A 57,671-nucleotide genomic window follows, 5' to 3' on the forward strand; every position below is an offset into this window, starting at 1 on the left:
GAGAAGTTCTTAAGCGGCATATCGACAAAGTTCTGCAGCTCAGCGAACTCAATAATGCCGTCAAAGTTGGCGTCGATGAACTCCTTGGTATAGCCGAGCAGGGCGCCGTTCAGATAGATGTTCTCGCGGGCGGTCAGCTCGGGGTCAAAGCCGGCACCAAGCTCAATCAGCGGCGCAATGTTACCGTGCACCTTAACGCTGCCCTCGCTAGGCTCAAGCACACCGGCGATAATCTTGAGCATCGTAGACTTACCGGAACCATTGGTGCCAACCAGACCCACGACCTCGCCACGATGAATATCAAACGAGATATGCTTGAGCGCCCTAAACTCCTCAAAGAACAACTCGTGCTTGGCAAGCTTGATGAAGTACTCCTTGAGGTTGGTCAGCGACTCGGACGCCATGTTAAAGATCATGGTGACGTCGTCGACCTCGACAGCCAGAGGCTGCTCGCTGTAATCAACAACAGATTCAGTCATCACAGCACTCCTTAGATGTAGAGGATGAACTTGCGCTCGGACTTATGGAACACGGTATAGCCAATAACAAGCGCAAGAACCGCCCAAGCAACGCACATACCAAACGTCATAAGCGAGGGCGTAGTCTGGAACAGGAAGATATCGCGCATAAACTGCAGGTAGTTATACATGGGGTTCGCATAGACCAGAATGCGCACGAGATGCGGCATTTGCGCAACGAAGTCGGTCGTCCAGAAAATAGGCGTAATGTAAGTCCACGCCGTAATGACGACGCTCCACAGATGCATGACATCGCGGAAGAAGACCGTGAGGGCGGAGAGCATCATGCCCAGGCCCATGCAGAAGCACATAAGCAGCAGTAGGCAGACCGGCAGCAGAATCAGGTGCCAAGAAGGCATAACGTGGAACCACAGCATAACGATGGCAACGGCGACCAGCGAGAAGGCAAAGTTAACCAGCGAGAAGAGCACCTTCTGTACTGGGAAGACCCAGCGGTGCACCTTAACCTTCTTGAGCAGCGGGGCAGCACCCACGATCGACGTCAGGGCCTGGTTCGTAGACTCGGACATGACGGCAAAGGTGACGTTACCCACGATCAAGTACAGCGGGTACATCTCGGGCGTAATTGAGCCATTGCGGCCCTGGGCGAAAATCGTCGAGAACACGATGGCCATGACGATCATCATCAGCAGCGGGTTGAGCACCGACCATGCGACGCCCAGAACGCTACGGCGATACTTGATCTTAAAATCCTTGGTAACCAGCTGACGAAGGATAAACGCGTCCTTCTCAAATTCGTTCTTAGCAAACGTCGCAGGCAGACTGCGAGTTTCTTGTTGCTTTGTCTGATCCGACACGGATGCAACTCCTTTACTCGTAATCGTTGACAAACGAACAGTATAGACCCGACGGCCCTGCAAACGATTCGCGCAACAAAACTGGAGAACTAACCCACATCTAAGGATGACAAGTCCAAACGGCTATACTTTCAAGGATTGAATGTGTAAGGAGCATTGAGTGAATTCTGAATCCATCGCCGTCATCATCCCCTGCTACAACGAAGCGCTCACAATCGGTAAGGTCGTCGACGACTTTCACCGCGAGCTTCCGCAGGCTACGGTCTATGTCTATGACAATAACTCGTCAGACGATACTTCACGCATCGCCACCGAACACGGAGCCACGGTGCGCTTTGAGCCCCGTCAGGGAAAGGGCAACGTGTGCCGCCAGATGTTTCGCGACATCGACGCCAATTGCTACCTGATGGTCGACGGAGACGACACCTACCCCGCCGAGGCGGCCAAAGCCCTCTGCGAGCCTATCCTCAACGGCACGGCCGATATGACCGTAGGCGACCGCCTTTCCAACGGCACCTATGCCGAGGAGAACAAGCGTGCCTTCCACGGCTTTGGCAACAATCTGGTCCGCGCCATGATCAAGTGGATCTATGGCTACAGCTTCGATGACGTCATGACCGGCTACCGTGCCATGAGCCGCCCGTTCGTTAAAACCTTCCCTGTGCTTTCCGAGGGCTTCCAGATCGAAACCGAGCTCTCGATCCACGCCGTCGACCACCGCTGGCGCATCAAAGATGTGCCCATCGAGTACCGCGACCGTCCGGAAGGTTCCGAGTCCAAGCTCAATACCGTGAGCGACGGCATTAAAGTCGTTGCGATGATCGGCACGCTGTTCAAGGACTACCGCCCGCTGAAGTTCTTCAGCCTCGTCGCGCTTCTGTTTGCGGTGACTGGTCTCGCCCTGGGCATGCCCATCGTTGTCGAGTATTTCCAGACCGGCCTCGTTCCGCGCTTCCCCACCGCCGTGCTCGCCGCCTCGTTTATGTTCCTGTGCGGCCTAAGCCTTGCGACCGGATTCATCCTCGATTCCGTGGCAAAGGTCGAAAAAAAGCAGTGGGAGGTAAACGTGTACAGCAAATACGCCTACGATGACCAGCCCGGCCGCCCTACTTCCAAGCCAAGCGAGAGGTAGATCTTCCGCAAAATACTATTGGCACCACTGCGCAGATAGCCACCAACAAGAAAAGCCGCCGTTAAAGAACGGCGGCTTTTACTCTCGAAAAGTTAATAGCGGCTAGAGCGTCTTGATGTACTCCCCCAGCTCTTCCTCCCAGTCGGGCATGTGGAAGCCGGCAGCCTCGAGCTTGGACAGGTCGAGCGCGGAGTGGACCGGGCGCGGGGCGACGGGGCCCTCGGCGCTCGCGTAGTAGTCGGCGGTCGATACCGGCACGACCCTGTCCCCGTTGCCGTTGGCGGCCTCGAAGACGGCGCGGGCGATGTCGGCCCAGCTCTTCACGGCGCCCGAGCCGGTGCAGTCGTAGGTGCCGTAGGGGGCGTGCGTCCCCAGCACGTGGAAGATGGCCCCGGCCATGTCGCGCGTGAAGGTCAGGCGGCCCAGCTGGTCGTCAACGACCGTGACCTGCGCGAGCCCGTCCTCGGGGTCGGCGACGCGGTCGGACAGGCCCTTCATGGTCTTCACGAAGTTGCGGCCCTCGCCGATGACCCAGCTGGAGCGCATGATGTAGTGGCGCGGGCACCCGGCCACGGCGATGTCGCCGGCGGCCTTGGTCTGGCCGTAGACGGACAGCGGGCTGAGGGGCTCGTCCTCGTCATGCACCTCGGCGGTGCCGTCGAAGACGTAGTCGGAGGAGACGTGCACGAGCGTGATGCCGTGCTCGGCGCAGGTGCGGGCGAGCAGCGCCGGCCCGGTCGCGTTGGCCTTCCAGGCGGTGGCGCGGCCCTCGGGGGTCTCCGCCCTGTCGACCGCCGTGTAGGCGCCGCAGTTGATCACGGTGCCGTAGAGCGACCAGTCGTACTGTGTGTAGGCGTCCGGGTCTGACATGTCGAAGGTGTCGATGTCGCAGAAGTCGAAGTCCTTGGCGACGCCGCGCTCCTCCGCCAGCCTGCGCACAGCATGGCCCAGCTGGCCGTTACAGCCGGTGACGAGCGTCCTCTTGGGCGCCATCGGGACGACGTCCTTGAGCATCGGGTGGTTCAGGTCCGCCTCGGATACAGTGGCCTCATCGAGCGGGATCGGCCACTCGATGGCGAGCTCGGGGTCGGCGAGGTTCACGAAGGTGTAGGTCTTCTTGAGCTCGAGGGACCAGTGGGCGTCCACCAGGTAGGTGTAGGCGGTGCCGTCCTCCAGGGCCTGGAAGGAGTTGCCCACGCCGCGTGGGACGTAGATGGCCCTGGACGGGTCGAGCGTGCAGGTGAACACCTTCCCGTAGGTGGCGCTACCCTCGCGCAGGTCCACCCATGCGCCGAAGACCGAGCCGCGGGCCACGGAGATGAACTTGTCCCAGGGCTCGGCGTGGATGCCGCGGGTGACGCCGCGGCTGTCGTTGTAGGAGATGTTGTTCTGGACGATCCGGAAGTCGGGGATGCCCAGGGCGCACATCTTGGCGCGCTGCCAGTTCTCCTTGAACCAGCCGCGCGAGTCGCCGTGGACGGCGAGGTCGACGACCTTGAGGCCCCCGATGCCGGTCTCGGCGACGGAGAGGTCCTTCTCGAATGCGATGTCTGCCATGTGGGAAAAGCTCCTATCGAAGAGGTTGTATAACCGGGGGCGCCCGCGCGGGGACGCAGGATCATCCCCATGCCCTGCGGCCCCGCGCGGGCGCCCCGCGGTGCGGTTCGCCGGGGTTCGGCCTACTGCCCCTGCGCGCGGTAGCGCGCCTCGGTGGCCTCCTTGGCCGGGCGCCACCAGGACTCGTTGGCGACGTACCAGTCGATGGTGGCCTTGAGCCCCTCGGCGAAGTCGGTGTGGGCCGGCCTCCAGCCCAGCTCGCGCTGCAGCTTGGTCGAGTCGATGGCGTAGCGGCGGTCGTGGCCGGGGCGGTCGGCGACCCAGTCGAAGTCCTCGGGGTCGCGGCCCATCGCCTCGAGGATCATGCGCAGCACGGTGATGTTGTTCTTCTCGCCGTCGGCGCCGATGAGGTAGGTCTCCCCCATGCGGCCCTTCGTGAGGATGTCCCAGACGGCCGAGGAGTGGTCCTCGGTGTGGATCCAGTCGCGGACGTTCTCGCCGCGGCCGTAGAGCTTGGGGCGCACGCCGTCGACGATGTTGGTGATCTGCCTGGGGATGAACTTCTCCACGTGCTGGTAGGGGCCGTAGTTGTTGGAGCAGTTGGAGATCGTGGTGCGCAGGCCGTAGGTGCGGGTCCATGCGCGGACCAGCATGTCAGAGGACGCCTTGGTGCTCGAGTACGGGCTGCTCGGGCGGTACGGCGTCTCCTCGGTGAACTTGGCCGGGTCGTCGAGCGCCAGGTCGCCGTAGACCTCGTCGGTGGAGACGTGGTGGTAGCGGACGCCGTGCTTGCGGACGGCCTCCAGCAGGCGGAAGGTGCCCTCGACGTTCGTGCGCAGGAAGGGCTCGGGGTCGGCTATGGAGTTGTCGTTGTGGGACTCCGCGGCGTAGTGCACGATGGCGTCGTGGCCCGGGACGATGCGGTCCAGGAGCTCCGCGTCGCAGATGTCGCCCACGACGAGCTCCACGCGGTCGGAGGGCAGGCCCGCGATGTTCTCGGGGTTGCCGGCGTAGGTCAGCTTGTCCAGGACGGTGACGTGCACCTCGGGGTGGTTGTTGACCACGTAGTGCACGAAGTTGCTGCCGATGAAGCCGCAGCCGCCAGTGACGATGATATTCTTGGGTTCGAAAATCTCAGACATGAAAATCCAATCTGAAGCATGTACAGCTTCTTTAGTATGCCGCAGGAAGTGACGCCGCGACGCTATTCAACAAAACTATCGGACATTTCGGCATGCGATAAGAGCCATAACCTTCGCAGAATTACCTCCTGTACAAAACGCCTCCGAAATGCAGTCTTTGTCGTAGTGAAAAACCGAATCCCCAGTTATTTCACGTAAGTACTTATAGAAGAAATCCTCCCAGCTTTTAAACTTCTCACTGTTTACAAAGGCTTCTGGGGTTTCCAAAACCGTCTTAACATCTAGCCCTGAAATTACGCCGGAGCTCAGTAGAAGCCACTCGAATGATTCGGGAAGACAAACCGTAACAGTATCGCGGTGAATGTCTTGCAGCTTAAGGACACGGTCCGCATAGCACCCAAATGCCGCCCCGTCCGCGACAACAAACACGCGATCGTCGAGATGCTGATCCAACCAGCCCAAAATCGCGCTGTTCGTCATGGCCGAAGTACAGGTAAGCTCACTGTCAGCAAAATGCCGTTTAAAGAACTGAAAACCAGACTTACTGTCCTCGCATAGAAGGATAGAAAAGTCCTGTTTTGGCGCCGACCGGGAAATAGCATAACGATGATTCCCGCGATCTTGATAAACAGGGACGAAAGAATGGTATTTTCCGCTCGTCTTAATCTTGTAAATCTCATCCACGCTATACGGAAGATTGGGGAAATCAGCCCTTGAGATCAGCACGAAATAATTCGAGGAATACAGCACATGATGGGCAAACTCATCAGAATGAATCTCTTTTAAGCCCTCATCGACAAATACAATCGAGTCATGAACGGACGAAAGCTGGTTTCGCCAATCATAATCGGTCAAGGCGACACAGGGACAATCGCATTGCAAGGAAACGCCCGACTGCTCGCCCGTTCGCATGTAGTCTGCGACCATGTCAAACAGCGTCGTCTTACCCGTGCCGCTATCGCCACGCACAATAGTGATGTTCCGCTTGATGGTAAATGTGTACTTGGTTCCCCTACGGCGGGAAATCTTAACAAGATGCGAACCGTTCATAAGCAGCACCTACAGATACGGAATCGACTCGTGAATCAATTCGGCCATGTTATGAACGATTCGGCCGCTGTTCACGACTTTGATTTTAAAATCCTCGCGGCCAAAGTCCATCACATGATAGAGATTCACAACGAGCTTGCGGTCTTTCGCCATGTCGAGAATCCACTTGGCACAGTTGTCACCACAGGTAGAAGCGTTAAAAATATGCTTACGATCAAATCTCATAAGCAGCAGCGTTTTCACGCCACCAGAAAGCTGGAGTGGGGAGATGGATCCAAGCACAGGGCTTTCGATGACGTTTTCGGAGACAACAACCGATCGATCGACATCTTTAATTATCGAGACTGCATAGAGATCCGTAATCCAAGAAGACCGGTAAGAGTTTTTGAAATATGTCGCTGTGTTGTAAATCGCTTCTGGCATATCGCCAAAGTAGACGCTTAACACATCCACTCCCAATCATATTGTCTTTATGGTCAACGTAATCATAACGAAAGGGGCCACCAGATAAACGGTGACCCCTGAAAGAAAACAAGCTTGCGCTAGTACTCGCGCGGGCTGTTGACGATCTCGCCGGCGGCGACCTTCTTCAGGTGCTGGCCGTAGACCGACTTGCCGTAGGCCTTGGCGGCCTCCTCCAGCTCGGCGGTCGTGATCCAGCCGTTCTCCCAGGCGATCTCCTCGGGGACCGAGACCGGCAGGTCCTGGGAGTGCTCCACGGCGCGGACGAACTCCGCGGCCTCGTGCAGGCTCTCCATGGTGCCGGTGTCCAGCCACGCGTAGCCGCGGCCCAGGGTCACCACGGACAGCGTCCCCTCCTCCAGGTACATCTGGTTAAGCGTGGTGATCTCCAGCTCGCCGCGGGCCGAGGGCCTCACCTCGTGCGCCTTGGCGGCCACGTCGCCCGGGTAGAAGTACAGGCCGGTTACGGCGTAGGAGCTCTTGGGGCACTCGGGCTTCTCCTCGATGGAGACGGCCCTCCCCTCGCCGTCGAACTCCACGACGCCGAAGCGCTCGGGGTCGTCCACGTGGTAGCCGAAGACCGTGGCGCGGCCCGACTCGGCGTTCTGGACGGCGCGCGTCAGGTGGCGGCTGAGCCCGTTGCCGTAGAAGATGTTGTCGCCGAGCACCAGCGCGCACGGCTCGCCGGCGATGAACCCCTCGCCGATGGTGAAGGCCTGCGCCAGGCCGTCGGGGCTCGGCTGCTCGGCGTAGGAGAGGTTCACGCCGTAGCGCGAGCCGTCCCCGAGCAGGCGCTCGAAGTTGGGGAGGTCGGTCGGCGTGGAGATGACCAGGATGTCCCGGATGCCCGCCAGCATGAGGGTGCTGAGCGGGTAGTAGATCATGGGCTTGTCGTAGACCGGCAGCAGCTGCTTGGAGGTCACGAGCGTGAGCGGGTACAGGCGCGTGCCGGACCCGCCGGCGAGGATGATGCCTTTCATAAAAATCCTCTCGATTGACAATCGTTGAGCAAAAGCCGCTGATTACAGATGCATAGTTAATTAAATTATACGCACCGGCAGCAACCTCCCCGTCTTCTTATTTAAATCGGACAGCAGAAACACGCAACTCTTTCTGCATTTCTAGCGAGGCAACAAATGAAAAAGTACAATGAGCAGTGTCCAACAAACGAAAGGCAAACAATGCGAGTCGAAACAACCGGAGTATGCAGAGGAAACTGGAAAATCTACCAGCAGCTTAAGATTGAAGGCATCCATAAAGGCTCCAGCGTAACAGCCCAGGCGGCTACAGACGATAACCGCCGCTCACCTTTATCCCTCCTAAAATTCCGGGACAATAGTTGTGACTCGAACTCATACGTCCTTGTAGTCCCCGATCCCGATGCTCGCACCATCAAAATTGAGTTTAGCGAAATCGGCCAAGACGGTCGCACCCTGAGCAGCGACTCCCTTTCGCTCAATTGCAAGAACATCAAATGGGAGTCGCGCCTTAACTACAAAATTAAACCTGACATGTGCAGCAAACTCCGAAACTACGATGACGTTTCAGAGTTTGACATGGCAACGATTGATTTCTGGCAGTGCATCGAAGATTCAAGCGACTATATTCTTAGGTGCACGGTGAGAACTCCTTATCGTAGCGACTCGCAAATCAAACTTCGTTGTTTCGATCGAACCCTTAATGAAGTTAATTTGAGCATCGTCAATTTCGGCTCGAATGTAACAAGCGTTGGATTTACGTCTGAGAAAAAGCAGCTTGAAACGCAGCTCTCAATTCGAATGCCAAAGGCGTTCGATCGTTACTACTTTATTATTGACGATCAAAATCACCCATCATTCAGTGCATTCGACTGCTTAACACCCGATAAGCTAGGCTTGCTTCTTGAGGAGACCAACTTTCTCTTTACCCATGCGCAGTTTGACCCTGAATACCCCGAATGGTTCACGGATCATAAGGCAACTATCGGCGCTCTGGAGAAGCAGAGAAAAATCGTCTTCAACAGCGCTCCGAAGTTCAGCATTATTGTCCCTCTATACAACACACCCATTTCGTTCTTTAACGATATGGCCGAATCCGTAAAAAACCAGTCTTATGCAAACTGGGAGCTCATCCTAGTTAATGCAAGTCCTGACAATCAGGAACTAAAGGCTCGCGTTGAGCAGGAGACGGCCCACGACAACAGAATTAAATCAATTAACCTTACCGAGAATAAGGGCATTTCCGAAAACACAAACGCCGGCGTTGCCATCGCTTCGGGTGATTTCGTTAGCTTCTTTGACCATGACGATATTCTTGAACCGGACTTGTTGTTCTCATATGCCGAGGCAATTGAAAACAATGATGACGTCGATCTTCTTTATTGTGATGAAGATAAACTCATGCCCGATGGAATGCTAGCGCAGCCGTTCTTTAAGCCGGATTTCAATATCGATCTGCTCAGAAACAATAACTATATCTGCCATATGCTTACCATCCGTAAGTCTCTGCTTGACACTCTAGAACCGAACACGAAAGAGTTCGATGGAGCACAGGATCATAATCTGACTCTCCACGCCGTGGAAAAGGCAAGGAAAGTTCATCATGTTGCAAAGGTTCTATATCACTGGCGCCTAAGCGAGACCTCCACCGCAGCAAATGCCGATAGCAAGCCGTATGCCACTATCGCAGGTATCAAAGCGGTCCAGAGTCATTTGGACAGGCTTGGGCTCAATGCGAAGGTCGAACAAGCGCGTCGTCCCTTTACATATAAAGTAACCTACGCTGTGCCAGATTCCCATCCACTCGTGTCAATTATCATTCCAACTAAAGACCACGCCAACATTCTGGACAACTGCATTAAGTCAATTGTTGAGAAATCAACGTACGACAATTTCGAGCTTGTCATAATCGAAAACAACAGCACAGAAAAGGAGACGTTCGATTATTACGATAAGTTGCAAGCAAAATATCCTGACATCGTTCGTCTTGTAACTTGGAAGCACGAATTCAATTTCTCCAAGCTCATGAACTTTGGCGTTGCTCACGCCAAGGGCGACTATCTCTTGCTGTTGAATAACGATACTGAGGTAATTACGCCCAATTGGATTGAGACTATGCTTGGCATCTGCGCACGTGAGGATGTTGGCGCAGTTGGTGCAAAACTCTACTATCCCGACAACACCATCCAGCACGCGGGCTTATGCGTCACTGGTGGCGTGGCAGGACATCTTTGCCAAAGCATGCCAAGGGATAACTGGGGCTACTTTGCACTCAACGATGCACAACAAGACTTCAGCGCCGTCACCGCAGCTTGCATAATGACCAAGCGTGATGAATATGAGAAAGTCGGAGGTTTCACGGAAGAGCTTCAAGTTGCATTTAATGACGTTGACTTTTGCTTAAAGCTACGCGAGATCAACGACCTAATTGTATACACACCCGAAGTCGAGCTCTATCACTACGAGTCGATTTCTAGAGGCGTTGAAAACAATACGGAGAAGCAGATTCGCTTCCACAAAGAGGTCGCGTACATGAATTATCGATGGGCTAAGTATTACGTCAAAGGCGATCCTTATATGAATCCAAACTTCACCGTCGGGGAACCCGCGAATCGTTATTATCATTTATAGATAATGAGTATTTACTCATTTGGGCGCTGTTGAATATCGCGAAACTGCGCCGTCGATATCGCGCTTGGGCACCGGGCCCGACATGGGCTCCGGTGCCGTTTTGCTACCTGCGGTCCGCCCCGCGGCACGGCCTCATGTTGGCCTCTCGCATGCCAACCCAGCGCTCGGTCAAAGTCTCTGCTTGGCTTGGAAAAGCATAGCTTTCGGGGACCCTGCGGCGTCCGAATCATCGCCTGCTATCTAAACTGTTAGATAGCAGAAAAAACCCGAGAGCATTACGCAAAGGCCTACACACAGGATGCAATACTAATAAAACGAATAAGATATAAACAATTCATCACGCACATGCCAAAAGAGACGACAGAAAGCGAAGATGAGTTGAATTTAAACAAGCGCGTTCTCGACCCAAACAACAAAGCTGGTAGAACAGGAAGAAAATATCGTCCTTGAACGCCCTGTATTACATTCTCGTAATTGAACGTCCAGCCCAACCACATAGATACAATGGAACCAAGGGCAGCCAAAGCAAAAGCGATAATAAACAGAATGGAACAAATGGGGCTGAGAAAAGAGGGCTCATCTTCGGAATCCAAACAACAAATAAACCCAAACAACAAATAAGGAATCATAAAAAAGGCTGGAAACTGCAAGTTTTTCTGGAGCCATCCAAGCGAATAACCTAAGGTGGATCCCCAATAGAAATCTCCTAGGGAATCTAATGTCCTAAAAAAGACCTCGAAGCTATTCTTTGGATGCATGATGATGTCACTGAGCGTATAAAACCGCCCGATCTCTTGGCCACGAGAGGCATCTGAAGACTGAGACACCAATGTACTCATTGATGCTATGCGCAGCACTAGAACGGAGGCTATAACAGCAAAGATCAGTATGCACTTACCGATACGTCCGACTTTCACATCTTGGAACTGCGAAAGGGGCACAAGCAAACCAAGTAATATCAACCCAGAATAAACAACCTTACACGGAGCCAAAAACGCCGAAATAATTAAATAAATGACGATTTCTTTACAACCTATTGATTTCTGCTCTCCAAAAAAACCGCGCATTAGACAAGCGAATACTAAAAGCGAGTACGCAATAATTCCTGAATCATAAGAGTATGAAGCAGCCAAGTGAAGCGTCATAGGCAGAAGCGAAACAAAAACAATAACCGATTTGCCCTTAGGTGCAATCCTGTATGCCTGGAACGCACAAAAGCAAAAAACCAGAGCCGAACCAATGCGCCCCATATAGAACACAGGATAGGCACCAAGTCCGAAAAACAGACCGATTTGCAGCCCAACGATAGATCCTATTTTCGCAGAAACGTTCTCACTACTGACGCTAAATGAGAACTCATTGAATGGAGTCCACTTCCCATTCTCAAACAGAGCATAATTCTGAATAATCGAATCAAATGAAGAGGAGTCAATGGCGTTACTCTGGCGACCCTTATAAAGGGAAAGATCGATATCCCGTACTAGAAAACCACCATCATTTGTCACATGCGCATTGAATGGAAGACTATCAACCATCCAATAAGTTGAAAAAAAATGATGGCCTTCATCCGGAACCGTAAACGGAGGAAAGATAAAGATAAAAATAATTAGAAATGCTATAAGCAGCGCCAAGAATACCCATTCACTTTTAAGACGATGGTACACCTTAGCATATGCAGCGCAAAGGCCAAGAATTAGAATCGACGAGATGGTAATTGTAAGCAGTACAAGTAATCTCGGATTATTTAGATACCAATAGACTGAATAGAATGCGAAAAAAACGGCAAACAAAACAAATAAAGGCTTACATCTTATGGAACTTGTCATAAAAATCCTTATAATCGAGAAACCAATAGAACGCAATTAAAAATACTGGTATCAGTATACTAGCAAGCACATTGGCATCCAAAAAGAATGGCGGAATTCAATCTCATGGATCGCGCCGAAAATGTTGGTGCAAGGGTGACCCCTTAGTGCCCGTTTAACGAAAAACGGCCTTCGTCCCGGAACCAGAAATCACCACAACAACAGGTTCCGGGAAAGGACGAAGATCGCTATGTAAATCTTGTCAGACCCGGCGCCGGACATACTCGCCATGCCCCGTTTCAGCGACGGCGCCATCGACATGCGGGAGCTGCTCCCCAAACTCGCCAAACAGGTCGTGAACGCCGCGATGGACGCCGAGGCCGACCAGCTGAGCGGTGGCGGGGCGAACAGCCGAAACGGCTACCGCGAGAGGTCGCTCGCACCTGCGCCGGCACGCTGACGCTGCGCATCCCGAAGCTCCGCTCCGGCAGCTTCTTCCCGGACGACGTGATCGAGCTCCACCGGCGCGTGGACCGCGCCCTCGTTGCCGCCGTCGCCGAGATGTACGCCACCGGCACGAGCACCCGCAAGGTGCAGAGGGTAGCCGAGAAGATAGGCGTCTCCAGGCTCTCGAAGGACCAGGTGAGCGCCATCGCCTCGAGCCTGGACCAGGCATCGAGGATCTGTACGGAAGGCCGCTCGAGGGCTCGCCAGTGCCCTACGTCTGGCTCGACGCGACCTACGTCAAGGAGCCCACTCTTCTTCGAGATTGTTTTCCGCAAGATAGCCAAAGCAATATCATTCCAAAGGCGTATTTAAAACCCAGCCCCACTGGGGCGTAGCGGTAGTGTGGTAGTAGTTCAGCCACCAGGTCAGTGATATCGTCCTAATAAATTTAACGGGTTAAAGGGCTAGCAAAAACCGATACATCATCTGCATTATGCATTACAAAATGATGTGTAACTACACACCACATCGAAATTAACCTAAATGGCTCGATAATGGAATTACGCTCTTTTGTAATGGAGTCCTCCGGCTGATTCTATTATCTGTTCTACATTATTAATACAAAACTATTCGACCACGACATAACAGCTGAAACAACATTGCAGCCGGAGCAGGGATATCGCCTCCATTGACAAGCAAATGGCAACCCGCGATGAGAATCATCGGATTTGGTACCGATCCAGACCTCAGCAAAGGGTATAAGCAACGTTTGTATAAGGCAGATTTCCACTTTCCTCAACTAGCAACATTGAAGAACTAAAAGTAAACTGAAGCAAATAATTGTATCAAGCTCAGTCATAATAATCCAACCGATTCTCAAGCTCTTTTTCGAGCAAGGCAATCCTTTGTGTAAGGCTTTTGATTGCCAAAACATGACGGCTCACCGCAACGCTAAGGGATAGAGAGATTGCAAGCAACAGCACAATTGCACCCAGGAAGAGGAAATTGGCCGGGTTAACAAACCCAATAGCCGTGGAGCAATAAAAAATAAGCTGAGGGAATAAATCACAAAGCAAGGCCGCCATGCACATTAAAATCCAAAGCAAAGAATACTTAAGAAGCATCTTTCCTTTGGATACGAGTCGAAGAACATAAACGAGGAACCCACCAAAAAAGATGGCTGCCCCAATCCTTAGAAAAAAATTCATTATTGGTCTCCCCTATGGATCCAACACACAAGGACAATAGCAAGCGTAACTTTAATCATGTAGTAGACGGAAGAGAGGACCCCAATGGATGAACGCCCGCCCTGGCGCTCATTCATCTTTACAGGTGCCTCCATAACGGGGAGACCAAGCTTCATAGCCAAAGCTATCGATTCCGGCTCCGGATAATCATCAGGATAGCTCTTGCAGAATAAGTCGATGGCGTCTTTATTGCAGGCTCTAAAGCCAGAAGTGGGATCGGTGACCGCCTTACCTGTAAGCAACTTAAGCAAAAAAGAGAGCCACCTGATTCCAACACGACGCATAAAGGTTGATTGGAAACCGTCGGTCTCGACCAAGAATCGAGAGCCTATCGCCAGACTCGCCCCACCCTCAATCAGCTTAACAAGCTCAGGTATATAAGAAGGATCATGTTGGCCATCGCCGTCAACCTGAATGTCAATATCATAGCCAAATCTCTGAGCATACTTATGCCCCGCCTGGACCGCCCCACCGATACCAAGGTTCTGTGGGAGATCCAATATGTTGACATCATGCTCTCGACAAAGCCTAAGTGTCCCATCCTGTGAGCCGTCGTTAATTACGACATAGTCATATCCAGCAGCCTTAATAGAAGCAACGGTATTGAGAATGCATTCCTGCTCGTTATAAGCGGGAATAATTACCAGAACACGCGGATATCCTTTTGAATCTTTTGTTAAAGCAAATGACAATCGAGTTTCATCCATTCCAAATAATAGTTGGCCCTTAGCGACGCTCGAAGAAAATGCGGCCCTTACAGTCCAACGCACTGTCTAGTAATGAATAAAGTTTACAGCATCCGGACTAACCATCGCGAAGTTACATCTCAAGCTTGGATATTTAGTTTGCACGGCTGGCATACAGCTGACGTTCACCTGGAGCCCCCATCTGCCATCGCGAGATACAAATCCGCTGCGGCTCTCGCCCAATTGCGCGGTGCATAAGACTTCGACGCCATTCTAATCGGACAAAACTGCTCCAACTATCCCCCCCATCCCAACGATAGCCTTAATCTTTGGCACTAGCTTAAAGAAACACGGTCTGGGTTGATACAGGCGAGGCCAACATGCAGCAGCGACGCGACGCCGGACGCTAGCAATAAATAGGCGCCGAGACCCATGTCGGCCCCAAAGCCAGGCGCAATAACAGCGGCGTGCTTCTTGATATTCAGCGGTGCTCAAGCGAGCAAATATTCATGAAATAGGAGGAATCGACAATACCAAAATCGGCACTTATATCCAACTTCACGCAAAAGCCGAACAAAAGCCCTTGATTATCAACTTCATCCGAACAAAAGCCAGCCAAGTATCACTTAGCAAATACAAAACGCCTTCTCGACATCCATAGCAGTGGCATCCCAGTTATATCGACTTTCAACAAGCGCCCTAGAGTTTCGAGACTGAAGAGAAAGCAGCTCTCGATCATCAAAAAGCCTGCATAATGCCGAAACCACCTCATCAGATGCCATGGACCGAATTATTGTGCCGTAGCTATCATCTAAGATAAGCTCGCGTGCCCCGCCCACATCTGTTACCACTGCAGGCGTTCCGCAGGCTGAAGCTTCAAGAAGTACCGTTGAAAAGCCTTCGGAACGAGTTGGAAGACAAAGCACATCTGCTTGCTGAAGTAAGGAAGAAATATCCTCTGTGTTACATCTCCCAAGCCAAAACAAGTTAGACGAACAGGCTTCCTTGACCTCATTAGCCAGCGGACCATCCCCTGCAAGAACAAAACAAATATCACGCTTGGTAATATCTTTTGTGCGAGCCGCCTCAATAATTGAATTAATTCCCTTTTCAGGAATAAGCCGCCCGACAAAAGCTACAACCAAAGATGACTGAGGGATACCTAATTCAGATCGGAAATCTCTCCCCGAAGAAATACTCCTATAGAATGAGGCATTGATTGAGTTTGAAATGACGCCCTTTGCAGTGATATTAAAGTGCTGAAGCCATTCAACACTTTTAGAAGAAATCCCATAGAAATCAGGGTCAAACGTCTTTACGCGATCCGTAATCCAATCCTCATATCGGCGCACAAAAAAATCAAGGAGTGGCTGATTGAAGGAAAGATACGCTGAGCCGTGGTCGAGAACGACAGCCTTAGCACTATGATCCGCAGCAAACCTCAGCCCTTCGAGCGAGAGAGGGAAAAGTCTCGTGTTTATCAGAACACCATTCCACTCATAATCATCAAGGGTTTGCAGGAGTCGGTAATAATCACTGGTTTTTTTGGGAAGAGGAAGTCTTCCATCAAGTAACGGAATGCAAGGAAGACGAATTACCTCCAGGCCGTTTTCGACTGAATGACCGACTCCCACGCGCATCGAATCATTAGTAACGATAACCACCCTATCGCCGCGTGCAGTCAAGGCATGAGCGAGACCATCGACAAAATTACCAATTCCACTAAGTTGCGGGTGATAATGGTGAGTGAAAATACAAATAGAGGAGCTCATCACATAACCTCATCTGATATAGATGTCATATCCTTAATTCTGTGCCGTCCAGACTTCCCCATCTCCAAAGTCGAGCAAGAGCGGAAGATGGGTATGTCGATTATCCGGTGACGGTATTTTTTTCCAATCGCCATACATCGTTGTAAGATATTTATCCGTCATACGAGGAACAGGGAATTCACTGCCTTCGAAAACCGCGCTGCTCAGAGGGAAAATCTCTGAAATAGGCACTGGCGCCATATTCGGCCAGCTTAACGTCAGACAGTAATCAGAGACCTCACCCGTATTTGAGTCGGCAATACAGGAATCGAACAAATCCTGGTAAGAGCATGCGCCTCGAGAAACCAGTTGTTCCACCACGTGCATAGCAGAACAACCAATTTGCTCGAGTTGACCAAGGAACCCTTTATGAGGGACAACAATGGAAGAAGAATGATATAAATAGGCTCTTTTCTGTGCAATTGATGCAGTTCGGACTTGCTTTGCACGAAGGCGTTTATCTGTATAGAGCTGGTCATATGGAAAGATGTCGACAAAAATGCCCATCGAACTGGAAGCCTCTCGAGCCTCTTGATTCTCGAAGCGAGTTCCATCGCGATACACCTTAGCAAACATCGCAGCATAGCCAGTAGTATTCCGCGATGTATGGAGCGAATATCCTTCCGGTAACCCACCCTCGGCTAAAGAGCAAAAGCGGTCATAATCTGAACGCATCATTCCGATATCTATATCATCATCCCAAGGGATAAACCCCCTATGACGCATTGCTCCTAAACATGTTCCACCGTCAAGCCACCACCTGATGCCGTGCTTAGAGCAGAATGCGGCGACAACCTGAAGGATATCCAATTCAGTGTTTTGAAGCTTTAATAGCGCGTGAGCTTTAGACATCATCGGCCTATCTCTTTTCCCCGAACCATTGTTGCGTCTGTTTCCCCAAAACAGAAGACTGATAAATAAGGCAAATGGCATTGGATATAAGCGCCGATACAGTAGGGCCATTTAAGCCAAACAGCATTTGCGCAGGAGCCATAACAGCGACAGCACTAATTAAGGACAGCATGCTGCCAACAAATACCCCTCGGTAATTATCAAGAGAAACCAACAAATCGTTGACAAACCAAGCGATGCCAGTCAAAAAGGCACAAGCCAACATAGGCTGAAGGAGATCGGTATGTTTAGCTATTCCAGCGCCATAAAACAGTGACAGCAATAATTTACCGAAAAAGAAAAGGGCAACTGAAGATATGACACCGACAAAAAAGATGCCAGCAAGTATTTTACCTATGAGCGAAAAAAAGGACTTTTCTCTAGAATGGTAACGCTCTACTAGATAACCTAATAAAGGATTATAAATATAGGTCGCACCCATTTGGATAATTGCCACAGGTGCAGCAACTGATGCATAAATACCCAGAGCAGAATCTCCGAATGAATAAGATAAATACTGCCTGGGAATATTCGGCGCCGCAGAAGCAGCAATGCCGCCCAGAACGATGGGCAAACAGCTACATAGGAAGGCTCTGACCTTCGCTCGGCTAATTCCAAGCTTGATTGCAGAAATCCGATTTGATCTTGGATAATCGTAAATAACTCCGATGCCTATTGTCACTACCGTCATAAGCAACAGTGCACCTTCGAGGCTATTAAAAAATCCAAAGACAAGAATGAATGAAAGGAGAGAGCCGATGCCCTGCATTATGAGGGATTTCCCAATATAGTCCATCCTATGACCAACCTGATCATTAGCATGCATGACATCAATGACTAAGCCAGCGGTTTTATAGAGAGCATACAGAAGAATAGCGGGCACCGTACCAATACGACACGTTGCAATGGAATAGACGGCTAACATTGCAAACGCTATAAAAGTAGTAAAGAAACGAAAAGTCAGGTATTCACCAGCAGAGTTTTTCCTTTCAACATCTGCAATTTGCACCGTGTACATCCTGTATTGGGCTAATTGAGAAAACATGTTGAAAATAGACATAGCCAGCGAATAAATGCCTGCAGCACTATATCCATCAGACAGCCGAACGACCAAAATGGTGATAAGCCACTGACAGCCTAAATTAGTCAACGAACCGACGGTATTCCAGAACATATTATGTTTAATCGAAAGAGTCTTCTCTGTGGCCTTCACAAATATAAGCGCCCTTCTAAACCTGTCGAAATGAGGATACGGAGCTATCTCGCAGCTTTAAGTTCTTTTAAAATCAAAATAAACAGCCAATTCGGCACAAGACGTATAATGATATCTGCTTTAGCGATAGACGGGCAAGCTCGTCGGTATTTAAGTAAACCAATTATGGAGCGCCGCTCCCTTGCTTCAGCGAACCCCAATATTTCCTTTAGATGCGGTGAATCGGGAAATCTATCGGCAAATCGCCTAGCAGTATCAACCCTGTTTTTAACTCTTGTCGAATACCAATCATCTTTTGAAGAAACACCTGCAAGGAATCCAGTTTCGTTACCACCATGTCGACGATACTTAACCAAAGGAGTCATAGTAAAGCTGCACTTCCCCAGTTCACTGCAACCCAATGTCAACCACAAGTCATGTGCAGTCGATTCCGGAAAGGGAATCATCGACTTCGCCGCACTCGCATCTAACATGAGAGCCATACCAATGCCGTAACATACGCTTGCGGCCTGTACAGTAATATCCTCTCCAGAGCACCAATTTACTTCCGGCGAATTAGGATGAGCTTTCCTATAACTCTTTACCAGAATATTTCCGTTTTCGTCAATTACCGATCTATCACAAACATCTAGAATTGAGCCTTCTTCTAGCATATGGTTGAGCGAAACTTCAACTCTATTAGGCTCCCAAATATCATCCTGATCGCAAAGTACTACGTAATCCCCTTCCGCCAAGGAGAGCAGCGCCTCGAACGATTTGACATAACCGAGATTATTATCACCGTGATAATACCGATAGGCGTTTTTCGTTATATGCGCTTGGATAAACCGCTCTAATGAATCCGATTCAGGGCAGTCATTTCTAACTAGAAGCGTAAGCGGAAACGTTTGTTTATCTATCGAATCAAGTTGTTCCGCGAAAAACTTAAGATCGGGTTTATAAGCTGAGAGAAGTACGCATACGCCAATATCATTTCCCATTTCTATTTCCAAAAATCCTCCCAAATTCATTGCTAAAGATTATCAAAGCACCCTCAGTTAAAAGAAACTCTTTTAAAAATAGAGTATTTATCCCTGTCTCTTAAAACGAGTGCCTAATATCAATAAGTAACAACCTTTGTTCCATAAGGAATGTTATCGTAAATCCATTTTGCATTCTGAATCTCAAGGCGTACGCATCCAGCAGAGGATGAAACGCCCATCGTGGGATCCATCACGCGGTTGCTGTTGACGTAGTAGGGTGAGGAATGGAATAAGTAATCACCATAGAACTGCGTGTAGTAATAGCAAGTATATCCATGCCCAAAGGAATATCCCTTTCCGTAGACTTGATACTCCCCTATCACCGTAGGTGTGCTAGCTTTTCCCGTCGAACATACATATCGACGGTTTAAGGACCAGTTATTCCAAGATCCAGTGTAAATACTCGTAATGCAACGCGACGTATCGACAAGTATCAGCCAATTTGTATTGCTTGAATAACTTTGAGCTTTAGCATCCATATAGTCTGACACCCACGCGCCGTTTGCCATAAAGTAATTCCAGGACCCGTCCACAACGCGCCAGCCAGTAGCCATAGCGCCGCTAGCGTCAAGCCAATACCAGGTGCCGCCCAGATTGAGCCATCCCGTCTGCATGAAACCAGACGAATTCAGGTAATACCAAGATCCGTTAACGGCAACCCAACCGGTTTTCATAGCATAAGTGGACGGATCTAAATAGAACCAGGAGCCATCCTTGTACAGCCAGCCAGATCGTGCATAGCCAGCGGTCTCATCAAAAAAGTACCATTTTCCGTTAACGTTCTTCCATCCAGCGCAGGGGGAGCCATCGGTTGGATCAGCATAGAACTTACAGCCTCCAAGCATCACAAACCCGTGAGCTTCGACCAATTCGCCATCGCCGTTTGATGTAAACAGTTTTCCATTACGCAATGCTCCACACAATGAGCAATCAGAACCAGCAAAAGCCTTAGATGGCTCATCCTGAACCGAGTCCTGGACATCTACCCATTCACGACAAGCAACAGCGCCTGAAGCTTTTGCATAATAGCTTTTCCCATTTACAGAAAAATGATCAAGAAGCATTTTACCGTCGGCGGCAGGATCGAGATAATAGTATTGACCACCGTCCTTCAGCCATTCAGTCTTTATAATGCCCGACGCTTGAGAAGGCTCAGCGTAATACCAGTCTCCATTGCTCATAAACCAGCCAAGTGACAACGCTCCCGTTGAAGAAAAATGATACCGGTTGGATCCGATGACATAAAAGCCGGTAGCCATTCTATTGTCATTTGCGACATCGAGCCAATACCAAACGCCGTTCACCAAACGCCAGCCCGATGCAAGTGCGCCGGAACCGTCAGCGTAATACCAGTCCGTCCCATCAAACGCCCAACCAACAGCCATTGCGCCGGAATCCGATAAATAGTAAAGAGACGAACCGACAGAAACGATTCCTCTAGACATAACACCATCATTGGCGGGATCAAGCCAATACCAATTATTGCTAGTTTGAAACCAGCCGGTTAAGACTTCACCATTGTTACCCCAATACCATAAACCGTTATCAAGGCACCAACCATTAATCAGTCCATAGGTTCCAAGAAGATAAGGGTGCCCATCAATAACACGTCGACCAGTAGCCATAGAACAGCTGTCAAGGGAGTCAAACCAGTACCATTGGCCTCCGATAAACTGCCAACCACTTGCCAAAGCGCCTGATGGACCCGCGTAATACCACTTATTTTCAGTAAAAATCCAGCCGCAGCTCATTGCGCCATCACGAGCGGAGTCCAAGTAGTACAACGAGTCGTCAATATTCTGCATTCCGGTCAAACGACAGCCGTCAAGATAGTAGTACCAGGACAAACCGTTCCATTGCCATCCAGATAGTTTTTCTGTCGTCGACAGGTCTTGACTTTCGACAACCTGTAGGCTCGAATCTTCCGTTGTTTTGCCGGCACAATCACTGGAGTCTTGAGAGCAACCGCCACCGACAAATGCTCCCGACCCTCCTGTCGAGTCGCGCTCTACGACACCGTTATCCGCCCCCTCTTCCACGGCATAGGCAGTGCAAGAAAATGCGGGGACGGAAACTGAGAGCAAGGCGGAAAATAGCATCAAGCCAATTACTCGCCAACAAATTCGATGTTCAATCCAGACATTCATTCCAGGCCCCCAACCGATATCGACCGGCTTGCAGCAAATCAATTAAATAAACGGACGGGCTGCGCCGATCACATTTCCCCTTGCGCTAATGGAATGAATTCCGACGCCCTGATGAGGCCAGGAGTCAATCATCATACCGCCGCCAAGTGCAATTGCGATATGCCCGCGATAATAAATCACATCGCCACGCTGAATTGAGTTCGCACTCACGGGCATAAAGATATTACTTCGATACCAATTCATGGAATTGTAGGTTTGGCTTGGATCCCAGCGATGGTTATAAGGGTTGTAAACACCCATATCCATGCCAGTAGCATAAAGGCACTGCAAGACAAAACCAGAGCAATCAACAGCTCCACCGGGAGCGGTAGACCAAGGCTCAATATATTGCGTACCAATATACTCATAGGCGCGCTGGATAAAGGCGTTCACGCAATCTTCCCGCGTTGCCTCGACAGAGATGCGAGAAGGGGTCACATAGGTAAAGTATCCGGTGCAATAGCTAGGCAGCTGAACAGTCCAAGAACTGACCTGAGGATACTGGGATGGATTTTGCCAGCCAACTTTGTCGCACTGGCCATCGCTCCAGAAAACTCGACGAACGCCATCGATGGTCCTTGCGCCCGTTGCCATAGCGCCGCTGCCGTCTAACCAATACCACTTACCCGAATCTTTAAGCCAGCCAACATGCATGCTTCCATTGGACTCAAGGTAATACCATGTTCCATTCAGGCATTTCCAACCAGTTGCCATTTTTCCGTCAGCATTTAGGTAATACCATGCACCGCCAGTAAAAACCCATCCGGTCTTCAACACGCCAGAATCGGCATCAAGCCAATACCAATCGCCGTCAATCTGTAGCCATCCAAGATGAATGGCACCCGTTCCGGGCTCAGCGTAAAACCTTAGATTTGCGACATTAACCCAGCCGGACGCAACCTGCCAACCATCAGCTCCAGCGGTTTTTAGGATAGTGCCATTTTCGCGAATCACATCCTTGCAAAGATATCCATTATCATCAGCGTATCTATCAACGCCATCATTAACGGTAACCCAACTTGAAACCACAAGCCTACCGCTCTGGTTTGCAAAACAATCGTTGCCGTCCACCTCAAATAAGCCCGTTTTCATGAGATGGCTAACAGGGTCCAGGTAATACCAGCTTGTGCCTTCTTTATACCAGCCAGAAATAAGTGCACCAGATTGGGAGGCGAAATACCAGCCGTCCTCGACCTGAGCCCAACCAACAGCCATAGCCCCGTTAGGCTTTAAATAATAAGCTGCATTGCCAAGGTCTAAATACCCAACGGACATCTTACCATCGGAAGCTGGGTCGAGATAATACCAAGCGCCGTTAACGAGTTTCCAGTCAGTGGCCGCAATACCGTTAGTGCAGTAATACCAATCTACTCCGTCTTTGTACCATCCATTTGCGAGACCATAGTCACCAAAAATGTAGGTTCTTCCATCAATCTTTTGACGACCCTTAAACATGATGAACGTCTGTGGGTCAAAATAATAGCGAGCCCCACCTATCGTTTGCCATGACGAAGCAAGGGCACCCGATGAATAAGCCCAGTACCAATTCCCGTCAACGAGAATCCAGCCGGTTTTCATAGCACCAGTGGCATCTAAATAGTATTTCCCGCTCCCGAGGTCGACAAAACCAACCTGCATTATATGGGTGGCAGGATCCAGGTAATACCATGTGCCGTCTTGATAAAACCAACCAGCAGCTAAATCGCCTCCAGCATTGGCATAAAACCAATTTCCATCTGAGTTACGTAGCCAGCAGTTCTGATATAGCGCGCCAAAAGGCGTTGCGGCATTGCCGTCATTCGCATAAAACGAAGCAGTCGATCCGCCAGCATCGGTCACATTGAAATAACCTGTCTGCATTGCACCATCATTGGCTGGATCAAGCCAATACCAATAGCCCCCGCTTTGCAGCCAGCCAGTTTGGTGTTTACCGTTTTTTCCGTAATACCAAACTCCAGACGACTCGTCTCGTTGCCAGCCATCTTTTATGACGGAAGAATTATCAGGTTGCAAATCATCGGAAACCACAGAAGAAAAAACCGCTTTTGACTCAATACTCTGAGCCTCAACGGAATCCTGTGCAAACGCGACATTCGCACTCAGGGGCAAGCAGCAAGCAGTGATTAATGACGCAGCAGCACAAACAAGCGTGGCCTTCTTTTCGAATCGATACATAAGCGACCCTCCCAGATATCTCATTTATTTATTTTAATCCACATTCCAAGATTGATTTTCGTTACTGTCTGTTCAGTCTATGTAGATTAATATATTAAATTGAACATAACGTTCAATCATTCTATTCTTTCCCTAAGCAATGAACATCTTAATTGGAGGCCTGCAGTGGAACTGACCAAGCGTAACTTTACAGTTCTATACGAATACTTAAAGAACCCATATGCCAGCCAGCGAGAAGTCGCCGAGCGCACCGGCCTTTCACTTGGATCAGTAAACGCAGCAAATAAAGAGCTTACGAATGAGGGCCTTCTCGAATCGGACAGCCTAACCGACAATGGTTACGAAGCACTTCACCCCTATAAGGTTGAAAACGCAGTGATATTAGCTGCGGGGCTTTCGAGCCGCTTTGCTCCTATTTCGTATGAAAAGCCCAAAGGCCTTTTAAAAGTACGTGGTGAGATTCTCATTGAGCGTCAGATTAGGCAGCTGCAAGACGCGGGTATCAGCAATATCACCGTCGTTGTCGGCTATAAAAAAGAGTATTTCTTCTATCTTGAAAGCAAGTTCGGCGTTTCGATTGTCGTCAACAACGAATACGCATCCAAAAATAACCACGCATCGCTTATGTGCGTAAAAGAGCGGCTTGGCAACACCTACATTTGCTCAAGCGATGATTACCTTCTAAACAATCCGTTTGAAGCATATGTTTGGAAAGCATTTTATTCTGCTCAATATGCTGAAGGCGCCACCAAAGAATGGTGCATTCAAACGGGAGCAATGGATAGAATCACCAATGTTACGATTGGCGGTTCCGATGCTTGGTATATGCTCGGACATGTCTACTTTGATAAAGCCTTCTCACTTGCATTTAAGCAGATTCTTGAAACGGAATATAACAAGCCCGAAACAACGGACAAGCTTTGGGAAGATCTATATATCGAGCACATCAAGGAGCTCGATATGGTGATCAAAAAGTATCCTGAGGGCGAGATTAACGAATTCGATTCTCTTGATGAGCTGCGTGTCTTTGATCCGCATTTTATCGAAAACGTTGACTCCGACATTTTCGATAACATCGAGCAAGTGCTCGGCTGTTCCAAATCAGAGATTCACGACGTTTATCCCCTTAAACAAGGCCTTACGAATCTATCGTGCCACTTTAGAACCAATGATGGAGAGTACGTTTACCGCCATCCGGGAGTCGGAACCGAACTGCTTATTAACAGAAATGGAGAAGTAGCCGCACTTAAAAAGGCCAAGGAACTCGGCCTTGACGATACGTTCATTCATGAGGACCCAAAGCGCGGTTGGAAAATTTCGAAGTTTGTACCCAACGCAAAGCAGCCTGATCCGCACGATGCTGCCCAAATGAATCGAATGATGCAGATGTGTCGTTCGCTTCACGAGAGCGTTGCAAATGTCGAAACCGAATTTGACTTCTACCTCGAAGCGAAGCGCTACGAATCACTTCTTCTGGAAAAAGGTCCCATCGACATTCCAGGCTACAGGGAAATGGCCGCCGAAATCGATGAATTGGAGCACTTTGTTCAGGCCGACAATGCGCCAAAATGCCTTTGTCACAATGACTTCTTTTACCTCAATTTCCTTATCGATGAAAACGACAAGTACTATCTCATTGACTGGGAATATGCTGGCATGAGCGATTACGCGAACGATTTTGGAACGTGCAGTGTCTGCTGTGAGCTTTCCGAAGATGAAGTCGACCGCGCGCTTGATGCATATTTTGGGCGCAAGGCAACAAACAACGAAATTGCGCATAACTATGCGCACATTGCCCTTGCAGGATGGTGCTGGTACCTCTGGTCTCTTCTGAAAGAAGCCGAAGGCGACTTCGTGGGCGAATGGCTCTATATCTACTTCAATTACGGTGCCAAATACCTCAAAAAGGCACTGGAGATCTATCGGAAAGGTGAGTAACGATGCAATTCGGCTTTTTTAGCGGTCTTCTTTGGGGCCTTGATACAGTAATTCTTGGAATCGGCTTGGCGCTTGCGCCCTATATTGGATCGGCGGAAGCGCTTGCATGCGCCTCCATTGCGGGATCCTTTCTCCATGATGCCTTCTGTGCAATTTGGCTCTTTGGCTACATGGGAGTCCGAGGCAGACTAAAAGACACGCTCGCTGCACTTAAAACTCGTTCGGGCAAGGTCGTCATCGCCGGCGCCCTACTCGGTGGACCTATCGGAATGACCGGCTACGTATTGGCAATTAATAACATCGGAGCTGCCTACACGGCAATCATCTCCGCCTTCTATCCCGCAGTCGGAGCATTCCTTTCCTTCGTACTGCTGAAGGAGAAAATGGGCAAAGGCCAGATTCTTTCCCTTCTCGTTGCTCTTTGCGGTGTAATGACGATGGGCTATCTATCGGCCGGATCGAGCGAGATTGCAAATGCCCCCCTCGGCTTACTCGGCGCGGTGCTTGCCGTTATTGGATGGGGATCCGAAGCGGTGCTGTGCGCATGGGGAATGAAAGATGATGCCGTTGATGACGAAACAGCTTTGCAAATCCGCGAAACTACAAGTGCGCTTGTTTATGGAGCGCTCGTACTCCCCCTCTTCGGAGCATGGCATTTCACGTTGGGCGCTATCCCAAGCATGCCCACATTGATTATTGCACTCGCCGGACTCGCAGGAACTGCATCCTATCTGTTCTATTACAAGGGCATTGCGGCAATCGGAGCAGCGCGTGCGATGGCTCTGAATATCTCCTATTCGGCATGGTCAGTGGTCTTTGGCCTGATCTTGCTTGGAACAATTCCCGACATGGCATCCGTAATCTGCTGCGTTGTAATTGTATGCGGAACAGTTTTGGCAGCCAGTAACTGGGACGAACTATTTGGACGTAAGAAGACGGCGTAGCTAGATTAACAAAGTAGCAAAAGGGGAGAGCTCGTCGAGCTCTCCCCTTTTAGCATCATGGCTATTCAATTACCACGGCCTGGCTATCCATCTGTTGCCACGTGCCGAAGAACACTTGGGCATTTCGCGTAACATTGCCGTTAATCGAATCCGAAAGATAGACAATTCCCTGCTCGTCATCATAGCCTTTAAGAACTACGGCATGATTACCGCCCCACAGACCATAGGAATGCCCGTTATACCAACGCGCAGCATAACGGCCTCCTGGCCAACTTCCCCATTCGGTATTCCACATCTCAACAGGTTGACCACAGGTCAGCCTGTTCTTAATGGAAGAAATTGACGAGAAAGAAACGTCTTTTGCCTGCTTGCCACTTCCAGCAGCACGCAGAAAGTTATTACCAGCAATAGTAATCGCAGGTGCGACGCATCCCATGAGACCCCCGCTGCTACGCCTTGGATTGCCATCAAAAGCGGTAACAAAATTGCCATTGCTTCCCTTGGGCAAATAGTAATCCGCAATAATCGTCTTACCTAAACCGAAACCATAGTAGTTAAGCAAGTTTGTAAGGGCAACCGACTCACAGCCAGTAGGAAGTTCCGGGTACTGCGAATAGCACGGGACATCGACCCAAGCGCCAACCATTGCGCCGGATGAACTGAACTTGTAGTCAGTAGAGCCGATCCAATACCAACCGTTACTCAACATTACTCCCCCACGTGCGACATCAAGGTAATACCATGTGCCCCCAAGGGAAAGCCATCCCGTTTTCATCGCGCCAGAAGCGGAATCCAGCCAGTACCAGTTGCTGCCATCGTTAAGCCAGCCGGTCGCCATTCGACCATCCGGGTTAAAGTAATACCAAGACCCAGCAATTTGCTGCCACCCAGTCAGAATTACTCCACTAGCAGAACAATAATATCGAGCACCCTGACTCTCAATCCAACCAGTTCTGGCATTACCGTCGTCGTCAATCAGCTGGATTCCCGAATCGGTCATGATGCCTTTAAGGTCAATTGCGCCGCTGGATGACGAATGATACATCCAAGACCCATCACAGTTTGACCAGCAATTAGCCATCATCTTGCCGGTACTATTAAATATGTATTCACATGATCCGATAGTTTGAACGCCCGTGGCCATGGCGTGCGTCGAGGGATCGAGCCAGTACCACGCACCGTTTAGGTTGAGCCAGCCGGAGGCGAGGGCGCCGGAGCCAGTCGCGTAGTACCAGGTCCCGCCGTCGAGGACCCATCCGGTCGCCATCGAGCCGGAGGCGCTGAACCAGTACGCTGAGCCGTTGCACGCGTGGAGGCCCGTCACCATGGCGCCGCCCGCGTCGGGGTCGAGCCAGTACCAGGAACCGCCGGTGTAAAGCCAGCCGGTCGAGGCGATACCGTCAGCGAACCAGTACCAGGAGCCGTCGACGAGGCCCCAGCCGTTAAGGGGGCCGCAGCTGCCGAAGTAGCGGCGGACGCCCTGCGCGTCCGTCTGGTAGCCCGTCAGCATGGCACCCGTCCGGGCGTCGAAGCAGTAGGGCACGCCGCCGACGGATACGGGGCCGCGCGCCAGCGCGCCGGAGCCAGTCGCGTAGTACCAGGTCCCGCCGTCGAGGACCCACCCGGTCGACATCGCGCCGGACGAATTAAACCAGTACAGGGAGCCGTTGCACTCGTGAAGGCCGGTAGCCATGGCATGGGTGGAGGGATCAAGCCAGTACCAGGCGCTGCCGACGTAGGCCCAACCGGAGGCGAGGGCGCCGGAGCCCGTCGTGTAGTACCAGGTACCGCCGTCGAGGACCCACCCGGTCGCCATCGCGCCGGAGGCGTCAAACCAGTACGCGGAGCCATTGCACTCATGGAGCCCGATGGCCATGGCATGCGTCGAGGGGTCGAGCCAATACCAGGCCCCATTGGTATAGAGCCAGCCAGAATGCAACGAGACCGGATTGACTGAATCCACATAGAACCAGTTGCCGTCAAACGAATTCCAACCCAGATTCCATTTAACGGATTCTTGAGCAGGACCATCATCAATTGAATCGGAAGGAGAAAGAGTCGAGGGGACGGATTGCCGCTCAAAATCAGTAGGGATGGAGGAGCTTATGGGTTCTGCGTTCGCGATATCAACCACACCGGGTCCAGCGAGCAGTAGAGTTGAAAGAATGATTAGGATTAATGTTATTTGCTTTTTCCTTGCCATGTGCAGCCCCCAGTAGTTACCAATTTTTATATAAACATAGTCTACAAATGGATAGCTAAGAGCAATATGTAATTAGAAAAAAGCAATTAAGGAAGAGTTGCTAGCCGAGCCAAGCGCCATTACTAGCAAAAGAGTATTTCACCCCATCGATTTCTTGAACACCCGTAGTCATAGCGTGCGTCGAGGGGTCAAGCCAGTACCAGGCGCCGCCGACGTAGGCCCAGCCGGAGGTGAGGGCGCCGGAGCCCGTCGCGTAGTACCATGTGCCGCCGTCGAGGACCCATCCGGTCGCCATCGAGCCGGAGCCGTTGAACCAGTACATGGAGCCGTTGCACCCATGGAGCCCGGTGGCCATGGCGTGCGTCGAGGGATCGAGCCAGTACCACGCACCGTTTAGGCTGAGCCAGCCGGAGGCGAGGGCGCCGGAGCCCGTCGCGTAGTACCAGGTGCCGCCGTCGAGGACCCATCCGGTCGCCATCGCGCCGGAGTCATAGAACCAGTACGCGGAGCCGTGGCACGAATGGAGGCCCGTCGCCATGGCGCCGCCCGCGTCGGGCTCGAGCCAGTACCAGGAACCGCCGGTGTAAAGCCAGCCGGTCGAGGCGATACCGTCAGCGAACCAGTACCAGGAGCCGTCGACGAGGCCCCAGCCGTTAAGGGGGCCGCAGCTGCCGAAGTAGCGGCGGACGCCCTGCGCGTCCGTCTGGTAGCCCGTCAGCATGGCACCCGTCCGGGCGTCGAAGCAGTAGGGCACGCCGCCGACGGATACGGGGCCGCGCGCCAGCGCGCCGGAGCCAGTCGCGTAGTACCAGGTCCCGCCGTCGAGGACCCACCCGGTCGCCATCGCGCCGGACGAATTAAACCAGTACAGGGAGCCGTTGCACTCGTGAAGGCCGGTAGCCATGGCACCGCCCACGTCGGGCTCGAGCCAGTACCAGGTGCCACCCTGGCACAACCATCCGGTATACGCTTTGCCGTCAGAGGTTGCGTAATACCAAGTGCCCTCTTTTAACTGCCAGTAATAAAGAGAGACATCAACATACGCGTAATTCATATCAACGTTTCCGCTAATACCAGAAACTTTTCCGCGGCTTGTATACTGCCAAAAGCTGTAACTGCCGGTATAGTGACATTGGGAGTTGTATTGAGCAATCCAATGATCCCAAGAACCGCTCTTAAATACAGGGTCGGTCAATATATTGTTAAACCAATTTAGGTTTGCATAAATGCCTGGCTTATATCCAGCACTAGAAATCTTATTACAGAATATCTGAGCTCTAGATGCAATTCCGGATTGACGACCATCTGCAATAATTGTCTTGTCCTCAAGATCGTAATACACCGGTAGCCTAGGATTGCGCCCCGATAGGCAGTCAATCACCATGGACGCCTCATCGGCTGCCTGTTGATTATCAAAAGCATATGAATAGATATAGACGCCGTAAGGAATTCCGAGTCGCTCGCACTCAGAAATATTTCGATTAAATTGATAGTCAACTCGACCGCCCCAAGATGGAGCGCCAAATCCAACACGCAGTATAGCGAAATCGATACCAGAAGCCTTAACAGCATTCCAGTCAATACGTCCTTGATGCTCACTGACATCGATGCCCTGCGCCGTAGCCCCATCGGGAAGAATGTCCATGGACAATAAGGCTATTCCATCTTCTTCGGAAGAAGCATCCTCTGCGACCAATTGTCCATCCTCATAACGCCAGGAATTCTCAACTAGGGACCGCGCAGCTTCCGCGTTCGAGGGAAAAACAAACACAGAAATGGGCGCAAGGACCATCAGCACCAACAATGCCGAAAATAACTTAAGATGTTTGCTCATGTAAACCTCGTCATTCGTTCTTGTTTGCATCTAGCTTACAGCATGGCTGTGAAAGATTTCCGAACATCCAACTGGACAAGGCGCCATCTAGGACGACAAATAACTGCACGCAATACCACAATGTAAACAAGAACTTCCCAGCAAGGTGAAACCAAGGACTCCTGGTCCCTACTCTTTGCCCAAAGAATGCCGACATCAGTTAGCTTTCAAACTAGACGTCAAAAAGGCAGGGGGCCCAGAGAGTCCCCTACAACTCGGAATTCTAACGAATCAATATTACTTTCGATGGACCCAAAGCAGTCAAACCAGAAATACGGTTTCCATAACCGTCACTATGCCAAAACAAGTTTTCGCTCGGCGAATTGCCCCAGAAAAAACCGATATGACTATCGTCCGCATATGGATTGTAAGGATTGAAAAATACAATATCCCCCTTACGAGCCAAACCACTACGCAACAACTCATCAATAGAGTTGAAATAAGTCACGTTCGCGCATGTATCGATAGCGTAGCCATACCAACGATACGCGTTAACGCAGCCGCCCCTTCCGGGACCCCCACTCCAAGGCGAATGGCTCTGCTCAGCGGCAATGGGAGCTAAATTACCGCCCGCCTTCATATATGCATGCGATACAAATCCGCCGCAGTTCATACCGGTATACCCGTCCCAACGAGGATCACCCTTTGGATACATGCATGATTCTTGGCTAAGATGCGTATCATAGCGTGTTCCACGGTAATAGCCGTCGTTTTCGTGGCTCATAAGCCAATTGACCAGGCTGGACCTATTGACCCCCAAAACAGAACCAGACGTATTCAACCATGCACCGCTTGCATTGAAGTAGTAGTCAACGCCATCGATTTTCAGCCACCCATTAGCAAACATGGCACCCGAAGGCTGGAGCCAGTACCACGTACCGCCGTCATTAAGCCATCCAGTTTTCATCTTGAATGTGGAAGGGTCCATCCAATACCACGCACCGTTGACATATTGCCAACCAGACTTAAGGACACCATTGGAAGATGCGTAGTACCAAGTATTACCGTTTTCATCAGAAGCGTCATTCGACATAATCCAACCAGATGCCACATTAACGACACCGTTTGCGTCCGCATAGAAAACTGCGTCTCCAATATGAATTGCACCTGGCAATGAAGACAAGTCGGCACGATCGGCGATTACGGGAGATCCATCAGATGAAGTAGGCAACGGCTCGCTCAGTGCTCCAGACGAATTCGCCCATGACATACCGTCGCTCAAGTTGATCCAGCACGAAGATGCCATCGCACCAGAATCATAAGAATAATAGCGCGTGTCGCCTACCGTATATTCACCAGTACGCATTGCGCCGGACACCTCATCAAGGTAATACCAGGCGCTTCCGGACTTTATCCATCGCCCTCGTTGAATTGCTCCGCTTGATGCGGCGTAGTACCAAGTATTATCAGCAAGTGCCCAGCCTGTTGCCATGGCACCTGAACTCGTAAGGAAATAGGAGGATGTACCCACTTGCACAAAGCCCGTGAGCATAATATGGCTTCCTGGATCCAGGTAATACCAAGAATTCCCTAGAAGTAACCAGCCTCCATGCAGCAAGCCGTTGGAGTCAGCGTAATACCAGTTGTTGTCAATAAGCGCCCACTGGGAGGAGAGCATGGCCCCCGATCCGTTAAAGATATAAGGGGTTCCATTGCATGCATTCAACCCGGTGGCCATAGAACCGTCCGCAGGATCAAGCCAATACCAACGGCCCCCATCCGAGAGCCAGCCCTTTACCAGGGCGCCAGAGCCGGAAAAATAATGCCAGACGGAAGCATCAAGATGCCATCCGATAAGCATTGCGCCAGAAGAGGAGAATCCATACGTAGCTCCCCCGATCTGCAGCATCGAGTCGTGGACCATCTTGCCTTCATCATCCAGCCAATACCAGTTGTTGCCGTCTGAAAGCCAGCCTTTTACCATGGCGCCAGAACTGGAGAAATAACGCCAAGCAAAAGTGGAGCCCGTAGAATCTAGGTACCAGCCGACACGCATTGCACCCGAAGAGGAGAATCCATAAGTCGCACCCCCGACTTGGACCAATCCATCCTGAGCCATTCGACCTTCGTCGTCGAACCAGTACCAGCTACCGTTTATATGTCTCCAAGAAGAAACAGCGATCGTTCCGTCGGACAAGCCCCAACGCCAAAAACCAGCCCCTTCTTCGGGTGATATCCACCCCTGATGCCAAACAATTTGATTCGAAACCTCAGAAGGGATCTCATTATCCATCTGAGAGTTCTGCTCGACAGCGAAGGTCGATTCGCGCTGAACATCAACGCCTGACTCGACAGAAGCAATAGCAACGTTAGATGCGGGACCTTCGTCAGTGTTATTCAAATCAAGGGCGTATAACATCGAGGGCGAACCCAAAAGGAGCCCCAAAGAAACAAGGCCCGAAAAGACCAGCACCCCGAATGACCATTTCTTCATAGCAGCACAGTATCCAATCACGCAGTGGCCCCGTCACCTCAGGGCAACGGGGCCTCAATCAAAACTAGCTCAGTAATGTACTAGCCAATTTGCCGGCAGTTTTTGCACTCTCGTGAAGCGCCACGCCTCTGGGCCTCCTGGATAGAGATCTGCGAATAGCCCTTTGCGTCCTTGCCAACGGTACGGCACTTATGCGTATGGTAAACATGGCTACCGCTCTTGTACCAAACTAAACCGTAGCCCGGAATCCACTTGCCGTCCTCGCCGACATAGTAGGAGCCAACCCAGGCATTCGTAGCCATGGCACCGGAAGACTGGAGGTAGTAGTCGCCGGCCCAGGCGTCGTGGGCCATAGCGCCGGAACCGCTAAAGTAGTACCAGGCGCCGCCGACCTGACGCCAGCCGGTGGCCATCGCGCCGGAATCGTCGAACCAGTACCAAACTCCACCAACGTTAGCCCAAGAGTTAGAGGCCATAGCGCCCGAACCTCCGAGCCAATACCACGTGCCGCCATTGCTGAGCCAGCCGGTTGCCATGGCGCCCGAACCGCTCGCATAGTACCAAGAGCCGCCTGCCAAGAACCAGCCAGTGGCCATTGCACCGGAGTCGTCGAACCAGTACCAGGAGCCGCCGAGGCTGCGCCAGCTGTTAGCGACCATGGCGCCCGAGCCGTCGAGGTAGAACCACGTACCGCCGATGTTGAGCCAGCCAGTGACCATCGCACCGGAGGCATTAGTGTAGTACCAGGTACCCGAATCGTTGATCCAGCCAGTCAGCATGACCCCAGATTCGTTGAAATAGTACCAAGCCCCGCCGAGATTATGCCAACCGGTCAATAGCTCACCGTCAGAGGTCGCATAGGACCACTTTCCGTAAATGGAGTCGTAGAACCAGCCACTATGCTGCATGCGGCCATCGGCGTTGGCACCAGGGGTGTTCAGGAAGTAGTTCTTGCCGTCAATCTGAACTCGGCCGTATGCCATATCATGGCTTTCGGGATAGAAGTAATACTTGTCCCCACCGATAGACTGCCAGCCCGACACCGCGGTCCCGTCAGCGCCAAAATAGTACCAGACAGCTTCGTATTCGTTATGCCACTGGTTCGTGACCATGGCGCCAGTTTCGGGATCGAAATAGCGAAGGCTGCCGTCCTCGCACCGAACGAGTCCAGTCTTCGGACGACCGTCGGAACACCATTCCGTAATCGGTCCACCGCCTCCGCCACCGCCAGCAATATCAGCAAATGAGGGCGCCGGGGCAACCGTCATGCAGGCAGCGGCAAATGCAACAACTCCCAGCACTGTTAGTCCGTGCCATCTTTCTCGAAGGTTTTTCATACGACATCCTTTCTCCGAGATTTAAGGCTCTCTTAAGTTATTTTTAAACTATCAATTCAGTATTTCAACGGGAAATCGATAAAAGGTGTCTTTGTGACTGCAATTTAAATATGAGTCGCCACACCTCAACCGTTACGCTAAATAGCTTCTGAGTCAAACCGAGCACATAAGCGAACCAATTTAATACGGCCACCTGAAAAATCCTGACACACGTTTTCGATATGACAAGAGCTGCTTGAACGGGGAGTACTTGAACCCCACCGCCCTTGCAGCTCTTGAGGATACTTTGCCGGAACTTGGCATTACTTCGCACTAAAACGAGAAGTACTCACTGTCGGAGGATAGGTTCGGTCCGAGCCACGGGTCACCATCGAGGAAGAGCTCCGGCCAGCGTTGCATGAACAGAGCTTGCTCGCGTTTCCAGCGGCGCAGCTTTTCCTCGTTAGCCTCTTCCCTGCCGCGCGAGGTGAACTCGTAGTGGTATAGCTCGGCATAGGGCATTTGCCCTCCTCCAGCAAAACACTGTCACTAACTTAGCCCACCAACCTCGCCATTTGTTAAGCAACAAGTGCGAGCGGTAGGTATTGATCTACAACCGTTGGGGATTGAAAAAAAGCAGTAGCCGAAAACGTAATATCTTCCGATTGGCGCGGCATAAAAATAGAGGGCGTCCCATAAAGAGAAGCCCCCTTGCAAAACGGCCGAACCGCTTTTCGAAGTGGAAAATATTTTGCACCAGATGCCTAGGAATCGCAAGAAGGCATATCTTCAGCGTCACACAAATACCATGCGCCGATCACTTTCGACAAAAACGAGAAGGAGGAAGTTATGACCTCCGCACCTTTATAGTAGTTGATGTTGCGATTTGCCCTAGAAATAAACTTGGAAAGCGATTGTGCTTTGTGCTTAATAACGCCTTTAGACGACACCTCTTTGTGCAGATATAGCGTTGTGACAATCTGGCGTATTCGCTCATTGCTCATCCTTGCCTTACGCTGATAAGAGCCAACCCCATCTATTTTGCTCAATGCCTTCATAACACCGTTATTTGCCCTTCGGGCATTCTCACCCGAAGCAAGACCATTAAGAATGCAACTATTGTGAGCACACGCGTTGCGGAGATCTTTTGCCGCGCGAAGCAAATAAAACCTATCGCGAAGCTCATCATCGTCAAACCGTTTGGCGCAAAACAAAATGAATGAATTAAAGGCGCCAAAGGTAATAACTTCCAGAAAGGCCCAGACAGGCATATTAAAACCACTGTATTTTGCAAGAATGCCTGCAGAATAGGCACTCGACTCACAACGTGAAATCTCTTTTTTAACCCAGTTGGTCACATTCCCCTTGCTATCAAATGTATCCTGCTCGCTCAAATAGTCTTGAACGATTTCGTAACCGTCCTCGGCATGCTGCTCTATCCTGCCCAGCAAGTCAACTTTGCAGAAGTGCTCGATATCAAGAGTGAGTGAAATCATCTCGTTTCGAAGCAACATATCGATAATCGAAAGGTCAACAAGCATCTTGAAATCTAAGTTGACATATTCACCCTTGCGTTTTCCATCAGAAACCTTTGGAAATCCGGTGCGGTACGAGCGCAAGCGAAAGTAATTGTTGTTCTTCGTCAGATACTCGACCGCCTCTGCCTCGCTCATATAGCGGAAATGGACACCCTTGCTCTTAAGATGGGAGACTTGTTCCCAAGGAGTAAGCCAAGGCTTTTGATCGCACATATCTTGTTGACGAATAGGACTATTCATTGCGCTCTCCAGCGTATTTGATGAAATAACAGATTGATTTTATCCTAACTTTAAATACCTATTAAACAGCCGGACGCTCATGCAAATACATCATGGCGCGCCGCCGTCCATCTTGCCTTGAGCTCGTTACAACATTTGCATTAGCTTCCACAGAATTAGGAGGAGTATCCGGTAGCGCGCAGAGATTCAATACAGCATTCTTTCATTCCGCCAATCCGGACAATAACGGCTCGATGCTGAATAAAAAAACGATCTTCAAGCTCCCGACAGCGATCGCAGTATTCAATTGTGCCGACAAACAAAGATGATATTCCTGCGCCTAAAACCGCTAACAAAACCTCGTTCATCTGTTCATCCGTCAAAATGACTGCGTTTAGAGGGCAAATATAGAAAATAAAGGAGATAGCCGCAACGATGGATGACGCTATTACGATCGTTCTCGATAATCTCATGCTGTTTCACCCTTAGACAAGCGGACTGCACCTGAAATCCCGATAATCGCATCGGCACGTATAAGAAAAGCTAAGCGTAGGCTCCACGAATCAAACTCCAGCAATTTAGCAAAAACCCAACGTCCTCACAGCCCTTGAGCACCCTATGCTGGATTTCACGTCACCTCGCGCTAAAGCGAGAAGTACTCACTGTCGGAGGATAGGTTTGACCCGAGCCACAGATCGCCAACGAGGAAGAACTCTGGCCAGCGCTGCATGAACAGCGCTTGCTCGCGCTTCCAGCGGCGCAGCTTTTTCTCGTTGGCCTCTTCCCTGCCGCGCGAGGTGAACTCGTAGTGATACAGCTCGGCATAGGGCGTATAGATGGTTCGATAGCCCGCCTCCCACACGCGCAGACAAAAGTCCGCGTCGTTAAAGCCGACGGCGAATTCCTCGTCGTAGCCTCCGACCCGCTCAAATACGTCGCGTCGGACCATCTGACAGGCACCAGTTACGGCGCTAAAGTTACCGGGGCGCACAGCGCGGGCAAGATAGCCCTCGCGCTTTGCCGAGAAGTCCTGGTTGGCATGGGCAAGTGCGCCACGCACGCCAACCAAGATGCCGGCATGTTGCACCAGATGATCGGCAAAGTAGAGTTTGGCGCCCACCACGCCCGCATCGGGACGCTGCAGATACCCCATCATCTCTTCGATAAAGTCCGGACTTATGACCTCGGTATCGTTGTTGAGCAGCAGCAGATAGTCGCCCCTGGCATGCTCCACGCCAAAGTTAATGATCTTGGAGTAATTGAACTCACCCGGCCAGTACACAACGTGTGCGATGCCCTTACCTTCGGATGCAGCAGTCACGCGCTCTGGCAGGGTTTCGTAATACGCAAACGTCTCCGGGGCTTTGCTGTTGTTCTCCACCAAGACGATCTCGTAATTGGCATACGTTGCCTTCTGAGCGATCGACATCACGCAGGCATCGAGCGTCTCAACGTGATCCTTGGTGGGAATCACAATGCTCACCAGCGGCGCAGACTCCGGCAGCGCATAACGCATGTGATAGACAAACGGCGTCTCGGTCTCCTCGACCGTTCCGCAAATGCCCAGCGCGTTAAAGTGGCGCTGAAGCGCAAGGTGCCCGGCTTCAATAGCATACGGCTTACTATCAGCAGAACCGTCGGCGGTCGATCCCGGATGCACGCGCCAGTGATACAGCACATGCGCAACGTGCTCAAAGCGCGCGCCGGCTGCAAGGCAGCGGAGCGTCAGGTCGTAATCCTGGGCGCCCGCAACGTCTTCTGGGGACATACCAATGTGATCGATGAGCGCCTTCTCCACCATCAGGAAATGCGTCACGCAGTTATGGCTATAGAGCAGATCGACGTTGAGCCGCGTCTTAAAGACCGGCTGGCCCCACTCCCCCGTTTTCTGAAACATGTCCTCGTCGCAGAACAAGACCTGGGGGCGCTCGCCCTCGGCCGCCTTATTCAGCGCGGAAACATACTGGAATAACGCGTCCGGCTCCAGAATGTCGTCATGGTCCAGGAACGCGATGTAGTCGCCCGTCGCTTGCTCGATACCTGCGTTGGTGTTGACCACAATGCCGCCGTTGCCGGGCAGCCCGATGCGACGAACGCGCTCGTCGTGAGCACCTGCCGCAAGGTCGGCAACCGCGTCCCATTCGGGCGAGGCATCCATAAGGAGCAGTTCCCAGTTGTCATAGCTCTGGGCTAGCACCGAGTCCAGCAGCTCGCGCAGGTAGACCCGATCAGTCTTGTAGCACGGCACCACAATGCTCACGAGCGGTCTATAGGCAAAGGTCACCGAAGTGACACACTGGCACGCCAAATCGCCCGGCTTTGCGCGATGCTGCTCAAACCAACGTCGATAAGCTGCGTCGTCTGCACGCGCGTCCTTCATACGGTTCCAGCTGTCGTCGACCATGCCGTTGTACAGGCGACCATCCATGGCGCAAAACCCGCTCTGGATCTGCTCTGTGGGATCGCTCACAATCGCGACAAAATCTCGTATATCCTGAGGCATCTCAACGCTCAGAAACGTTTTATTGACGCGGCATCCGTCCTGCTGCGGCACATCGACCTGCGACTCAAACACATGCACGGTGACATCGATGGCATTCATATGCGTATCGAAGATCTGGAACTCGGGTGCGCACTGGGGGTCTCCCGCCCAGGTAACCTCATAGCGCCACACCGCGCCGGCGTCTGCCGGCAAATAGCGAATGGCATCGATCTCGTAGCGACCGCAGCATTCGCCACGCTGCGCATCGCGGATAAGCGCGCACAGCGCAGGCTTTGCTTTGTAGTTAATCTTGGATTCCAGCTTGGCCACGCGGCTATCGAGACAAATGGAGCCCAGCCTTTGGCCATCGGATGCAAAAACAACATCCATCGACGAGCCATCCAAAAACGGAAGCACCAAGACAGCGAGCTCGCGCTCGTAATCGGAAACGGAAGGGCAAAGCGCCAGCACACAGCCATGATCGACCGGGAGCACCAGCGACGGCACACAAGAACCGCTCGTAGTCGCATGGGCAAACGCCTGAGAGCCCTCCCGCTCAATAAGCGCGGCGACATCCTGACCGGCAAAACGAAGCAGCACAAAAAGACGGCCCTGGCTGCGGCAAAGTGCCAAACGCTTGATACTCATCTACACTTCTCGCTTTCCCAGGGCGTTCGCTGCCATGCGTTTGCACGCGCCCAGGCGCCCAAACCTCAAGACGTCGTAATCGAACATGAGCTTTTTACATGCACGGGCATTGGGGGCCTTGCTGGTAAGCGCCGCACGCACCATAGCAGCAACAGAAGGAGCGCATTGTGCGAGCGCATCATCGCTGCCCACGGCAGAACCGGCAAGTGCCGTGGCAACGGCAGCAAACACCTTGCCGCAGTCCGAACCCAGCAACCTGAGCGCATCGTACAGCACCAGATCGCAGAGGAAGTACGCCAGGTCATCGGCATGTTGAGCATCGAGACCGTCGCGCTGCCAGTCAGCCAGCACCGCGGAGTAAATCTTCACGTGCTCCAGCAGGCGCGTCTCGTCGTCATAGCGCATGGTGTCCATGAGCGAGCCCTTGCGCGCCACACGGTAATCGTACAGCTTGTTCGAGATAAGCGCGGTCTTGTGCGAACGACCGTACACGGCAAAATCGAAGACCTGGTCCTCGCCATATTTAACGGTTTCGTCGAACACGATCCCGTAACCCAGCAAAAACTCACGCTTGCAGGCGGTGCGCCATGCAAAGGGGCGAGATGCTTCCTTAAACAGCAAGTCAGAGTTATAGCCTTCAAACGACACATCGCGCGGGCTCAGCACATAGTTAAGCCACGGATACCCCGCCTCCAGCGGATACGGGTTCGCGCCAAAGGTCAAAACGTCGCAGCCCTCGCGCTCAAAGGCATCTACGATCGCACGGCACGCATCGGGCGTAAATCGGTCGTCGGAATCCAAGAACGCGACGATAGGCGCCGTGGACGCGGCGATGCCTGCATTACGTGCACTCGACAGGCCGCCGTTGAGCTTATCGACCAGCGTAAAGCGCGCGTCCTTTTCGCAATAGGCAGCCGCAATATCGCGCGAACCGTCCGGCGAGCCATCGTTAACCAGCACGCCTTCCCAATCGGGCATGTCCTGCGCAAGCAGGGAGTCCAAGCACCAGGCCAGACACTCCTCCACTTTATAGATGGGAACGACAACGGAAATCTTGGGGGTAGCCATAGTCACTCGCTCCTACTGTGCGGCCGGAACGTCATCGGGGTGCGGGTTGTCGCCGTAGGTGCGCTGATACGTCAGCACGCGCCAGACCAGCGGCAGGCCGCCAATCTTAAAGTAATGCTTAAACGTATTGAGCTTGCCCGGCTTCTTAAAGTCAAAGCGCGAATCGATATAGGCGCGAGGCGACTTGACCATCAGACGCAAATCGGTCTCGCCACGCGGATCAAACAGCGACAGGTCAAAGCGACCGGCATCCCAATCGGCCTTCAGCTCGGGTGAAGCCTTCTCCCAAAACTGCTCGCGTAGCTCATCGACCAGACGCTCATCATTCCAACGGTACGTATCGACCTTCATGCGCATTAAAATGCCCTGGAGCTGAGCCTTGAGCTCGGGACGCTCGTCCAAAAAACGTTGCATCTCGGCATATTCGTCGCACACGCAAAACACTTTGTTGGGCGAATTAACGGAGCTCTTCTCGTTATCCTGGCGATAGCACAAAATGGGAGCCGCAATAAACGCGGCACGCTCGGCGCAAGCCCAAACCTTAAAGTTAAAGCCTGCGTCCTGATACGAAGCTCCCGGCGTGGGAAGGAACCGAATCTGATTGTCGTTGAGGAACTCGCGCCGATAGATAGCCGACCAAATGGAAGGTTTGCGGTAGAAGATGCCCGGGCGATCGACAGGGCGATACACGGCGCCCGTCATATGCTCGTCGATAATCCCAAACAGCTCACGGCGCTCGCTGGGCGTGGACCAATACAGGTAAAAGTCGCCCTTCACCACATCGGCATGCTCAGCATCGGCCTTGGCGACCAGCTTTTGGAGCGAATCCTCAAACATAAAGTCGTCGGACTCAAGGATGCCCACGTACTCGCCGCGCGCCATCTCCAGGCCGCGGTTCATCGAGTCGCCGTAGCCGCTGTTGGCCTTGTCGATCATCTTTACACGGGAGTCGCGCTCCATGTACTCGCGGATGATATCTGGCGAGCTATCGGTTGAGCCGTCATTGATACAGATAATCTCGATGTCCTTGAGCGTCTGCGCAACGGCGGAATCGAGGCACTCGCGCAGGTAGCGCTCAACATTGCAGATGGGAACAAGCAGCGAAACTTTAGGGGTATCAGAGTTCTGCAAGAGAACCTCCTGTTGGATAGCGTGTAACAAGGTTATTTTAGCAGCCGAGTTGCGGCGGGCGGCAGCGCTTGGAATTAGATAAAGCGCTCCAGGCAGGCTTTGAGACCGCGAGTCGAAAGATAGAACAGCGTGGCGTCTGCCATCGAAACGCCCGAGGTCGCCGCAACGAGCTTCTGGGCAACACGGCAAACGGCGCCCTTAGCAGGCATATCCGCCCACTCCGTTCCCAAAAACGTCGTAAGGTCCATGTTGACGCGAGCCACCACGTGATGGAAGTCATCGGCATCCAAGCGCGCCAGGTCGAACACAATTAGGTCCAAAAACCAAGTTATCAGCTCGCCGGGGCACAGGTCCAAAAGACCGTAGGCCGCCCAGTCCTCCAAGACCTCCTCGAGCATCCTCATGTGGGCGTCAAGCTTTTTGGCGCGAGCCTCGGCACTGTTGAACTCGTGCGTCGCCGATTCACTCTCCATCACGTAGTGGTAGAACTTGTCCGGCATGACGACGGTCTTGCGGGCAAGCGCATAAGCCGCAAATTGGAAGACGACGTCCTCGCCCAAAGCCAAACCGGGGGCGAAGCGAATACCTTCGCGATTGAGCAGCTCGCGCGAAAAAGCCGCGCGGCAGGCATAGGGCTGCGCATTCGAATGAAACAGCAGTTGGGGATCACGGGCGCCGAAGGTACCAGCTTTGGGGCTCATGAGTTGCTGGATGCGTTTGGGGGCAGCATCAGCAGGTTCACAGACGCCGCCAAAGACGGCGGCCTCGGCATCTGCAGACTCCATGGCATGCAGCACGCGCTTGACCGTCTGGGCATCGATGTAATCGTCGGCGTCCACAAAAAAGACGGTCTCGCCCTCGGCGGCATCGATACCGGCATTTCTAGCGCATGAGACGCCCGCGTTTTCCTGGTCAATCACCAGTACGCGATCGTCGGCCTGCGCGATCTGGCGCAACACGTTCAACGAATCATCAGTCGAACCGTCGTTGACGCAGACAACCTGAATCGAGCGCTCGGACTGGGCCAACAGCGAATCGAGGCATCGCTGAATGGAGCGCGCAGAGTTGTAAACGGGGACGACAATGGTAGCTTTAGGACACGAGGCCTCTCCCATGCCGACCTACCCCCTCAGCGATTCGATGAGGAAGGCGGCAACCACGCCTGGGCCTCCAACCGAGGCGTAATACTTAGCACGCCCCAAGGCACCATCCGTCGCAAAACTCGGATGCTCGTCAACCCAGCCCTCAGGATCTTTGAGGATGGCAGCGAGATTTGCGCGCTTCCACGGCTTGAGGTCGTCAAGCGAAAAGTCCCCGGCGTCCAAGGCCGCTTGGAACTCCTTGGCCATCTGAACCAGGAACTCCTTATAGAACTTAGGCGCCAAACGCACGTAGTTCCACATATACGAATCGTACTTAATGAGTTGATTGAACTTGAGCATGCGCGCGACATCGCCGCTTGCGTGGTCACGGGCATAATCCTCTCGAATCCAACGCTCAATCTCGGCATACTCGGTATTGACGCAAAAGACCTTAGCCGAAGAATTGACCGAGGAATTCTCGTTGTCCTGGCGATACGACAACACGGCATCGTGCAGGTAAATAGCCTTATCGGCACACGCGATCACCTTAAAGGCGAATGACGTGTCCTGAAAGGATGCCCCCGGAGTCGGCAGGAACGTAATGCCGTTGCGCTCAAGAAAATCACGACGGTACACGGCCGACCAAATCGACGGCTTTTGCTTAAAGAACTGCGTCGTATCGCTCGGGTGCACCGGCTTGCAGCAATCCTGAGGTCTAAACATCTCGTGCAGTGAACGGTGCTCCTCGGGCTTAGACCAGTAGAAATCAAAGTTCGCCTTCGCAAAGTCGGCATTATTGCTATCGGCGGCCGAGACAAGCTTTTCGAGTGCGTCGGACGCCATAAAGTCATCGGACTCCAAGATGCCAACGTACTTGCCACGCGCCATCTCCAGGCCGTGGTTCATCGAGTCGCCGTAGCCGCTGTTGGCCTTGTCGATCATCTTGACGCGCCCATCGCGCTCCATATACTCGCGGATAATCGCCGGCGAGTTGTCGGTCGACCCGTCGTTAATGCAGATGATCTCAATATCCTTGAGCGTCTGCGCCAGGGCGGAATCGAGGCACTCGCGCAGGTAGCGCTGAACATTGTAAATGGGAATAAGCAGCGACAGAACAGGGCTGCCAGAGACGTTAGTAGACAAATGTGCTCCTTAGGAAATACCTGTCGTTTCATGGTATCAAAGGGTCAGCGCGCCAGCGGGCGTTTATATAATCTATGGAGCCTCTTGCGGGCAAAGCAGCCCCACGTCATGCGGCGGTCCCATGGCAGGTTCCTGCGTTTTATTCAAAGCTTGCCGCTAAGGTGCGCCGAGCCTTTACAATAGGACAGTCCCAAGGACGTATTCGATAGCTTCCGTGCAGCGCTCGCCCGCCGCGCGTGAAAGGATATATTGCCCCATGCCTTCAACCCTTCTCGCTCCCATCGATAAGCTCGCCATCGTCGTCGTTACGTACAAGCGCCAGGAACTCCTGGCCAACTTGTTCGACTCTATGACCGAGCTCACGGCAACGCCCTGGCGCATCGTGATTGTCGATAACGAGAATTCGCGCGAGACCGAGGCCATGTGCACCGCATTCAACGAGCGCCTGGCCAACCTGTGGGGCATCGACACCGAGCAGCCCGACGCGCAGGGCGGCACCGACCGTGTCATCTACGCCCCGCAGCTCGAAAACGGCGGCGGTGCGGGCGGCTTCTCCGCCGGCACTAAATGCGCCTACGACTTGGGGGCCCAGTGGTTCTGGGTCATGGACGACGACGTGCTCGTCATCCCCGAAGGCATCGAGCGCTTGGCCAAGTGGACCGACCGCTACGACGTCATCCAGGGTTCGCGCCTGGACTTTGACGGCGGCGCCTTCTTTTGGCAGTACCAGCTCATCCTTTCGCTCGGCATTCCCAACCCCGTCGCCAAGTGGGATTTAGGCCCCGAGGGCTATCGCGCCATGAACCAGCTGTGCTTTGAGGGCGGCATGTTCTCGCGCCGCGTGGTCGACAAGATTGGCCTGCCTGACGCGCGCTTCTTCATCTACGGCGACGATGCCTGCTACGGCTACGTAGCCAGCCAACACTTCCCCGCCGCCGTTGTTGCCGACGTGGTGCTCAAGCGTGCCCGCGCTGTCTCTAACTGGGACATCGCCGGTAAGCGCCAACTCAACTCCACGAGCGACACCAACCGCTACTACATCATGCGCAACCGCGGTTATCTGGCCCGCTACATGCAGATCTATGGCGACTATCACCCCATGCTGTTCCGTCTGGGCAACGCCGCGACCTTCTGCAAGGAGTTCATTCGCCTGGCCGCCGTTGACAAGTGCTTTAAGACCGGTATTCCGGCGCTGCGCCGTGGCATGAAGGACGCCCGCAAGATCGTCAAGGACCCCAACTGGAAGCCCATGCCGCCCATGAAGGACACCGAGTAACGGAAGCCGGAAACACCTCGGCGCTTAAAGCCGCTGGCACACCGTAGCCACATGCTGCCCATCAAAACCGAACCCCCAGCGCATGCGACCCACGCCGGGGCGCGGTACACGGATTTCGTCGATGCCGCCGCGCTCTATGTCGAGTAGCGACTGCACGGCCAGCAATTCCAGACCCAGCGCATCCACATCGGGGTCATACATCAAGTTAATCGTTATCAGCGGGCGCTCGTCCAGCATGCCAATCGTGTCTGCTACGTCAAACACAGCACCCGTAGGGAAAACTTGGATGTCCCAGCGATCCGCGCCGCGCTTTCGCCTCGAGGCAGGATTGGCATAGCCCGGCAAGCCAAAGCAGAGTCCCTGCAAGAGCAGGTGATATGGCAGCGCAGCATCTGGGTTGGTCGCACCGATTTCCGCATCTCCCAGAATGCGGTCTAGTGCCTGTCTCACCGCGCCCTCGTCCCCACGGCACAACCCGTCTCGAAACGCATCGACGTCCCGAATGTCTTCGGCAGCACACTCAAACCACTCAATAATCACCAGACGCAAGGCCTGGCGAAGCTCATTATTGGGCAACCGCAGAGCACGGGGGCGACTAACATGCTCCGGCTCCTCAGTCATATCCGTCGTGAGAAAACCGGACAAATACAGCTCAGTCCACAGGCCGTCGTCAGACGAGGCCTCTGGCCCCGCAGCGCCCAAACAAAACGGAACCTCAACGCATGCATGGGGCTCGAGTAAATCGAACAAGACCGAAAGGCGGTCGAGATTCCACCCGGCAACCACCCTACTCAGGTAATCGGCATACCCATACAGATCGGCTCGCACGGGCGCCGTGCAGCCTCGGTCCAGAAAACCGATCACACGCGCCGGACTCGAGCAATAGGCCCTGCCAAACCGATATCCCTCGAGCCATTCACGCGCATCATCCAGGTATTCCTCGCGTCCAGCATGACACAACAGAGCCTCGACCTCGGCATCCGAAAAGCCAAACCATCGGTCACACCACATCGAGAGCGGCGTCGAAAGACAATACGAGCAGTTTCGCGAAGAAAGTGCCGCCTCGGCAGGACCGGGGCGCTCCCCCATCAGACAAACCAAGCGTAGCGAATTACCAGCAGCGGCAATGGCGTCGAACAGCACGCGATCGAATAGATCTACCGGATCGGCGCCGGAAGCGCCCCTCGCGCTCGCACGGCGCAACCATGCCGCGTCGTACCCATCAACGAGCAATACGACCTGCTCATCGCAGGCCATCTCCAGTAGTTCAATGAGCACACCAAGTACCGAGGCAACCTCGGCCTCGCTCGCCACACCACGCGCAACGCGTTCGATGTGGCGTACCTTATCTCGAGCTAAATCCGGAGCCTCCAAGAGTGCCAACAAGCGAGTGCACTCGTCCGAAAGAGCACCGCTCACGACATCGGCAACAGCGGCGCCGCGCCTCGCAGTGCCAGAAAAGTCCAGCGATACCACCGGATAGCAAGCGTACTCATCCCGATAGCGCCCGCCGTCCGCATCCCAAATCTGAGCATCGGCAAACGAGCTCCGGCAAGCATGACCGACCGCGGGACGCTCCAGAAAAGCCTTGAGCATCGACAAGTTCATGCTCTTGCCAAAACCCTCGGGTCGGCAGCACACCATAACGGACGCATCGCAATCCAAAATATCAGCAATAAACATGGTCTTGTCGACCAGCGTGCAGCGACCAAGGGCCTCCGCATAGTCGTGCATGTCAATCGGCAATGCCGCATCGTCGGCACCACCGATCAAGCGCACGCCAAAGCCGGCAGCACAACAATTATTTGCCTGTTCAGACACTAAAACATTCCCCCTAAATCGCAGCACGATGCCAATTGTAATGACCGCCTCGCGCGTACTGATGTCACCGCGCAAGCATATCGGGCAACGGTAGCAACATGGGGTGTGAGGGGGGCATAACTAATCGTTGCGCAACAAAACGGGGCCCGATGCAGCAGCACCGGACCCCGTCCCGACTCTTTTGCTATTTGACAACCGAGAGGCTACTCCTCAGAACCGTCCTCACCAGCGGCCTTATTCTGCTGATCGAGCTTATGCTTGCCGCTCACAATAGACGTGGCACCCAGCGTGGCCAAGCTTGCGCTGGCAAGGCTCGCCATCACGATCAAGTCGCCCGTCTTGGGCATATTGCCGCCAGATGACTTGGTAGTTGTAGTCGTCGTGGTAGTAGTGGTCACCGTTTTGGAGCCATTTTGCTCTTGGCTCTGGTTGTCGGCACCGCTCTTGTCGTCGTCTTCGGACTGTTTCTTTTCGTCCTCGCCCTGCTGCTTTTCGCCCTCGGTCTTGCTCTTGTCCTTCTCCTCAGATTCAGACTTCTTATCCTTGTCCTTCTCCTCAGAGCTAGAACCCTTATCGGATTCAACCTTCTCGGATGCCTCGTCCTTGGAGTCGCCCTTTGCAGCCTCAGCCTTTTCCGTGGAAACCTGATCAGAGTTGTCCTTGTTCTGGGCCGAGCCGTTATTGACGCCAGCCATCAGCGAAGAACCAAGCGTAGAACCAAGCTGCTCGGAGAAAGAAGGCTTCTTGTCCGGCGAAGCAACGGGAGCGTCCGGCGCCTTATTCGAGTCGTCCTTGGAAGCATCGGAATCAGGGGTTGCGTCAGAGCCGGAGCCGTTGTTAGAGCCGGTGTCAACGGACGAATCGCTCGAGCCGGTAGATGAGTTAGAGGTGTCAGCGCCGGTCGAACCAGAAGCGTCGCTGTCCGTATTGCCGGCAGAGCTTGAAGGCGAATCGCCCGCAGCAGAGCCGTTCGAATCGGAGACGTTCGAGGTAGAGCCGTCGTTGGTAGTGCCACCAGCAGAGCCATTACCGTCAGCATCGGTCGAGGGCGCATCCATCCTGTCATCGTTAGCATCGTCACTCGAGTCGTCATTCGAATCAGGTGTCGGCGAGGGCGCCGGTGTGGGCTCGGGCTGCACGGGCGTCGCGGCGGCAGCCTCGTCCTCGGCGATATAAGCCAAGCAGTCCTTTAGCTCGTTGCGGTAGCGGTTCTTCCAGCCCTCGTGGTACTGGGGTTGGCTCGAATACTTGGTCGCCACGTTATTGACCACGCTGTTGGAAAGCGCCGTCACAAACTCGCGATCGGACATATCGTTGGAAAGATTCGCCCAGCGGAAAAAGTCCCTGCAGCCACCAGTGCCGCACATGTTGGTAATGCTCCACACCATGCCCTTGACGCAGTCGGCGCGGCCCGAAATATCAATACCCAGGCCGCTCTTGAGCCACGCCTCGGTCACCGCATAGTACGAGTTGTACGCATAAGCGTCTTGAAGTGCTGAGAACTCAACAGGATCGGTGTTGTAAGCACCCTGGAAGGCCTCCTGCGCAATACGGCCCAACTCGGTGAGCTGGCCGTTCTCGTACATGGCATTGCTCGTGTTGGAAATCTCGCTGCCGCGATCAATCGCATCCTTGAGCATGCTGTACTTGGCAGAATCGTAGTTGTAAACCTGCTTCATAAACGGAATGAGCGACCAGCGGCGATCAAACTGATAGTAACCCAGTGCGTTATAGCCGTCACCATACGAAAATCCCTGGTTGTAGTTACCATGGCTCTCGTACTTGGTAAAGTACTTCATCTCGGGAGTCACGTTGACAAACGAAACGCCCTGGACCGACCTCAGCACGCCCGAGAAGGACTGCTGGGTGTAGAGACCCTTATCGATATCGGTGGCATCCGAGGCAACGCCCGGCGTGGGCTCCTCGGCAGCGGCGGGTGCCGGCGCGGAAACGGCGCCAAACGAAAGCGCCAACGTCAGGCCCGCGACAATAGCAGAATGCTTGGGCTGCATAAGATCCTCCCTGCATTGGTGTAGTTAAAGTTCAGTTTGCAAAGATAAAATAAGTATTGCAGCTCGCCCGTTGTTGCACAACAACCCCTCGGTAAACGGCAACAACCCTCCGCGAAATCTTAAGGAATTGCGCTCAACCTACAGCTTAATGTCAAAGTTGATCTCGGGAACGGCGGCCAAGTCGGCCAACGTCACGCCGTCGACGTACTTTTCGATCACGTCGTCCAAACCGCGCCAGAACTTGACGGTCGAGCACAAATCGCTGCGGGTGCAGCTGTTGTCGATGCCGTCGCACGCCACCGGAGCCGTGCTGCCCTCGACGGCACGCAGGATGTCGCCGGCACGCACCTCGGCCGGGTCCTTGGCCATCATGTAGCCACCGCCCTTACCGCGCACGCTCTTAAGCAGGCCCGCCTTCATGAGCGGACGAACCAGCTGCTCCAGATACTTTTGCGAGATATGCTCGCGGTCGGCAACCTCGCGCAGGGCAATCTTGCCCTCGGCGTCGCCCAGCGCCGCGATATAGATCATCAGTCGGAGGGCATAGCGGCCCTTAGAAGAAATGAGCATACCTACCCTCCCATCGTTACTGGGACAAAACCAGGCTTGTTTGTCCCAAATCCTATGCACGCGGGGCAAACAAACCTGATTTTATGTCCCTCATCTAAAAAGTCGAGTGGATTAGTCGGGTTTTCCCTTGACTAACGCCGAACCCATAGTAACTTTATTCCGAGAAGATTCCTAGGGTTTAGTACACCTATGAGTACACCATATACAGAGAGGGACAGCATGAGCGCAAATCCGCTGCTTTCCATCGAAGGTCTGACCGCCTCCGTGGACGAGAAGACCATCCTCCACAACGTCAACCTCAACGTCGCCGCCGGCGAGACCCATGTGCTGATGGGACCCAACGGCGCCGGCAAATCCACCCTGGGCCACCTGGTCATGGGCGACCCCGTCTACACGGTCAACGACGGCCGTATCGTCTTTGACCGCCAGGACATCACCGAGCTCACCACCGACAAGCGTTCGCGCGCCGGCCTGTTCCTGAGCTTCCAGGCCCCGGTCGAGATTCCGGGCGTGCCGCTGTCGAGCTTTTTGCGTGCCAGCATCGCCGGCCGTCCCGGCCTGGAGATGAAGGGCAAGGAATTCCGCCGTCGCGTCAAGGAGCTCGCGGCCGAGCTCAACATGGATACCGCCTACCTCAACCGCGAGTTGGGCGTAGGCTTCTCGGGCGGCGAGAAGAAGAAGGTCGAGATGCTCCAGCTTCTGCTGCTGCAGCCCAAACTCGCCATCCTGGACGAAACCGACTCCGGCCTGGACGTCGACGCCCTGTCCACCGTCAGCCACGGCATGGACGCGTACCGCAAGAGCTGCGACGGCTCCATGCTCATCATCACGCACAACACGCGCATCCTGGAACACCTGGATGTCGACCGCGTCCACGTTATGGTCAAGGGCCACATCGTACGCGAGGACGACGCCTCGCTCATTCCCTGGATCGACAAGAACGGTTTTGAGACCTTCGAGCGCGAGGCCGCCGAGCAGCGCGCCCAGGCCGAAGCCGCCGCTGCCGAGCAGCAGGCGTAAAGGGGCGACGCAATGACCAAGAACCGCACCGAGGTCGCGGACATCGACCGCAGCCTCTACGACTTCACCTATGGCGAGGAGGGATTCGAGCGCCTCGACGCCGGCATCACGCCCGACATCGTGCGCGAGATCAGCGCCAAAAAGGACGAGCCGCAGTGGATGCTCGACCTGCGCCTCAAGTCCCTCGAGATTTTTAATCGTTTTCCCGACCCGACGTGGGGCCCCTCCATCGAGGGCCTGGACATGGACAACATCGTCACCTACGTCAAGCCCAACACCGACCAAAAGCACGACTGGGAGTCGGTGCCCGACGACATCAAGAACACCTTTGAGCGCCTGGGCATCCCCGAGGCCGAGCGCAGCTACCTGGCAGGCGTCGGCGCGCAGTACGACTCCGAGCTGGTCTACCACAACATGCAGGACACGGCGTCCAAGATGGGCATCGTCTATTCCGGCATCGAGGAGGCCCTGCACGACCCGCAGTGGGAGCCGCTCATCCACGAGAAGTTTATGACGCTCATCCCGCCCACCGACCACAAGTTTGCGGCCCTGCACGGCGCCGTATGGTCGGGCGGCTCGTTTGTCTACGTGCCCAAGGGCACCAAGCTCGACTTCCCGCTGCAGAGCTACTTCCGCCTTAACGCCAAGGGCGCCGGCCAGTTTGAGCACACGCTCATCATCGTCGAGGACAATGCCGACCTGCACTTTATCGAGGGTTGCTCCGCGCCCAAGTACAACGTGGCCAACCTCCACGCCGGCGCCGTCGAGCTCTTTGTGGGCAAGCGCGCACACCTGCGCTACTCGACCATCGAGAACTGGTCCAAAAACATGTACAACCTCAACACCAAGCGTGCGCGCGTGGACGAGGATGGCGACATCGAATGGATCAGCGGCTCCTTTGGCAGCCACGTGGGTTATCTCTACCCCATGAGCGTGCTCAACGGCCGCCGCGCTCGCTCGAGCTTTACCGGCATCACCTTTGCCGGTGCCGGCCAGAACCTCGACACCGGCTGCAAAGTCGTGCTCAACGCGCCCGAGACCTCGGCGACCGTCGAGACCAAGGGCATCTCCAAGAGCGGCGGCATCCAGACCTTCCGCAGCTCCATTGTGGCCACGCCTAAGGCCGAGGGCTCTAAGGCAACCGTGAGCTGCCAGTCGCTCATGCTCGACGACCAGAGCCGCTCCGACACCATCCCCGCCATGGACATCCGCGCCAAGAACGTCGATATCGGCCACGAGGCCACCATCGGCCGTATCGGAGACGACAAGGTGTTCTACCTGATGAGCCGCGGCATCTCGGAAGAAGAGGCCCGCACCATGATCGTCAACGGCTTTGCCAACCCGGTCTCTAAGGAGCTGCCGCTTGAGTATGCCGTCGAGATGAACAACCTGATCAAGCTCGAGATGGAAGGAGCGATCGGATAATGAAACAGGAAACCAACACCGCTGCCACCACGCTCGAGCAGGTCAACGCTATGCCGGCCGCCACTTGGGGTTGGCTCAAGATGAACCAGACCAAGCTCGAGCTTTCAGACGAGCTTGCCACCGCTCCCGCCGAGGCCGTTGAGGTTGAGGGCCTGGAAGAGCAGTTTGCTGGCATGGCCGACGCGTTTAACGCCGCCATGGAGGCCATGGCCGAGCGCTTCCCCGAGCGCCGCGCCTCCGCCCCCGGCGACGCCGCCGACCGCGCCCGCATCACGCCCGAGACCGAGCTCGACGTGCCCGCAACCTCCGTCTACCAGGCCGGCGCCATCAAGCTCGAAGAGGAACTCTCCCCTGCCGAAGCCTTCGAGACCGGCATGGGCGAGGCCGCCTACACCTACCTGGCCGACCATGCCACCAAGCGCATCGTCATCGACGTGCCCGCATACCAGCACGCCACTGTTAGTGTGCGCGTGAGCGGTGTCGACGCCGCCGCGGCCATCGCCGCTATCGATGTCGTCGCCCGTCCGCAGGCAACGCTCGACCTCGCTCTAGCCCTAGACTCCCCTGTCAACGGCCAGGGCGTCGTGGGCTCCGTGCTGCGGGTGTGCGCTCACGAGTACGCCACCGTCAACGTGACCTGCACGCAGACGCTCGACGACAGCTGGATCGCACTCGACGACACCGGTCTGTTCCTGGACGAGGGCGCGCGCGTCAACGTGCAGCACACCGTCCTGGGTGCCGGCGCCAGCGCCACCGGCCTTGCCGGCGACCTTCTGGGCGACACCGCCAAGGTAACGATCGATACCGATTACCTAGGTGCCCGCGAGCAGGTGCGCGATTTTAACTACGAGCTGCGCCACCGCGGCCGCAAGACCGAGTGCGAGATCGACGCCAACGGCGTGCTGACCGGCACGTCCAAGAAGGTCTACCGCGGCACCATCGACCTCGTGCACGGCTGCAAGGGTGCCGTCGGCACCGAGCGCGAGACGGTGCTCTTGGCCAACAAGGGCGTCGACAACAAGACCGTTCCCGTCATTCTCTGCGACGAGGACGACGTCGCCGGCAACCACGGCGCTACCATCGGCCACGTCCGCGACGAGCAGCTGTTCTATCTCGCCTGCCGCGGCCTTGACCAAAATGCCGCCGAGGACCTGTTCATCCGCGCCAAGCTGGAGGACGCCGCGCTTTCCGCGACCGACGAGCGCACCCGCGCCGCCGTCGTCCGCTTGGGCAACAACCTGATCGACAACTTTGAAGAGGAGCTCGCATGATCGACACCGAGCACGTTAAATGCGATACCTGCACTGCCCCCGAGCCCATGGAGCTCGACGCCAGCGACGAGGCTTCGCGCGGCTGGCCCACCGTAGACATCGAGACCAACCCCTACAAGGCGCAGTTCCCGCTGTTCCAGCAGCACCCCGAGATCGCCTTCCTCGATAGTGCCGCCACCGCGCAGCGCCCTGCCTGTGTGCTCGACGCCGAGCGCGACTTCTATCAGCGCATGAATGCCAACCCCCTGCGTGGCCTGTACTCGCTGTCCGTCGAGGCAACCGACGCCATCGCGAAGGTCCGCCAGCAGATCGCCGAGCTCATCGGCGCCTCACAGGCCAACGAGGTCGTCTTCACCCGCAACACGAGCGAGTCGCTCAACCTGGTCGCCAAGAGCTTTGCACCCACGGTGCTCGAGCCCGGCGACGAGGTCGTCATCACCATCATGGAGCACCACTCCAACCTGATTCCGTGGCAGCAGGTCTGCCGCGAGACCGGCGCCAAGCTCGTCTACATCTACCCCACTAAGACCGGCCAGCTCACCACCGAGGAGGTTCTTGCCAAGGTTGGACCCAAGACCAAGATCCTGGCCGTGGGTCAGGTTTCTAACGTGCTGGGCGTCGAGAACCCGGTCAAGAACCTCGGCAAGCTCGTGCACAAGTACGGCGGCTATCTGGTCGTCGACGGCGCGCAGTCGCTGCCGCACATGCCGGTCGATGTGGCCGACCTGGGCGCCGACTTCTTTGCCTTTAGCGCGCACAAGGCCATGGGCCCCATGGGCATCGGCGTGCTGTGGGGCAAGATGGACCTGCTCAACGCCATGCCGCCCATGCTCACCGGCGGCGAAATGATCGATTCCGTCACCGAGCAGGACGCCGTCTGGGCGCCCGTCCCCGAGAAGTTCGAGGCCGGCACGCAGGACGCCGCCGGCATCTTCGCCACGGGTGCGGCACTCGACTACCTCGTCAACACGGTTGGCTACGAAAACATCCAGGCACGCGAGCAGGCACTCGTCCACTACCTGATGGGCGAACTCATGCAGCTCGACTTTGTCCAGATCATCGGCTCCATCTACTGGGACAACCATCACGGCGTCGTCAGCTTTAACGTCAAGGGTATCCACCCGCACGACGTCGCGAGCATCATGGACATGGACGGCGTGTGCATCCGTGCCGGTCACCACTGCGCGCAGCCGCTGCTTACCTGGCTGGGCGTCGAGAACCTCGCCTGCTGCCGCGCCAGCGTGGCCTTCTACAACGACAAGGCCGACATCGATAAGTTCATCGCCGGCCTGCATCACGTTTGGAGCACGTTCAATGGGTAATCTGTACACCTCCACCACGTTTATGGAGCACAACTCGCACCCCGACTACAAGTACGAGATGGATGCCCCCACGCACGAGCACGACGGCATCAACCCCAGCTGCGGCGACGAGCTCACCTTGCAGCTGCGCGTCGAGAACGGCGTGATCGAGGAGGCCTCCTTTACCGGCCACGGCTGCGCCATCAGTCAGGCCAGCGCCGACATCATGGCCGACCTCATCACCGGCGAGACCGTCGAGGAAGCTCGCCGCCTAGCAGAGCTCTTCCTCGCCATGATCCGCGGCGAGAAGCTCTCCGAGGAGGACCTGGAAGACCTGGACGAAGCCGCCCAGCTCCAGGACATCTCGCACATGCCCGCCCGCGTCAAATGCGCCGAGCTCGCCTGGCGCACCCTCGACGGCATGCTCGAGGGGCAAGCTAACCAGTAGCGTATGCTCCGAATCCAAGGTTTTTGATTGCCGAGCCGCCCGATACGGGCGGCTCTGTTTTTCCTAATGAGCACGAACACACAAAATCAGCGCGTCCGGCGCCCCGTCTGTCATTTACCACACGGCCAGACGCGAACACGGGCGTTTTCCACAGCACCAAAGGCCTGCGGCAGGGCCCCGGGCCCGCCAAGCAATGCGCCAAGCCCCGTTCTGCTGAGCTCCGACTCGCTTCGCGCCTGCCGCAGACGGGTCCCATAGGGTGCGACGTGCATTTTTGCGAGTATTCAGCACGCCAAGCTGTATGTATACGCATCGAAAGCGTTAATCAACGTCTCCAGGCGCATATATATTGTGTTTTAGAACAAGCATCGCGGTCTCAGGGATCACATACATGCGCTTCGGAGGCGCATCGGAAGGCATAAATAGCTTCGGGACCCGTATGTTGCAAGACTGCGGCAGTGCCGACAGCACCACGATGCTGAAAACTCCGTTTTTTGCACGGCGCAGACGGGGGTAGGCACGGGCAAACCCGGACTGAGCTGTTATTTTATGCAAGATGACGATTGTTCTATGCATATTAAGAAGTGCAGTTACCGTACCAAGCTTTTGAACGCTGGTTGCGGCGTATGGACGACCCCAACTGCGGTGAACAGGCGACCTTACATCACGTTTCCGCCAGCCCGCATCGCCGTTCGCGCGCGGGCGCGCACGATACGAGAGACGGTACTTTTGCCAATCCCGGTATACCGCTCAATCTGGCGCACCGTAAAACCGGCATCGTGCAATCCAAAAATAACGGTATCGCGCTGCGCCGGCGGTGCGACTTTAACCCCACGAAGCGGAACCCCGAGCTCCTTCGCCATCTTGTCGGCAAAGGCGTGGCGTTCCCATTCCGTCTCTTTCATATCGCACAGCGCTGGCTCACTGCCGTCGGGCGTCGAAAGCGAATAGGCAATAAAGCCCTCGGCAGAACCAAAAAGCTCAAGCACGCAAGAAGGATCAGAAAATCCCCTCGCGACATCGGCCGCGTCACCGTCGTAAGAACGCAGATGTTCCGCAAAGCTGCTCCAGGGATAACGCTCGATTAGGCTAACGCCCACCTCCTGCGGATCGGCGTGTACGGAGCGAATAGCCTCCATCACCTGCCAATCGGTATCGAGCGAACGCCGGTCAAAACGGTTCTGGAACAGATGGCCTGTGCGCCCCGTGCGCTTATTGAACCGCCGCGCGTATGTCAAAAGCAGCCGGTGCATTGCCGCGCTCATCCTGTCCTCGTAATCTGCAAGCACCAAATGCACGTGATTGCCCATAAGGCACCAGGCGATAACCGTCACGCCCTCCTCGCGGCAGCGCTCGCGCATCAGCTCCAAAAACTCCCACCGGTCTTCATCGCCCTCAAAGATGAGCTGTTTGCCCACACCGCGGGCACAGACATGGTAAAAGCCGGTAACCGTTCTCCAAACGCGCTGCATGGCGCTCCCTTCGCCGGGATCTGCTTACCATCCAATACAGCACGATTGAAGCGTGCCATCAAAACATTCACGCAAAACAATACACTCGCGCGGCCAAAGGCAGCAAACAGGCGGCGAACGGCACCGTTGCAACAGGTCAACCACTGCAACGCTTGCAAGAGCGGACCAAAAGCTTGCCCAAGACGGACCCCCTCTACGGAAACTCACGACCACAGAACATAGAGTTAAACCGTTTCAATTAAAACTTCCGGACTTCTCGCTACGAAAACTGAGCCGTTCGCCGAATATTCCGTGCATTTCGCGGTATTATAGGGGCTGCATGTCATGTCCCTTTCGAAGGGTCGCCCGGCAATCGCCAGCCACGACCCCCAGACGGGACGCCAACACGATAGAGAGGAGAGGCATGCAGTACTCACAGGAAGTGGAGAACATGTGCCCCGTTGCCAAGGGTGCATACCACGGCCCCGCACCCATCCCCGAGGAGGGCAAGTGGGTCCAGGCTAAGGAGATTTCCGACATCTCCGGTCTTACGCACGGTGTGGGTTGGTGCGCACCTCAGCAGGGCGCCTGCAAGCTCACGCTGAACGTCAAGGACGGCATCATCGAGGAGGCCCTCGTTGAGACCATCGGCTGCTCGGGCATGACCCACTCTGCCGCCATGGCTTCCGAGATCCTTCCCGGTAAGACCATCCTCGAGGCCCTCAACACCGACCTCGTCTGCGACGCCATCAACGTTGCTATGCGCGAGATCTTCCTGCAGATCGTTTACGGCCGCAGCCAGACCGCGTTCTCCGAGGGCGGCCTGCCCGTGGGCGCCTCCCTCGACGACCTCGGCAAGGGCCTTCGCTCTCAGGTCGGCACCATGTTCGGCACCAAGGCCAAGGGCGCTCGTTACCTCGAGCTCGCTCAGGGCTACGTCACCCGCATGGCTCTCAACGACAAGAACGAGATCATCGCATTCGAGTTCCTGAACCTCGGCAAGTTCACCGACGCCGTCAAGGCCGGCAAGACCCCCGAGGAGGCCATCGCTGGCGCTATGGGCCACTATGGTCAGTGGGAGAACGCTGCCAAGTACATCGACCCGCGCACCGACGAGGAGACTCACTCCGTCGCCAGCGTGTTCCCGGTTCACGAGTAGAAAGGGAGGGAAATAACTATGACTGTTACGTTCGAAGGTTACGAGCGCCGCGCTGACAAGATCAACAAGTGCCTCGCCGACAACGGCATCGCCTCCCTCGAGGAAGCTCTGCAGATCTGCACCGACAA

The 57,671-nt window shown here is 54.0% G+C and carries 46 protein-coding genes and 1 pseudogene (2 of these 47 cut by a window edge); 14 read left to right on the forward strand and 33 right to left on the reverse strand.

What is annotated here, in order from left to right; translation table 11 throughout:
- Together JMJ97_RS01205 and JMJ97_RS01210 are read right to left on the reverse strand one after the other, a co-directional pair.
- A protein-coding gene (locus JMJ97_RS01205) for an ABC transporter ATP-binding protein (protein ID WP_006236046.1) crosses the window boundary here: on the reverse strand, positions 1 to 479 show its 5' portion. It extends 289 nt beyond the left edge of the window; 479 of the gene's 768 nt are visible here — the first part of the coding sequence; the start codon lies at positions 477 to 479; its stop codon lies off the left edge, out of view.
- An 11-nt stretch (positions 480 to 490) separates the two neighbouring features.
- Positions 491 to 1,336, reverse strand: a complete 846-nt coding sequence (locus JMJ97_RS01210; protein ID WP_232219792.1) for an ABC transporter permease — start codon at positions 1,334 to 1,336, stop codon at positions 491 to 493.
- Between the two features lie 160 nt (positions 1,337 to 1,496).
- Here JMJ97_RS01210 and JMJ97_RS01215 point away from each other — a divergent pair, with 160 nt between their 5' ends.
- Positions 1,497 to 2,468 (forward strand): glycosyltransferase family 2 protein, encoded by a 972-nt coding sequence (locus JMJ97_RS01215; protein ID WP_260698868.1) that lies wholly within the window; start codon positions 1,497 to 1,499, stop codon positions 2,466 to 2,468.
- A gap of 102 nt (positions 2,469 to 2,570) precedes the next feature.
- On the opposite strand, the gene JMJ97_RS01220 is transcribed toward JMJ97_RS01215, so the two are convergent.
- The 5 genes from JMJ97_RS01220 to rfbA form a co-directional block, all read right to left on the reverse strand.
- Entirely contained in the window at positions 2,571 to 4,025 is a 1,455-nt protein-coding gene (locus JMJ97_RS01220) for a sugar nucleotide-binding protein (protein ID WP_260698869.1), read from the reverse strand.
- Between the two features lie 122 nt (positions 4,026 to 4,147).
- On the reverse strand, positions 4,148 to 5,167 hold the full coding sequence (gene rfbB, locus JMJ97_RS01225) for a dTDP-glucose 4,6-dehydratase (RefSeq protein WP_260698870.1): 1,020 nt from the start codon (positions 5,165 to 5,167) through the stop codon (positions 4,148 to 4,150).
- A gap of 75 nt (positions 5,168 to 5,242) precedes the next feature.
- A complete protein-coding gene (locus tag JMJ97_RS01230) occupies positions 5,243 to 6,217 on the reverse strand; it encodes a hypothetical protein (protein ID WP_117840298.1) in 975 nt (324 codons plus the stop codon).
- Between the two features lie 9 nt (positions 6,218 to 6,226).
- Positions 6,227 to 6,664 carry a DUF4869 domain-containing protein gene (locus JMJ97_RS01235; protein WP_260698871.1) on the reverse strand — a complete coding sequence of 146 codons (438 nt, stop codon included), beginning with the start codon at positions 6,662 to 6,664 and terminating at the stop codon, positions 6,227 to 6,229.
- 95 nt (positions 6,665 to 6,759) lie between these two features.
- On the reverse strand, positions 6,760 to 7,659 hold the full coding sequence (gene rfbA, locus JMJ97_RS01240) for a glucose-1-phosphate thymidylyltransferase RfbA (protein WP_260698872.1): 900 nt from the start codon (positions 7,657 to 7,659) through the stop codon (positions 6,760 to 6,762).
- Between the two features lie 156 nt (positions 7,660 to 7,815).
- On the opposite strand from rfbA, the gene JMJ97_RS01245 reads away from it, so the two are divergent.
- Complete coding sequence (locus tag JMJ97_RS01245; protein ID WP_117840296.1) at positions 7,816 to 10,287, forward strand: glycosyltransferase family 2 protein; 2,472 nt, start codon at positions 7,816 to 7,818, stop codon at positions 10,285 to 10,287.
- A 287-nt stretch (positions 10,288 to 10,574) separates the two neighbouring features.
- On the opposite strand, the gene JMJ97_RS01250 is transcribed toward JMJ97_RS01245, so the two are convergent.
- Positions 10,575 to 12,113, reverse strand: a complete 1,539-nt coding sequence (locus tag JMJ97_RS01250; protein ID WP_260698873.1) for a DUF2142 domain-containing protein — start codon at positions 12,111 to 12,113, stop codon at positions 10,575 to 10,577.
- Between the two features lie 268 nt (positions 12,114 to 12,381).
- On the opposite strand from JMJ97_RS01250, the gene JMJ97_RS09705 reads away from it, so the two are divergent.
- Together JMJ97_RS09705 and JMJ97_RS09710 are read left to right on the forward strand one after the other, a co-directional pair.
- Positions 12,382 to 12,552 carry a hypothetical protein gene (locus JMJ97_RS09705; RefSeq protein WP_260698874.1) on the forward strand — a complete coding sequence of 57 codons (171 nt, stop codon included), beginning with the start codon at positions 12,382 to 12,384 and terminating at the stop codon, positions 12,550 to 12,552.
- 8 nt (positions 12,553 to 12,560) lie between these two features.
- Positions 12,561 to 12,911, forward strand: a complete 351-nt coding sequence (locus tag JMJ97_RS09710; RefSeq protein ID WP_260698903.1) for a transposase — start codon at positions 12,561 to 12,563, stop codon at positions 12,909 to 12,911.
- A gap of 479 nt (positions 12,912 to 13,390) precedes the next feature.
- Here JMJ97_RS09710 and JMJ97_RS01265 read toward each other — a convergent pair whose 3' ends face one another.
- The 8 genes from JMJ97_RS01265 to JMJ97_RS01300 all read right to left on the reverse strand — a co-directional run bounded on the left by JMJ97_RS01265 (position 13,391) and on the right by JMJ97_RS01300 (position 23,770).
- The gene (locus tag JMJ97_RS01265) at positions 13,391 to 13,747 is read right to left on the reverse strand and encodes a DUF2304 domain-containing protein (protein ID WP_117840743.1); all 357 of its coding nucleotides are present in this window, start codon (positions 13,745 to 13,747) and stop codon (positions 13,391 to 13,393) included.
- Positions 13,747 to 14,493 carry a glycosyltransferase family 2 protein gene (locus JMJ97_RS01270; RefSeq protein ID WP_117840741.1) on the reverse strand — a complete coding sequence of 249 codons (747 nt, stop codon included), beginning with the start codon at positions 14,491 to 14,493 and terminating at the stop codon, positions 13,747 to 13,749. Before JMJ97_RS01270 ends, JMJ97_RS01265 begins: the two co-directional genes overlap by 1 nt.
- 605 nt (positions 14,494 to 15,098) lie before the next feature.
- Positions 15,099 to 16,244, reverse strand: a complete 1,146-nt coding sequence (locus JMJ97_RS01275) for a glycosyltransferase family 4 protein (RefSeq protein WP_117798345.1) — start codon at positions 16,242 to 16,244, stop codon at positions 15,099 to 15,101.
- A gap of 33 nt (positions 16,245 to 16,277) precedes the next feature.
- Complete coding sequence (locus JMJ97_RS01280; RefSeq protein ID WP_260698875.1) at positions 16,278 to 17,135, reverse strand: LicD family protein; 858 nt, start codon at positions 17,133 to 17,135, stop codon at positions 16,278 to 16,280.
- A gap of 7 nt (positions 17,136 to 17,142) precedes the next feature.
- Positions 17,143 to 18,387 carry an MATE family efflux transporter gene (locus tag JMJ97_RS01285; protein WP_147326478.1) on the reverse strand — a complete coding sequence of 415 codons (1,245 nt, stop codon included), beginning with the start codon at positions 18,385 to 18,387 and terminating at the stop codon, positions 17,143 to 17,145.
- Between the two features lie 44 nt (positions 18,388 to 18,431).
- A complete protein-coding gene (locus tag JMJ97_RS01290) occupies positions 18,432 to 19,379 on the reverse strand; it encodes a glycosyltransferase (protein ID WP_158566237.1) in 948 nt (315 codons plus the stop codon).
- Positions 19,380 to 19,486: 107 nt separating this feature from the next.
- Positions 19,487 to 21,556 carry a L,D-transpeptidase family protein gene (locus JMJ97_RS01295; protein ID WP_260698876.1) on the reverse strand — a complete coding sequence of 690 codons (2,070 nt, stop codon included), beginning with the start codon at positions 21,554 to 21,556 and terminating at the stop codon, positions 19,487 to 19,489.
- A 42-nt stretch (positions 21,557 to 21,598) separates the two neighbouring features.
- Positions 21,599 to 23,770 (reverse strand): NlpC/P60 family protein, encoded by a 2,172-nt coding sequence (locus tag JMJ97_RS01300; RefSeq protein WP_260698877.1) that lies wholly within the window; start codon positions 23,768 to 23,770, stop codon positions 21,599 to 21,601.
- A gap of 165 nt (positions 23,771 to 23,935) precedes the next feature.
- Here JMJ97_RS01300 and JMJ97_RS01305 point away from each other — a divergent pair, with 165 nt between their 5' ends.
- On the forward strand, positions 23,936 to 25,708 hold the full coding sequence (locus JMJ97_RS01305) for a phosphocholine cytidylyltransferase/choline kinase family protein (RefSeq protein ID WP_260698878.1): 1,773 nt from the start codon (positions 23,936 to 23,938) through the stop codon (positions 25,706 to 25,708).
- Positions 25,709 to 25,710: 2 nt separating this feature from the next.
- Entirely contained in the window at positions 25,711 to 26,652 is a 942-nt protein-coding gene (locus JMJ97_RS01310; protein WP_117655878.1) for a DMT family transporter, read from the forward strand.
- A 61-nt stretch (positions 26,653 to 26,713) separates the two neighbouring features.
- Here the strand turns inward: JMJ97_RS01310 and JMJ97_RS01315 are convergent, their stop codons facing one another.
- From JMJ97_RS01315 to JMJ97_RS01370, 13 genes and pseudogenes are all read right to left on the reverse strand, one after another.
- Positions 26,714 to 28,855 carry a C39 family peptidase gene (locus JMJ97_RS01315; protein ID WP_260698879.1) on the reverse strand — a complete coding sequence of 714 codons (2,142 nt, stop codon included), beginning with the start codon at positions 28,853 to 28,855 and terminating at the stop codon, positions 26,714 to 26,716.
- Between the two features lie 100 nt (positions 28,856 to 28,955).
- Positions 28,956 to 29,909: a PspC-like choline-binding domain-containing protein gene (locus JMJ97_RS01320; protein WP_260698880.1), complete on the reverse strand. Its 954-nt coding sequence runs from the start codon at positions 29,907 to 29,909 to the stop codon at positions 28,956 to 28,958.
- A gap of 27 nt (positions 29,910 to 29,936) precedes the next feature.
- A pseudogene (locus tag JMJ97_RS09640) lies at positions 29,937 to 30,719 on the reverse strand (glycoside hydrolase family 25 protein); the annotation flags it as partial.
- 232 nt (positions 30,720 to 30,951) lie between these two features.
- Positions 30,952 to 33,162, reverse strand: coding sequence for a hypothetical protein (locus tag JMJ97_RS01325; protein ID WP_260698881.1), 2,211 nt, complete (start codon positions 33,160 to 33,162; stop codon positions 30,952 to 30,954).
- A gap of 80 nt (positions 33,163 to 33,242) precedes the next feature.
- Positions 33,243 to 34,463, reverse strand: coding sequence for a hypothetical protein (locus JMJ97_RS01330; RefSeq protein WP_260698882.1), 1,221 nt, complete (start codon positions 34,461 to 34,463; stop codon positions 33,243 to 33,245).
- A gap of 348 nt (positions 34,464 to 34,811) precedes the next feature.
- The gene (locus JMJ97_RS01335; RefSeq protein WP_260698883.1) at positions 34,812 to 35,000 is read right to left on the reverse strand and encodes a hypothetical protein; all 189 of its coding nucleotides are present in this window, start codon (positions 34,998 to 35,000) and stop codon (positions 34,812 to 34,814) included.
- Positions 35,001 to 35,242: 242 nt separating this feature from the next.
- Entirely contained in the window at positions 35,243 to 36,256 is a 1,014-nt protein-coding gene (locus JMJ97_RS01340) for an Abi family protein (protein WP_260698884.1), read from the reverse strand.
- A gap of 155 nt (positions 36,257 to 36,411) precedes the next feature.
- Positions 36,412 to 36,603, reverse strand: a complete 192-nt coding sequence (locus JMJ97_RS01345; RefSeq protein WP_260698885.1) for a hypothetical protein — start codon at positions 36,601 to 36,603, stop codon at positions 36,412 to 36,414.
- A 275-nt stretch (positions 36,604 to 36,878) separates the two neighbouring features.
- Entirely contained in the window at positions 36,879 to 39,365 is a 2,487-nt protein-coding gene (locus tag JMJ97_RS01350; protein WP_260698886.1) for a glycosyltransferase family 2 protein, read from the reverse strand.
- Entirely contained in the window at positions 39,366 to 40,433 is a 1,068-nt protein-coding gene (locus JMJ97_RS01355; protein WP_260698887.1) for a glycosyltransferase, read from the reverse strand.
- A gap of 12 nt (positions 40,434 to 40,445) precedes the next feature.
- Positions 40,446 to 41,564 carry a glycosyltransferase family 2 protein gene (locus JMJ97_RS01360; RefSeq protein WP_260698888.1) on the reverse strand — a complete coding sequence of 373 codons (1,119 nt, stop codon included), beginning with the start codon at positions 41,562 to 41,564 and terminating at the stop codon, positions 40,446 to 40,448.
- 74 nt (positions 41,565 to 41,638) lie between these two features.
- A complete protein-coding gene (locus tag JMJ97_RS01365; RefSeq protein ID WP_260698889.1) occupies positions 41,639 to 42,679 on the reverse strand; it encodes a glycosyltransferase family 2 protein in 1,041 nt (346 codons plus the stop codon).
- A 6-nt stretch (positions 42,680 to 42,685) separates the two neighbouring features.
- Positions 42,686 to 43,789 carry a glycosyltransferase family 2 protein gene (locus JMJ97_RS01370; protein ID WP_260698890.1) on the reverse strand — a complete coding sequence of 368 codons (1,104 nt, stop codon included), beginning with the start codon at positions 43,787 to 43,789 and terminating at the stop codon, positions 42,686 to 42,688.
- A gap of 256 nt (positions 43,790 to 44,045) precedes the next feature.
- On the opposite strand from JMJ97_RS01370, the gene JMJ97_RS01375 reads away from it, so the two are divergent.
- The gene (locus JMJ97_RS01375; RefSeq protein WP_260698891.1) at positions 44,046 to 45,065 is read left to right on the forward strand and encodes a glycosyltransferase; all 1,020 of its coding nucleotides are present in this window, start codon (positions 44,046 to 44,048) and stop codon (positions 45,063 to 45,065) included.
- Between the two features lie 24 nt (positions 45,066 to 45,089).
- Here the strand turns inward: JMJ97_RS01375 and JMJ97_RS01380 are convergent, their stop codons facing one another.
- The 3 genes from JMJ97_RS01380 to JMJ97_RS01390 form a co-directional block, all read right to left on the reverse strand.
- Complete coding sequence (locus tag JMJ97_RS01380; protein WP_260698892.1) at positions 45,090 to 46,886, reverse strand: AAA family ATPase; 1,797 nt, start codon at positions 46,884 to 46,886, stop codon at positions 45,090 to 45,092.
- Positions 46,887 to 47,089: 203 nt separating this feature from the next.
- Positions 47,090 to 48,898 (reverse strand): VgrG-related protein, encoded by a 1,809-nt coding sequence (locus JMJ97_RS01385; protein ID WP_260698893.1) that lies wholly within the window; start codon positions 48,896 to 48,898, stop codon positions 47,090 to 47,092.
- Between the two features lie 138 nt (positions 48,899 to 49,036).
- Positions 49,037 to 49,468 carry an RrF2 family transcriptional regulator gene (locus tag JMJ97_RS01390; RefSeq protein WP_055310594.1) on the reverse strand — a complete coding sequence of 144 codons (432 nt, stop codon included), beginning with the start codon at positions 49,466 to 49,468 and terminating at the stop codon, positions 49,037 to 49,039.
- 219 nt (positions 49,469 to 49,687) lie between these two features.
- Between JMJ97_RS01390 and sufC the strand changes: the two genes are divergently transcribed.
- Genes sufC through sufU form a run of 5 tightly spaced genes read left to right on the forward strand, consistent with a single transcriptional unit; the run spans position 49,688 to position 54,933 of the window.
- Positions 49,688 to 50,488: a Fe-S cluster assembly ATPase SufC gene (gene sufC / locus JMJ97_RS01395; RefSeq protein ID WP_117839753.1), complete on the forward strand. Its 801-nt coding sequence runs from the start codon at positions 49,688 to 49,690 to the stop codon at positions 50,486 to 50,488.
- A gap of 12 nt (positions 50,489 to 50,500) precedes the next feature.
- Positions 50,501 to 51,913 carry a Fe-S cluster assembly protein SufB gene (gene sufB, locus JMJ97_RS01400; RefSeq protein ID WP_260698894.1) on the forward strand — a complete coding sequence of 471 codons (1,413 nt, stop codon included), beginning with the start codon at positions 50,501 to 50,503 and terminating at the stop codon, positions 51,911 to 51,913.
- Entirely contained in the window at positions 51,913 to 53,184 is a 1,272-nt protein-coding gene (locus JMJ97_RS01405; protein ID WP_260698895.1) for a SufB/SufD family protein, read from the forward strand. Before sufB ends, JMJ97_RS01405 begins: the two co-directional genes overlap by 1 nt.
- Positions 53,181 to 54,506 (forward strand): aminotransferase class V-fold PLP-dependent enzyme, encoded by a 1,326-nt coding sequence (locus JMJ97_RS01410; RefSeq protein WP_260698896.1) that lies wholly within the window; start codon positions 53,181 to 53,183, stop codon positions 54,504 to 54,506. The genes JMJ97_RS01405 and JMJ97_RS01410 overlap by 4 nt, the downstream gene beginning before the upstream one ends.
- A complete protein-coding gene (sufU, locus tag JMJ97_RS01415; protein WP_260698897.1) occupies positions 54,499 to 54,933 on the forward strand; it encodes a Fe-S cluster assembly sulfur transfer protein SufU in 435 nt (144 codons plus the stop codon). The genes JMJ97_RS01410 and sufU overlap by 8 nt, the downstream gene beginning before the upstream one ends.
- A gap of 659 nt (positions 54,934 to 55,592) precedes the next feature.
- On the opposite strand, the gene JMJ97_RS01420 is transcribed toward sufU, so the two are convergent.
- A complete protein-coding gene (locus JMJ97_RS01420) occupies positions 55,593 to 56,405 on the reverse strand; it encodes a transposase (protein WP_260698898.1) in 813 nt (270 codons plus the stop codon).
- 403 nt (positions 56,406 to 56,808) lie between these two features.
- Between JMJ97_RS01420 and JMJ97_RS01425 the strand changes: the two genes are divergently transcribed.
- The gene (locus tag JMJ97_RS01425; protein WP_006235554.1) at positions 56,809 to 57,543 is read left to right on the forward strand and encodes an iron-sulfur cluster assembly scaffold protein; all 735 of its coding nucleotides are present in this window, start codon (positions 56,809 to 56,811) and stop codon (positions 57,541 to 57,543) included.
- Positions 57,544 to 57,561: 18 nt separating this feature from the next.
- Positions 57,562 to 57,671 carry the 5' end (the start) of a GGGtGRT protein gene (locus JMJ97_RS01430; RefSeq protein ID WP_006235553.1) on the forward strand. 895 nt of this gene lie beyond the right edge of the window, so the window shows 110 of its 1,005 coding nt (coding positions 1-110); the start codon lies at positions 57,562 to 57,564; the stop codon falls past the right edge of the window.

This window comes from Collinsella aerofaciens (genome assembly GCF_025289055.1).
Classification (GTDB): Bacteria; Actinomycetota; Coriobacteriia; order Coriobacteriales; family Coriobacteriaceae; genus Collinsella.

What these genes read in the sequence shown, in the direction of transcription:
- JMJ97_RS01220 (WP_260698869.1), bottom strand. Translation starts at nt 4,025, where the DNA reads ATGGCAGACATCGCATTCGAGAAGGACCTCTCCGTCGCCGAGACCGGC.
- rfbB (WP_260698870.1), bottom strand. Translation starts at nt 5,167, where the DNA reads ATGTCTGAGATTTTCGAACCCAAGAATATCATCGTCACTGGCGGCTGC.
- JMJ97_RS01230 (WP_117840298.1), bottom strand. Translation starts at nt 6,217, where the DNA reads ATGAACGGTTCGCATCTTGTTAAGATTTCCCGCCGTAGGGGAACCAAG.
- rfbA (WP_260698872.1), bottom strand. Translation starts at nt 7,659, where the DNA reads ATGAAAGGCATCATCCTCGCCGGCGGGTCCGGCACGCGCCTGTACCCG.
- JMJ97_RS01245 (WP_117840296.1), top strand. Translation starts at nt 7,816, where the DNA reads ATGAAAAAGTACAATGAGCAGTGTCCAACAAACGAAAGGCAAACAATG.
- JMJ97_RS01250 (WP_260698873.1), bottom strand. Translation starts at nt 12,113, where the DNA reads ATGACAAGTTCCATAAGATGTAAGCCTTTATTTGTTTTGTTTGCCGTT.
- JMJ97_RS09705 (WP_260698874.1), top strand. Translation starts at nt 12,382, where the DNA reads ATGCCCCGTTTCAGCGACGGCGCCATCGACATGCGGGAGCTGCTCCCC.
- JMJ97_RS01265 (WP_117840743.1), bottom strand. Translation starts at nt 13,747, where the DNA reads ATGAATTTTTTTCTAAGGATTGGGGCAGCCATCTTTTTTGGTGGGTTC.
- JMJ97_RS01270 (WP_117840741.1), bottom strand. Translation starts at nt 14,493, where the DNA reads ATGGATGAAACTCGATTGTCATTTGCTTTAACAAAAGATTCAAAAGGA.
- JMJ97_RS01275 (WP_117798345.1), bottom strand. Translation starts at nt 16,244, where the DNA reads ATGAGCTCCTCTATTTGTATTTTCACTCACCATTATCACCCGCAACTT.
- JMJ97_RS01280 (WP_260698875.1), bottom strand. Translation starts at nt 17,135, where the DNA reads ATGTCTAAAGCTCACGCGCTATTAAAGCTTCAAAACACTGAATTGGAT.
- JMJ97_RS01295 (WP_260698876.1), bottom strand. Translation starts at nt 21,556, where the DNA reads ATGAATGTCTGGATTGAACATCGAATTTGTTGGCGAGTAATTGGCTTG.
- JMJ97_RS01300 (WP_260698877.1), bottom strand. Translation starts at nt 23,770, where the DNA reads ATGTATCGATTCGAAAAGAAGGCCACGCTTGTTTGTGCTGCTGCGTCA.
- JMJ97_RS01310 (WP_117655878.1), top strand. Translation starts at nt 25,711, where the DNA reads ATGCAATTCGGCTTTTTTAGCGGTCTTCTTTGGGGCCTTGATACAGTA.
- JMJ97_RS01315 (WP_260698879.1), bottom strand. Translation starts at nt 28,855, where the DNA reads ATGGCAAGGAAAAAGCAAATAACATTAATCCTAATCATTCTTTCAACT.
- JMJ97_RS01320 (WP_260698880.1), bottom strand. Translation starts at nt 29,909, where the DNA reads ATGAATTACGCGTATGTTGATGTCTCTCTTTATTACTGGCAGTTAAAA.
- JMJ97_RS01325 (WP_260698881.1), bottom strand. Translation starts at nt 33,162, where the DNA reads ATGAAGAAATGGTCATTCGGGGTGCTGGTCTTTTCGGGCCTTGTTTCT.
- JMJ97_RS01335 (WP_260698883.1), bottom strand. Translation starts at nt 35,000, where the DNA reads ATGCCCTATGCCGAGCTATACCACTACGAGTTCACCTCGCGCGGCAGG.
- JMJ97_RS01340 (WP_260698884.1), bottom strand. Translation starts at nt 36,256, where the DNA reads ATGAATAGTCCTATTCGTCAACAAGATATGTGCGATCAAAAGCCTTGG.
- JMJ97_RS01345 (WP_260698885.1), bottom strand. Translation starts at nt 36,603, where the DNA reads ATGAACGAGGTTTTGTTAGCGGTTTTAGGCGCAGGAATATCATCTTTG.
- JMJ97_RS01350 (WP_260698886.1), bottom strand. Translation starts at nt 39,365, where the DNA reads ATGAGTATCAAGCGTTTGGCACTTTGCCGCAGCCAGGGCCGTCTTTTT.
- JMJ97_RS01355 (WP_260698887.1), bottom strand. Translation starts at nt 40,433, where the DNA reads ATGGCTACCCCCAAGATTTCCGTTGTCGTTCCCATCTATAAAGTGGAG.
- JMJ97_RS01365 (WP_260698889.1), bottom strand. Translation starts at nt 42,679, where the DNA reads ATGGGAGAGGCCTCGTGTCCTAAAGCTACCATTGTCGTCCCCGTTTAC.
- JMJ97_RS01375 (WP_260698891.1), top strand. Translation starts at nt 44,046, where the DNA reads ATGCCTTCAACCCTTCTCGCTCCCATCGATAAGCTCGCCATCGTCGTC.
- JMJ97_RS01385 (WP_260698893.1), bottom strand. Translation starts at nt 48,898, where the DNA reads ATGCAGCCCAAGCATTCTGCTATTGTCGCGGGCCTGACGTTGGCGCTT.
- JMJ97_RS01390 (WP_055310594.1), bottom strand. Translation starts at nt 49,468, where the DNA reads ATGCTCATTTCTTCTAAGGGCCGCTATGCCCTCCGACTGATGATCTAT.
- sufC (WP_117839753.1), top strand. Translation starts at nt 49,688, where the DNA reads ATGAGCGCAAATCCGCTGCTTTCCATCGAAGGTCTGACCGCCTCCGTG.
- sufB (WP_260698894.1), top strand. Translation starts at nt 50,501, where the DNA reads ATGACCAAGAACCGCACCGAGGTCGCGGACATCGACCGCAGCCTCTAC.
- JMJ97_RS01405 (WP_260698895.1), top strand. Translation starts at nt 51,913, where the DNA reads ATGAAACAGGAAACCAACACCGCTGCCACCACGCTCGAGCAGGTCAAC.
- JMJ97_RS01410 (WP_260698896.1), top strand. Translation starts at nt 53,181, where the DNA reads ATGATCGACACCGAGCACGTTAAATGCGATACCTGCACTGCCCCCGAG.
- sufU (WP_260698897.1), top strand. Translation starts at nt 54,499, where the DNA reads ATGGGTAATCTGTACACCTCCACCACGTTTATGGAGCACAACTCGCAC.
- JMJ97_RS01420 (WP_260698898.1), bottom strand. Translation starts at nt 56,405, where the DNA reads ATGCAGCGCGTTTGGAGAACGGTTACCGGCTTTTACCATGTCTGTGCC.
- JMJ97_RS01425 (WP_006235554.1), top strand. Translation starts at nt 56,809, where the DNA reads ATGCAGTACTCACAGGAAGTGGAGAACATGTGCCCCGTTGCCAAGGGT.